This window comes from Anabaena catenula FACHB-362, from assembly GCF_014698735.1.
GTDB classification, from domain to species: domain Bacteria; phylum Cyanobacteriota; class Cyanobacteriia; order Cyanobacteriales; family Nostocaceae; genus Anabaena; species Anabaena variabilis_A.
On sequence record NZ_JACJTQ010000008.1, the window covers coordinates 1 to 57671 of the forward strand.

46 protein-coding genes and 3 tRNA genes (1 of these 49 running past the window's edge) are annotated in these 57671 nt (G+C 40.4%); 31 read left to right on the top strand and 18 right to left on the bottom strand.

Annotation, left to right across the window (positions count from 1 at the left end):
- Positions 1-388: 388 nt before the first annotated feature.
- Complete coding sequence (locus tag H6G68_RS07710; protein WP_190906105.1) at positions 389-1510, bottom strand: glutamate--cysteine ligase; 1122 nt, start codon at positions 1508-1510, stop codon at positions 389-391.
- Positions 1511-1617: 107 nt separating this feature from the next.
- Between H6G68_RS07710 and H6G68_RS07715 the strand changes: the two genes are divergently transcribed.
- From H6G68_RS07715 to H6G68_RS07745, 7 genes are all read left to right on the top strand, one after another.
- Positions 1618-2298, top strand: coding sequence for a Mo-dependent nitrogenase C-terminal domain-containing protein (locus H6G68_RS07715; RefSeq protein WP_190906106.1), 681 nt, complete (start codon positions 1618-1620; stop codon positions 2296-2298).
- Between the two features lie 40 nt (positions 2299-2338).
- Positions 2339-2713 carry a four helix bundle protein gene (locus H6G68_RS07720; RefSeq protein ID WP_190906107.1) on the top strand — a complete coding sequence of 125 codons (375 nt, stop codon included), beginning with the start codon at positions 2339-2341 and terminating at the stop codon, positions 2711-2713.
- Positions 2714-2741: 28 nt separating this feature from the next.
- Positions 2742-3770, top strand: a complete 1029-nt coding sequence (gene obgE, locus H6G68_RS07725) for a GTPase ObgE (RefSeq protein WP_190906108.1) — start codon at positions 2742-2744, stop codon at positions 3768-3770.
- Positions 3771-3878: 108 nt separating this feature from the next.
- Positions 3879-4313, top strand: a complete 435-nt coding sequence (locus H6G68_RS07730) for a HEPN domain-containing protein (protein WP_190906109.1) — start codon at positions 3879-3881, stop codon at positions 4311-4313.
- A 3-nt stretch (positions 4314-4316) separates the two neighbouring features.
- The gene (locus H6G68_RS07735) at positions 4317-5708 is read left to right on the top strand and encodes a tyrosine-protein kinase family protein (RefSeq protein WP_190906110.1); all 1392 of its coding nucleotides are present in this window, start codon (positions 4317-4319) and stop codon (positions 5706-5708) included.
- 2 nt (positions 5709-5710) lie between these two features.
- Complete coding sequence (locus H6G68_RS07740) at positions 5711-7216, top strand: hypothetical protein (RefSeq protein WP_190906111.1); 1506 nt, start codon at positions 5711-5713, stop codon at positions 7214-7216.
- Positions 7217-7367: 151 nt separating this feature from the next.
- A complete protein-coding gene (locus tag H6G68_RS07745) occupies positions 7368-7952 on the top strand; it encodes a Uma2 family endonuclease (protein ID WP_190906112.1) in 585 nt (194 codons plus the stop codon).
- Between the two features lie 139 nt (positions 7953-8091).
- Here the strand turns inward: H6G68_RS07745 and H6G68_RS07750 are convergent, their stop codons facing one another.
- Positions 8092-9222 (bottom strand): acyltransferase family protein, encoded by a 1131-nt coding sequence (locus H6G68_RS07750; RefSeq protein ID WP_190906113.1) that lies wholly within the window; start codon positions 9220-9222, stop codon positions 8092-8094.
- A 127-nt stretch (positions 9223-9349) separates the two neighbouring features.
- On the opposite strand from H6G68_RS07750, the gene H6G68_RS07755 reads away from it, so the two are divergent.
- Entirely contained in the window at positions 9350-9811 is a 462-nt protein-coding gene (locus H6G68_RS07755; protein ID WP_190906114.1) for a peroxiredoxin, read from the top strand.
- Between the two features lie 288 nt (positions 9812-10099).
- On the opposite strand, the gene hpf is transcribed toward H6G68_RS07755, so the two are convergent.
- Positions 10100-10738 (bottom strand): ribosome hibernation-promoting factor, HPF/YfiA family, encoded by a 639-nt coding sequence (hpf, locus tag H6G68_RS07760; protein WP_127055647.1) that lies wholly within the window; start codon positions 10736-10738, stop codon positions 10100-10102.
- 632 nt (positions 10739-11370) lie between these two features.
- Between hpf and lipB the strand changes: the two genes are divergently transcribed.
- From lipB to H6G68_RS07780, 4 genes are all read left to right on the top strand, one after another.
- The gene (lipB, locus tag H6G68_RS07765) at positions 11371-12063 is read left to right on the top strand and encodes a lipoyl(octanoyl) transferase LipB (protein ID WP_190906115.1); all 693 of its coding nucleotides are present in this window, start codon (positions 11371-11373) and stop codon (positions 12061-12063) included.
- Between the two features lie 144 nt (positions 12064-12207).
- Positions 12208-12408, top strand: a complete 201-nt coding sequence (locus H6G68_RS07770; RefSeq protein WP_127055645.1) for a hypothetical protein — start codon at positions 12208-12210, stop codon at positions 12406-12408.
- Positions 12409-12722: 314 nt separating this feature from the next.
- A complete protein-coding gene (locus H6G68_RS07775) occupies positions 12723-14219 on the top strand; it encodes an ABC transporter permease subunit (protein WP_190906116.1) in 1497 nt (498 codons plus the stop codon).
- Positions 14220-14295: 76 nt separating this feature from the next.
- A complete protein-coding gene (locus tag H6G68_RS07780) occupies positions 14296-15132 on the top strand; it encodes a peptidoglycan-binding protein (protein ID WP_190906117.1) in 837 nt (278 codons plus the stop codon).
- Positions 15133-16040: 908 nt separating this feature from the next.
- On the opposite strand, the gene H6G68_RS07785 is transcribed toward H6G68_RS07780, so the two are convergent.
- Positions 16041-16604, bottom strand: a complete 564-nt coding sequence (locus H6G68_RS07785; RefSeq protein WP_190906118.1) for a thermonuclease family protein — start codon at positions 16602-16604, stop codon at positions 16041-16043.
- 165 nt (positions 16605-16769) lie between these two features.
- Between H6G68_RS07785 and H6G68_RS07790 the strand changes: the two genes are divergently transcribed.
- The gene (locus H6G68_RS07790) at positions 16770-17009 is read left to right on the top strand and encodes a hypothetical protein (RefSeq protein ID WP_190906119.1); all 240 of its coding nucleotides are present in this window, start codon (positions 16770-16772) and stop codon (positions 17007-17009) included.
- An 8-nt stretch (positions 17010-17017) separates the two neighbouring features.
- Here H6G68_RS07790 and H6G68_RS07795 read toward each other — a convergent pair whose 3' ends face one another.
- On the bottom strand, positions 17018-17821 hold the full coding sequence (locus tag H6G68_RS07795) for a TrmH family RNA methyltransferase (protein ID WP_190906120.1): 804 nt from the start codon (positions 17819-17821) through the stop codon (positions 17018-17020).
- A gap of 60 nt (positions 17822-17881) precedes the next feature.
- Positions 17882-17963 (bottom strand) — tRNA-Leu (locus H6G68_RS07800).
- Positions 17964-18302: 339 nt separating this feature from the next.
- Between H6G68_RS07800 and murA the strand changes: the two genes are divergently transcribed.
- From murA to H6G68_RS07840, 8 genes are all read left to right on the top strand, one after another.
- Positions 18303-19685 carry a UDP-N-acetylglucosamine 1-carboxyvinyltransferase gene (gene murA, locus H6G68_RS07805; RefSeq protein ID WP_190906195.1) on the top strand — a complete coding sequence of 461 codons (1383 nt, stop codon included), beginning with the start codon at positions 18303-18305 and terminating at the stop codon, positions 19683-19685.
- Positions 19686-19910: 225 nt separating this feature from the next.
- The gene (locus H6G68_RS07810) at positions 19911-21020 is read left to right on the top strand and encodes an AAA family ATPase (RefSeq protein ID WP_190906121.1); all 1110 of its coding nucleotides are present in this window, start codon (positions 19911-19913) and stop codon (positions 21018-21020) included.
- Entirely contained in the window at positions 21017-21502 is a 486-nt protein-coding gene (locus H6G68_RS27110) for a hypothetical protein (RefSeq protein WP_190906122.1), read from the top strand. Before H6G68_RS07810 ends, H6G68_RS27110 begins: the two co-directional genes overlap by 4 nt.
- A gap of 108 nt (positions 21503-21610) precedes the next feature.
- Entirely contained in the window at positions 21611-22486 is an 876-nt protein-coding gene (locus H6G68_RS07820) for a M48 family metallopeptidase (RefSeq protein WP_190906123.1), read from the top strand.
- 61 nt (positions 22487-22547) lie between these two features.
- On the top strand, positions 22548-23660 hold the full coding sequence (locus tag H6G68_RS07825; RefSeq protein ID WP_190906124.1) for an alpha-hydroxy-acid oxidizing protein: 1113 nt from the start codon (positions 22548-22550) through the stop codon (positions 23658-23660).
- A 78-nt stretch (positions 23661-23738) separates the two neighbouring features.
- Positions 23739-23820, top strand: a tRNA-Leu gene (locus H6G68_RS07830).
- 243 nt (positions 23821-24063) lie between these two features.
- The gene (locus tag H6G68_RS07835) at positions 24064-26004 is read left to right on the top strand and encodes a GUN4 domain-containing protein (RefSeq protein ID WP_190906125.1); all 1941 of its coding nucleotides are present in this window, start codon (positions 24064-24066) and stop codon (positions 26002-26004) included.
- 884 nt (positions 26005-26888) lie between these two features.
- Positions 26889-26960, top strand: a tRNA-Gln gene (locus H6G68_RS07840).
- A gap of 77 nt (positions 26961-27037) precedes the next feature.
- Here H6G68_RS07840 and H6G68_RS07845 read toward each other — a convergent pair.
- Complete coding sequence (locus tag H6G68_RS07845) at positions 27038-27517, bottom strand: hypothetical protein (protein WP_127055636.1); 480 nt, start codon at positions 27515-27517, stop codon at positions 27038-27040.
- 169 nt (positions 27518-27686) lie between these two features.
- Between H6G68_RS07845 and H6G68_RS07850 the strand changes: the two genes are divergently transcribed.
- On the top strand, positions 27687-28967 hold the full coding sequence (locus H6G68_RS07850) for a hypothetical protein (RefSeq protein ID WP_190906126.1): 1281 nt from the start codon (positions 27687-27689) through the stop codon (positions 28965-28967).
- Positions 28968-29086: 119 nt separating this feature from the next.
- Here the strand turns inward: H6G68_RS07850 and H6G68_RS07855 are convergent, their stop codons facing one another.
- Positions 29087-30232, bottom strand: a complete 1146-nt coding sequence (locus H6G68_RS07855; protein WP_190906127.1) for a SpoIID/LytB domain-containing protein — start codon at positions 30230-30232, stop codon at positions 29087-29089.
- Positions 30233-30337: 105 nt separating this feature from the next.
- Positions 30338-32569, bottom strand: coding sequence for a GumC family protein (locus H6G68_RS07860; RefSeq protein WP_190906128.1), 2232 nt, complete (start codon positions 32567-32569; stop codon positions 30338-30340).
- Between the two features lie 683 nt (positions 32570-33252).
- Between H6G68_RS07860 and H6G68_RS07865 the strand changes: the two genes are divergently transcribed.
- Complete coding sequence (locus H6G68_RS07865; protein ID WP_127055632.1) at positions 33253-33480, top strand: photosystem II protein, Psb35-related; 228 nt, start codon at positions 33253-33255, stop codon at positions 33478-33480.
- Between the two features lie 173 nt (positions 33481-33653).
- Here the strand turns inward: H6G68_RS07865 and H6G68_RS07870 are convergent, their stop codons facing one another.
- Entirely contained in the window at positions 33654-35243 is a 1590-nt protein-coding gene (locus H6G68_RS07870) for a glycoside hydrolase family 57 protein (RefSeq protein ID WP_190906129.1), read from the bottom strand.
- Between the two features lie 624 nt (positions 35244-35867).
- Here H6G68_RS07870 and H6G68_RS07875 point away from each other — a divergent pair.
- The 4 genes from H6G68_RS07875 (at position 35868) to H6G68_RS07890 (ending at position 40905) form a co-directional block, all read left to right on the top strand.
- On the top strand, positions 35868-37232 hold the full coding sequence (locus H6G68_RS07875) for a sedoheptulose 7-phosphate cyclase (RefSeq protein WP_190906130.1): 1365 nt from the start codon (positions 35868-35870) through the stop codon (positions 37230-37232).
- 18 nt (positions 37233-37250) lie between these two features.
- A complete protein-coding gene (locus H6G68_RS07880) occupies positions 37251-38084 on the top strand; it encodes an O-methyltransferase (RefSeq protein ID WP_190906131.1) in 834 nt (277 codons plus the stop codon).
- A gap of 394 nt (positions 38085-38478) precedes the next feature.
- Positions 38479-39807: an ATP-grasp domain-containing protein gene (locus H6G68_RS07885; protein WP_190906132.1), complete on the top strand. Its 1329-nt coding sequence runs from the start codon at positions 38479-38481 to the stop codon at positions 39805-39807.
- Positions 39808-39867: 60 nt separating this feature from the next.
- Positions 39868-40905 (top strand): D-alanine--D-alanine ligase family protein, encoded by a 1038-nt coding sequence (locus H6G68_RS07890; RefSeq protein WP_190906133.1) that lies wholly within the window; start codon positions 39868-39870, stop codon positions 40903-40905.
- Between the two features lie 739 nt (positions 40906-41644).
- Here H6G68_RS07890 and rsgA read toward each other — a convergent pair.
- The 5 genes from rsgA to grpE form a co-directional block, all read right to left on the bottom strand.
- Positions 41645-42754 (bottom strand): small ribosomal subunit biogenesis GTPase RsgA, encoded by a 1110-nt coding sequence (rsgA, locus tag H6G68_RS07895; protein WP_190906134.1) that lies wholly within the window; start codon positions 42752-42754, stop codon positions 41645-41647.
- Positions 42751-43008: a sulfurtransferase TusA family protein gene (locus H6G68_RS07900; protein ID WP_127055628.1), complete on the bottom strand. Its 258-nt coding sequence runs from the start codon at positions 43006-43008 to the stop codon at positions 42751-42753. The genes rsgA and H6G68_RS07900 overlap by 4 nt, the downstream gene beginning before the upstream one ends.
- Complete coding sequence (gene dnaJ, locus H6G68_RS07905; protein WP_127055627.1) at positions 43005-44135, bottom strand: molecular chaperone DnaJ; 1131 nt, start codon at positions 44133-44135, stop codon at positions 43005-43007. Before dnaJ ends, H6G68_RS07900 begins: the two co-directional genes overlap by 4 nt.
- A 1083-nt stretch (positions 44136-45218) precedes the next feature.
- Positions 45219-47186 (bottom strand): molecular chaperone DnaK, encoded by a 1968-nt coding sequence (gene dnaK, locus H6G68_RS07910; protein ID WP_190906196.1) that lies wholly within the window; start codon positions 47184-47186, stop codon positions 45219-45221.
- 297 nt (positions 47187-47483) lie between these two features.
- The gene (grpE, locus tag H6G68_RS07915) at positions 47484-48230 is read right to left on the bottom strand and encodes a nucleotide exchange factor GrpE (protein WP_190906197.1); all 747 of its coding nucleotides are present in this window, start codon (positions 48228-48230) and stop codon (positions 47484-47486) included.
- A 1032-nt stretch (positions 48231-49262) separates the two neighbouring features.
- On the opposite strand from grpE, the gene H6G68_RS07920 reads away from it, so the two are divergent.
- The 4 genes from H6G68_RS07920 (at position 49263) to H6G68_RS07935 (ending at position 54665) form a co-directional block, all read left to right on the top strand.
- Positions 49263-51272, top strand: a complete 2010-nt coding sequence (locus tag H6G68_RS07920; RefSeq protein WP_190906135.1) for a GspE/PulE family protein — start codon at positions 49263-49265, stop codon at positions 51270-51272.
- Positions 51273-51421: 149 nt separating this feature from the next.
- Positions 51422-52546 (top strand): type IV pilus twitching motility protein PilT, encoded by a 1125-nt coding sequence (locus H6G68_RS07925; RefSeq protein WP_190906136.1) that lies wholly within the window; start codon positions 51422-51424, stop codon positions 52544-52546.
- A gap of 138 nt (positions 52547-52684) precedes the next feature.
- On the top strand, positions 52685-53908 hold the full coding sequence (locus H6G68_RS07930) for a type II secretion system F family protein (protein WP_190906137.1): 1224 nt from the start codon (positions 52685-52687) through the stop codon (positions 53906-53908).
- A 193-nt stretch (positions 53909-54101) separates the two neighbouring features.
- Positions 54102-54665 carry a hypothetical protein gene (locus tag H6G68_RS07935; RefSeq protein WP_190906138.1) on the top strand — a complete coding sequence of 188 codons (564 nt, stop codon included), beginning with the start codon at positions 54102-54104 and terminating at the stop codon, positions 54663-54665.
- Between the two features lie 179 nt (positions 54666-54844).
- Here H6G68_RS07935 and bioU read toward each other — a convergent pair whose 3' ends face one another.
- The 3 genes from bioU to H6G68_RS07945 all read right to left on the bottom strand — a co-directional run.
- Complete coding sequence (bioU, locus tag H6G68_RS07940; protein WP_190906139.1) at positions 54845-55840, bottom strand: (S)-8-amino-7-oxononanoate synthase BioU; 996 nt, start codon at positions 55838-55840, stop codon at positions 54845-54847.
- Between the two features lie 341 nt (positions 55841-56181).
- A complete protein-coding gene (locus H6G68_RS27580) occupies positions 56182-56304 on the bottom strand; it encodes a hypothetical protein (protein WP_277925426.1) in 123 nt (40 codons plus the stop codon).
- A gap of 184 nt (positions 56305-56488) precedes the next feature.
- Positions 56489-57671, bottom strand: partial view of a peptidylprolyl isomerase gene (locus H6G68_RS07945; protein WP_190906140.1) — the 3' portion only. Its footprint extends 1157 nt past the window's final position; only the last 1183 of its 2340 coding nucleotides appear in the window; the start codon falls outside the window, past its right edge — the gene reads right to left on this strand; its stop codon occupies positions 56489-56491.

The window sequence follows — 57671 nt, forward strand, 5'->3', positions numbered from 1 at the left end:
CCTCACAATATTCATCTATGACTCCCACTGTCGGGTGGGCATCTCGACGTAAATGTTTGAGGATTTGTAATTCTACATCCATTGCTCTACCTACCTTGTAGAGTTTTCTCTTCTAACCATTATATTCTTTATTCTCGGAAAGTGACAGAAGAGGGTTAAGCGAACATGATATTAGACATCTCCAGAAATGAAATATGCGTTTCCTAGAACTCTTGTAGAGACATTCCATGGAACGTCTCTACATTCTTTACCAGATGTCTATTGATAAAACTTAGATGTCAAAAGACTTTTCACACTGTCACCCCTCCGGGGTGATGCCTCCGGCACACCTTTGGTGAACGCCACTTGCTTTATGCCGGGGAACCCGTCCACCGCAGTGGCTCACCTGTCACCTGTCACCTGTCACCTGTCCCCTGCTATAAGTTTGCTTGAGTGTTTCTTCAATTGAACCTAAATTTTGGTAAATCTCAATTAGTTGATGAGATTTCGTTTTTCTCTGTGCCAAAATAACTTTTAGCGGTGTTAAAAGTTCAATATCTGGGTCATTTGTCAAAGCAACTTCCGCAGCTTGTAAAAGCTTGGTTGCATTGACAAAAATATCTTGATTGTCAAATCCTGATTTGGCTGAAATTTGGTGCAAAGCAGCATCAGGTGTAGTAGCTCGACCATGCAAAGTTTGGTCTAATATTAAACCTTTTAATAAAGCTAGTAAACCAGCATAAATAGAAAAATCATCACAACTATCGCAAGCTTTAAATTCTATGCGTCCTATCTCGGCGGGAATGCGGGCAACTTTGGTCAATGAAGGTATACTTTTAATCAGTTGTTTTTCTTTTTCTACAAAAACTAATGTTGCTGATCTTTTGCCAGTTCGGATAAATGTCCTAACTGATAAACCTTCCCACAAACCTCCATTATAAAAAGGTGAACTATAACTAAAAGGAACAATATAAGGACTGTAATAATTCAGCTTTTTGCCAATATCAATTACACCTTCAATTGGTAAATCTGCTACAGAAATATTTAAATCTGGTCCATAGGAAACCATATAAATATTAGCAGTTTGTTCATCAGGATAAGCTTGTAATTGCTTGATTTCAAAAGCATTTAATGGCGGTTCTGGCTCAAAAACGCAGGTATAAGGATTAAAACTGACTAAAATCGGTGTAAAACCAAAACTAGCGGCTACCTCACCCAGGAGATTAAAACTTTCTGTTAATTCATTAATTGCACTTTGAATATCAGAATGTATGGTTGTTCTAATTTCGATACCTTTGGCTGCACAATCAATTACCTCTTCTGAATCAGCAAATCTTTCAAATCCCTCAATATACCAACGCTTTTTTTTAATGCCAGCATCGCCTACTCGCAATTGTGGGTAATCATGAGGATAGGTAGGTAGCCTGTCCACAATTTGATGAAAATCAGCAAATTTTGTGCAGGAGAAATCAGCAAACTTTCCTTCATGGTTAAGGAAAGCAACTTCATGTTCAATACCAAAGTAAAACATATATAAATAGCAAAAATTCTCAATATTACTCTTCAGAAGAATTTTAACGCAAGATTTATAATTAGGGTAGTTTAGAAATAATTGAGAAAATTTTGAGGCGTGAGTTTATGATCAGTGCTGTTAAAACTCCATACAGCAGCGAACAAATTGCCGCTTGGTTACGTGGACTACTGACTATTGCTTGGTCAGATGGTAATTTTGATCCCCAAGAACAACAGTTAATTGCCAGCATCACTAAGGATGAATTAGTTCCTTCTATTAACTGGGATTCTTTAGAGATAATTACACCAGAAGAATTAGCTCTGATTTTAGGTAAAGGTACATCTGTAGCGGAAAATTTCTTGCGGACAGCGGTGATGGTAGCGATCGCAGATGGAACATATTCTCCCAGCGAAGAGGAACTTCTGCAACAATTTTGCCAAGCCTTGGAACTGCAAACAGAAGCCCTAGCAGCCCTGAGTCATACCCTAGAAGATACAGAACAAGCAGAAAGCCCCGGATCAACTGTTTCTGCACTCACAGCACCCCCACCAGACGCACTACGCCCCATGCGCGACTGGTTAGATGGGTTAGATATTCAAGATCCCAGAGTTGCTAGGTTTTTGTGTAAAATGATCCCCTCCCAATGTCCCTTTGAGCGAGATGTCACTCTCTTTGGACGGAAGATTGTTCACATCCCACCGATGTGTAAAATTAACCCATTGTATGAACAATTGGTAGGTTTACGCTTCCGCGCCCTGTCTTACCTTGCAGATGACTGTGGTGAGGATATTTCAGCTTATATTTAGTCATTAGTTATTAGTTATTAGTTATTAGTTGGGTGAGATAATGGGGAGTGGGAGGTTTCAGGAATTACGGGTATATCAGCTTTCAGAAAAATTAGCTGATGACATCTGGAAAATCGTTAGCAAATGGGAGTCATTACCGCAGGATACATTGGGTAAACAGATCATCCGTTCAGCAGATAGCATTGGTGCGAATATAGCAGAAGGTGTAGGAAGAGGAAGTTATCAAGACAATCGGCGATTCCTTAGAATAGCAAGAGGGTCATTATATGAGACTCAACACTGGCTCAGACGAGCATATAGACGTAATCTGTTAACTAATGAACAGACCAACACACTGAAAGTTACCATCAATGACTTAGCACCCCAATTAAACGCCTACCTAAAATCCATTGGTCAAGTTTCAGATAACCAATGACCAATGACTAATAACTAATAACTAAATTATGCAATTTATCGACCAATCAGTAATTGAAGTTGAAGCCGGTAACGGAGGCGATGGTATTGTCGCCTTCCGCAGGGAGAAATATGTCCCAGCAGGTGGTCCCTCTGGTGGGAATGGTGGAAAAGGCGGTTCAGTCATTTTCGTGGCTGATACCAACCTCCAAACCTTGTTAGATTTTCGCTACAAGCATTTGTTTAAAGCACAAAATGGGGAACGTGGCGGCCCCAATAATTGCACCGGTGCGGGTGGAAAGGATTTAATTATCGAAGTTCCCTGTGGTACTTCTGTTTATGATGCGGGAACAAGTGCTTTACTATGCGATTTAGTTGAACCCGGACAAGTTTTTCGAGTTGCTGAAGGTGGAAAAGGTGGGCTAGGAAATCAACATTTTTTGAGTAACCGCAACCGCGTCCCAGAATATGCACTTCCTGGGTTAGAAGGAGAAAAGAAGGTATTACGTTTAGAGTTGAAATTGTTAGCGGAAGTAGGAATTATCGGTTTACCAAATGCAGGTAAATCAACTTTAATTTCTTCTTTATCAGCCGCACGTCCGAAAATCGCTGATTATCCTTTTACTACCTTAATTCCAAATTTGGGTGTAGTTAGAAAACCCACTGGTGACGGTACAGTTTTCGCCGATATTCCTGGACTAATTGAAGGTGCTTCTCACGGCGCTGGTTTAGGTCATGATTTCTTACGTCACATTGAACGCACAAGGGTTTTGTTGCACTTAATTGATGCCACAAGTGAAGATGTCATAGCTGATTTTCATACTATTCAAGAAGAACTTAAAGCCTATGGCAGAGGTTTAGCTAAACGTCCGCAAATTTTAGCTTTGAATAAAATTGATGCTGTTGATAGGGAAACTGTTAATTTGGAGGCTTTAGCTACTCAATTAAATCATCTGGCTTTAGCCCCAGTTTTCATAATTTCGGCTGTGACTCGCACTGGTTTAGATCCGATGATGCAGGAAATTTGGCGGATTTTAGATGAAGTTAATGCGTTGGAAGCGGAGGAGGTTGCAGTTTAATTGATAGGTTGATTTTGTTGAGTAAAAGCTACACAAGTAAAGTCCGCGCAGGCGGACTCATGTTTAGCATTTTTGTAGTTTATTGAAAACAATAAGTAAGGAATAATTTTGTTAGAAGAGTCTTTTCCACAAGCAGCAGGAAGGCATTTACATGATGCAAAAATATTGTTGGATAAGGAACGATGGGATAATGCAGTATATCTTGCGGGTTATGTCGTGGAATGCTCATTTAAGGTATTAGTAAAGGTATACATTCCTCAAGATAAAACAGCAGTTAAAAACTATGGTCATGATTTAATACAACTTCAAGGTAAAGCAATGGATAGGCTACGCTTGATGTATCCGGTACTTGATATGCAACTTCCAGCTTCTCGCACAATGGGAACTGTGCTAGATCAAGATCATCCAGAGCGACGCTATGCTAAATCTGGACTTTGGAATCAAATTCAAGCAAAGGAAGCAGTTGAGCGAGCAGAACAAATTTATGTCGAGACTATACCTAAACTTATTCTAGATGGCATACTTACCAGTGAGGAACTTTAGAGGATGGCTATTAGTTTTGGTGAAACTTTTGCAAAGGTAGAAGAATGCTTTAAAGAAGCTGATATAGCATCAAACTTGACACCAAATCTGGAATCTGTAACCATCATTCGGGATGTTTATGGCAAAATTCGGCTTTACCTTGAACCAAAAGCAAATTTTCCCCCAAAACAAGCAGATATAGATAAGTTAGAGCAATATCTAAAGCAAAAACTTGGTTCTTACTATGGCGACGATATTTGGTTCCCACAAGGTGATAAAGATGGTTACAAAGCTTTAATTGCAGAAATTAAAAATAATTGGGTTAAAGCTGAGTGGAATGATACTACGATTTTTCCTAAATTGTATGTACTAGAGCGTCATATTGCTAAACATACATGGACTAACAAAAATTCAGGTAATCCACCTTGGAAAGTAGACCTTGTTGATCAGGGTCATAAACCAGCAATCATCACCTTTTTTTCATTTAAAGGTGGTGTGGGTAGAACTACAGCACTAGTTGCAACTGCACTCACTTTAGCTCGTAATGGACACCGAGTAGCTATAGTAGATTTGGATTTAGAAGCTCCTGGCTTATCTACGGTATTTTTTAAAGATGATTTAGGAGCTTCTGGTGTTATTGATTATTTATTAGAGAAAAGAATTCAAAATAGAAACTGGTCTTTAAGAAATGATATTTTACCAATCAATGACCCGTTGTTAATCGGAAATGCAGGACAACCACTTCGTTTATTTACTGCGGGAAATGTAGATGATAATTACCTAGAGAAATTAGCAAGGCTGGATTTTCAAAATCTAATTGATCATCAACTCTCTGAAACTTTTAAGGGAATGCTTAAAGAACTAGAAAGTGCTATTAAACCCCTAGACTTCATCCTATTAGACTCTAGAGCAGGATTTCATGATATTGGGGGATTAGCTCTCACTGATTTATCTCATGCCGCAGTTATATTTGGTAGACAATCTCGGCAAAGTTGGGCTGGACTAACTCACGTTATTCGCCGTTTATCTCGAATTAATCCCTCACCAGCACCAGAAGAAGAACCACAACTACCTGTGTTATTAGTTCACGCTATGGCTCCTCGCTTGAGCGACACAGGAAGATATAGAGAAAATGATGAATTTAAAGACAAAGCATACCAAACCTTTCTAGATGAATATTATGATGAAATAGCTCCGAATTCCAATGATAGTGATGCACCTTTCTATCCTATTGTAGTTCCTGTGCAGGATGAACTACAAGGAGATATTTCTTTATTTACTCGTGATGAAAGTGAAAGAGAAAGTAGACGATTAGAAGAATTAATAAATTTGATGACTAGCCAATATTATCCAGCAATAGCACAGAGAATTTGCCGTTTATTTGGTAAGGAATTTGACAAAAACAATCTGGAGTAAATATGAGTAATTTTAATAAACAAAAACTTCTAGAATTGATGAGTAGCATAGCCCCAGGCAGGGGAACAGCAGAACATGAAAGTAATGATGATACTATTTTTCTTAAAAACTTTCTACCAGTGCCTAACTATAGCAAAGCTCTAGAAAAAGATACACTTTTAATATTAGGAGGAAGAGGTGTAGGCAAAACAGAACTATTTCGCTTATTAGCCATTCCATCAGGACGACGTACACTGGTAGAAAACTTAAAAATAAGAGCTTTACCCGATTTAGAGCAAACAATATGGATTGCAGCTTTTGGTCGTACTCAACAACAGGAAAAAACATTTCCTGCACCGGAAACTGTAGAAGCGCAGATGCAAAATGCTAGTAATCTTGATTGGCGTGCATTTTGGATCGGTTTAATGTTAGGAATAATGCTGCGCCAAGATCAAGGAGTATTAACAAGTTCTTGGGGTGATGTAATACCTTTAGAAACTCGTCAATTATTAATAAATAATTTGCCTCTATTGTCAGCTTGGTTTCCTCTTGTACGCCAAGACATAGAAAAAATGAATTATGCTCTAGATTTGTTAGATGAAAAATTAATCGAAGCTGATGAATGGCTATTTGTTACCTATGATGAATTAGATAGATTAGTATCCTCATATAATGAACTAGCTTCTCCTATTCGTGAGCTTTTAGCTTTCTGGCTAGATAAGTGGCGGCGTTGGGAAAGAATTAGACCAAAGATTTTTTTACGTACCGACCTATTCCGAGAAGATTTTTTAAGTTTTCCTGATGCTTCAAAGCTAAAAGTATATCAGATTAATCTAGAATGGAAACCTTTGTGGTTATATCAACTGCTATTTAAACGTTTAGCAAACTCCGGTCAAGAAATGGCTGACTATTTGCGTATAGTGCCGAATTTACTTAAAGAGAGTAATACGGATTTACGAATAATTATATCTCCTGAAGAATCCCTTTTTCAATTAATGATTGAGAAAATAATTGGTAAATTTATGGGTGCTAATGCTAGAAAAGGCTATACGTATAGCTGGATTCCTAACCATCTTCAAGATACCGGAGGGAGAATTTCTCCCCGCTCGTTTCTAAAGCTGTTTTCATTAGCAGCAAAGCGGAGATTAGAAACATTTGGCGAACAAAACTTGGATGAAGATAAGCTAATAGAACCCTCTGATTTACAAGGAGCACTTGTCGATACTTCTCAAGATAGAATTAGTGAATTAGCGGAAGAATATCCTTGGTTAGAACCTCTGAAAGATAGCTTGAAGGATCTGAAAGTCCCTGTTGAAGAAGAAATATTTCTGGATAAATTAGAAACAACAACATGGATTCAACAACCAGGAAAACAGCCACCTACTTCAAAACCGGAGGAAGTTATGCGATATTTACTCCAACTGGGAATTATCGAAAGCCGTTCTGATAAGCGTGTTAATATGCCTGAAATTTATATGTATGGATTTGGTGTAAAACGCAGTGGTGGTGTAAAACGTCCAAAACCATAGATAGGTTTTATCACACTCAAACAAAATTTATGATAAAGATGAAAATTTTCTCGCAATCAATCTCTTGAATAATACTATATATTGAAACCGACGAAACCACAGCCACAAATTGGATAACTCAACAACTTGCAGCCTTGGGAGTTGAAATATCATGACTATTGCACAAGAAACACGCTACTATTCACCCGCAGAATATCTAGAATTTGAAGTAAATTCAGATATACGTCATGAATATATTGATGGATTAATTATACCCATGACAGGCGGAACACCAGATCACAACCAACTAGCACTTAATTTCAGCGGTACACTCAATTTTCTTCTCAAACGTCAACCTTATCGAGTCTTTGTTACAGATCAACGACTTTGGATTCCTAATAGAAAAATTCACACTTATCCTGATATTATGGTTGTCCAAACTCCCTTAGTTTTTGAAGAAGGAAGAAAAGACACTATTACTAACCCGGTAATGATTGCTGAGGTGTTATCAACATCAACCAAAAGTTATGATAAAGATGAAAAATTTGCTGCTTATCGAACTATTCCTAGCTTTCAAGAATATATTTTAATTGACCAATATACAATGCACGTTGAGCAATTCTACAAAGCTGATAATAACAAATGGATTTTTTCAGAATATTCAGATAGTCATGATTCTTTAAATTTAGCTTCTATTGCTTGTCAAATTTTGCTGGAAGATATCTATGATAAGGTGGATTTTGAGGTAAAAGAATGAAGCTAAAGCAAAGACACAGATGTTTTTATTAGACACAAGTATGCTTATGTTCAAACCCCTGTAGAGACGTTCCATGGAACGTCTCTACTTTTTACAAAATGTCTATTATTATCTTTGCATCTTCTACATAATGCAAAATTTACACTTTAATAAACCAGCGATTCCGATACATCAAAACTGCCACACCGTACCAAAATAACACGGTAATAACCCCAAATAAAAATGAGCCGTTGAAATTTCCCGCCCAAGAGGCAAAAATATTTTGGTAAATCCAATTGTAGATACTAACGGCGGTTTCACCTGTACCAAGTTGGGTTTTTGCTGTGATTTTGATTAACAAAACAGATGCAACAAAAAGAGCGATCGCATTTAATCCCATAATTTCAAAAGGTTTACTCCAGCGTTTTATTAACCTCACTTCGATCAATTCATAACAAGCGGCTAATAACATTAAGGCCCAACCAGCGGTAAATACAACATAGGAACTTGTCCACAATTTTTTATTAATGGGAAATGCTACATCCCAAATAATCGCAATTACTAAACAACACAAACCAAATAAAACTAAATCCATACTGGTTTGTGAATTAGCCTGTTTTTTATCTTTTATCCATTCCCCAGTAAAATAACCTGCTAAAACGCTAACTATCGCCGGAATAGTGCTGAAAAGTCCTTCAGGATCTCCCAAATAATTAAACCCGTCACCTTTATACAAATGTGCTTTGGGAATAATTAATCTGTCAATAAATGCGCCAAAATTACCTTCCCGCGTTAACACTCCTGCACCATAACCAGGAACTGGGATATACATCATTGTTAACCAATAACCAATGAGTAACACCCCTGCTAATATCCATTGACTTTTGCGAGGTAGTTTTAAAACTATCAAAGATGCGAAAAGGTAACTTAAGCTAATCCTTTGTAATACCCCCATTAAGCGAATGCTACTTAAGTCAAAAGTCCAAACACCTTTATTCCAAAAGCCGTTAAGTAGCAACCCTAAAATAAAGAGAATTACAGCACGGCGCAGGATGCGTAAGTAAACCGCTTTGGTAGGTTTATTATCTGTGGTGTACTTTGATAAAGAGAAAGTCATTGCTACACCGACAATGAACAAAAAGAAGGGAAACACTAAATCAGTTGGTGTACAACCGTTCCATTCAGCATGATCTAAAAGGGAATATTTATCGTCTGCGACTCCCACCATATTAACGAGAATCATACCCGCAATGGTGATACCGCGAAAAACATCAAGTGAAGTCAGGCGCATAGGCGGAATAGTTTTTTTGATAACTATCTACCCTACCCTGCCTGATGCACGTTATCAAGGAAAATCTATGGACTAGGTTACAAGGTAAAATTTTATTAAGTAATGTTTGAATTTTGAATTTTTTAATATGGCTATCAAAGTTGGAGATACAGCGCCTGATTTTAGTTTACCTGCCCAAAATGGTTCTCAAGTCAGCCTGAGAGATTTTCGTGGTAAACAGGCTGTTGTCCTTTATTTTTATCCTAAGGACGATACGCCAGGATGCACTATGGAATCTTGCGCTTTTCGAGATCAATATGAAGTTTTTAAAGCCGCTGGTGCTGAAGTTATCGGCGTAAGTGGTGATTCTCAAGAGTCTCACCAGCAATTTGCAGCCAAGCACAACTTACCTTTTACACTGTTAAGTGATAAAGGCGACCAAGTGCGGAAACAATATGGTGCAACTACTGCTTTTGGTTTTATCCCCGGCCGGGTGACTTATGTGATTGACCAAAGCGGCATTGTTCAATATGTGTTTGATTCCATGTTGAACTTTAAAGGTCACGTTGAGGAAACCTTGAAAACGTTGCAACAATTGGCTGCAAAGTAAGAGGATTTTTAACGCAGAGTGGCGCGGAGGTTAGCGCTGAGGTTCACAGAGGATATTCTCCGCGTTCCTTTGCGTTTTACTCAGCGTTTCTCTGCGTTTTAATTAGGCTTTAGACTTTTCTTATACGGCAACGTTGGCTGTTTTGAGGAAACCTTAAAAACATTGCAACAATTGGCTGCAAAGTAAGAGGATTTTTAACGCAGAGTGGCGCGGAGGTTAGCGCTGAGGTTCACAGAGTATATTCTCCGCGTTCCTTTGCGATTTACTCCGCGTTCCTCTGTGTTCTATTTAGGCTTTAGACTTTTCTGGTACGGCAACGTTGGCTGTTTTGCCGTTTTTACCGTTGGTGTGACCGTTACCATTGCGGGGTTGAATCACACCATAACCGCCGTGGTTACGTTCGTAAATGACGTTTATCTCTCCTGTTTCGGCATTGCGGAACATATAAAAGTCGTGTCCCACGAGTTGCAGTTGTTCTTGGGCTTCTGCAAGAGTCATGGGGGGCATAGAAAAATATTTGGTGCGGACGACTTCTCCTGGTAGTTCGGGGGTGCGATCGCCTATTAAATCTGCTGCTACTGGTTCTGGAACTACTACATCAGTAGTTGAGATGGGTTGGGTTTTGTGGTCTTGACGACGTTCTTTATATTTACGCAGTTGACGGGCTATTTTATCTGCCACCAAGTCAATACTGGCATATAAGTTTTCGCTGCTTTCCTCCGCCCGGATGACGCTCCCATTGGCATAAATAGTTACTTCTGCCGCTTGTTTGGTACTAATTCGGGGATTGCGAGCTACGCTCAAATGGACATCCACTTCATTGGTGATGTTCTGAAAGTGACTAACTGCTTTTTCAATCTTTTGATGTACATATTCCCGAATCGCATCGGTAATTTCAATATTTTTGCCGTGGATGACAAGCTTCATGTAAACTCTCCCGCTCAATATTTATTTGATGTGAATTGTTTTTTGTATGAACAGAAATTGCGGTAAGGTCTATTACTGCCGCCAAGACAAATCGTAAACTGCTGTTGATGTACTACTGTTGCATCGGTTCTCAGGTTGCTGCATCTTTAGTTATAACTACCTCTCGTCTTGATCTAATTTGTTAACCTCTGCGCTGAGTTCCAACTGGTTGCTAGACAATTGGATATTGCAAGAAAACCCCTAAATAAAGCAGTGTTACTTATACTGTACCTACTTTGTGAGTTAAAGCAACCTTTATAAAATCTAGGAGTAGTTGCTCTTGTTCTTATTTTGGCAGCTTGCTCACTGTTAATACAGAATACAAGCCTTTGTGGAAGTTTTATCCTGATAGATGTATACAACTTATTGAGATCCCATCAGCCAGTGCATTTGTTCCTATTGTCTTGGCGTGATGCTTATTGCAGAGAATTCCTCCCAACACCATTGAGGTTATATATTCAAATTAACACTTTGTGGGTTATATTGCTGATTCCGTTGACGTTCCTTTAAAATCCTTTGCATAGCTTGACATTTGTTGACTAAATTTCTGTGATTTTAAATGTATTTCGTCATTTACCCAATTGATTTTTGACATGATTCATAGTAATGCAATCAACAAACATCGGTGTTTTTTATATAACCTAGGATTAATGCCGTATTTAAAGTCTCTTCAATGGCAGCGATCGCTACTCACAGAACGCATCAACAACCCCAACCTAGAAGACGTACTCATTTTGCTGGAGCATCCACCTGTCTATACTTTGGGACAAGGAGCTAACCCGGAATTTCTCAAATTTGACCTTGACAAAAGCACGTATGATGTGCATCGAGTTGAACGGGGTGGCGAAGTCACTTACCATTGTCCTGGGCAACTCGTGGGGTATCCAATTTTAAATCTGCAACATTATCGTCAAGACTTGCATTGGTACTTGCGCCAACTTGAGGAAGTGTTAATTCGCGTTTTAGCTAATTATGAATTGCAGGGAGAACGCATTCCCGGTTTTACTGGTGTTTGGTTGGAAGGGCGCAAAGTCGCGGCCATAGGGATTAAAGTTAGCCGCTGGATTACTATGCACGGTTTTTCCTTAAATGTTTGTCCAGATATGACTGGCTTTGAAAGCATTGTCCCCTGCGGCATTGCCGATAAGTCTGTCGGCAGTTTAGCGGAATGGATTCCTGGTATCAAACCTCAAGAAGTGCGTTTTTGTGTAGCACGGTGCTTTGCTGAGGTGTTTGACGTTGAATTAGTCGATTCTCAGCCAGAAGGATTTGTGCTATCTCCGTAATTTCATGTACTGATAAATTGTTTTTTAAATTGTTTTTGAGGATGATGATCTGCGTCACTTATAAATTTCTGTTGTCACACTAGAATATGCTCATTTGACTGCAAATATGTTCACTTAGTGTAAAAATCAACAAAAATAGTGCTTGTGAATTACTCAGATAATCTACAGGTAAATTTTTCCTCATACACCTCCCTCAGAGAACGCGACTGGGAGGCTTTGATATTACTGTTTGATAGAGACGACAGCGATGAAATTGAAGCGGAAATCAAAAGTAAATTGGTGTGGTTAGTACCAGAACCATGTTGGGAAGATAATCCCTTCGAGTTCTTGCGCGAGTTTCTGTAATTAGTATTGAGTACTGAGTACTGAGTATTGAGTACCGAGTATTGAGTATTGAGTACCGAGTATTGAGTGCTGCCTAAGCAGCTTAATTAAAAATTAAAATATTTAACCCAAGTTGCTAGTTATCTAGTTGAGGCAGGGAAAAAGGTAATTGGTGATCAAATCCCAGACTTCATCCTTAAATCCTGGAAATCCTGATTCAGCGTCAAGAAGACGGATAAAAATACGCGGAGTTGGGGGGTCTTCAAAATATGAAAAGCTAACCAAAGCTGTATATAGTGTGTGGAAGGAACCGCAGAGGACGCAGAGAGGAAAAGGTGAAATTTACTTTTGGGGGTTGGTGGGGTTGGTGTTTGGTACTAGGGTTAAGCTGCTGCTTATTAGCTGGTTGTAGTGTGAATCCCAGTGGTGGAAAAACTCTGCGGGTAGCTACTGAACCGGCGTTTCCTCCTTTTGAGTTCCAGGGGAAAGGTGGAGAGTTAACAGGTTTTTCGATTGATTTGATGAGGGCGATTGCCACTGCTGCTAGTTTCCAAGTGGACTTTCAAAGTTTACCTTTTGATGGCATCATCCCGGCATTGCAAGCTAAAACCATAGATGCGGCAATTAGTTCAATTACCATAACCCAAGAACGGGCGAAGACTGTAGGTTTTTCCCGTCCTTATTTTAAAGCAGGATTAGCGATCGCAATTCGTACAGATAATCAAGATATCACTAGTTTTGAAAGTCTGCAAAATAAAAAAATCGCTGTTCAAATTGGCACAACTGGCGCAGAAAAGGCTAAAAGTGTAACTGGGGCGCAAGTTCGCAGTTTTGATTCTGCATATCTAGCACTGCAAGAATTACAAAATGGCAATGTGGATGCAGTTATTAACGATGCACCCGTCACTTTATACGCCGTCAATACAGGTAATCTGCAAGGAATCAAAGTCATACAGCAATTGCTGACAGAGGAATTTTACGGTATTGCAACTGCTAAAAGTTCGCCTTATTTGTCTTTGATAAATCAAGGTTTGACAAAAGTATTAGAAAACGGCAATTATCAACAAATTTACCAAAAATGGTTTAAATCCACTCCGCCACAATTACCAGCAGCATCACCATTTGCAAATCAAAATACAGCAAAATTAAATTCTTTTGTTGTATTTTTTCAGTCTTTACCCACTTTACTAAGTGGCGTATTGGTGACATTGCAATTAGCATTTTTATCAGTTTTGTTTGGTTTAATTATTGGTTCCATAATTGGTATTATTCGTCTTTATAAAATTGCACCTGTACGTTGGTTAGCGCGGGCTTATATAGACTTTTTCCGAGGCACACCCTTACTAGTGCAAATCTTTATGATTTACTTTGGTTTACCTGCAATTTCTCAAGAAATGGGTTTTACCCTTTCATTAAATCGCCTTGTAGCCGGAGTAATTGCTTTAAGTTTAAATAGCGCCGCTTACATTGCTGAAATTGTTCGTGCCGGCATTCAATCAATTGAAATAGGACAATCAGAAGCAGCCCAATCACTGGGTTTAAATCCTTTACAAACAATGCGCTATGTGATTTTTCCCCAAGCCTTCCGAAGGATGATTCCACCTTTGGGTAATGAATTTATCAGTTTATTAAAAGATACTAGTTTAGTTGCAGTAATCGGATTTGAGGAATTATTTAGAAAAGGACAATTAATTGTTTCCGAAAATTATCGTGCCTTTGAAGTTTACGCGGCTGTAGCTGTGATTTATTTATGTTTAACACTGGTTTCTTCTCAAGCCATTAGCCGGTTGGAGATATGGATGAATCCAATCAGTAAAGAAAATGTAAAATAATTATTATGTATTGTGTTCTAGATTGACATAAAAATGCTAACTTTAAAAAAAGTAGATTTTTCCAAAAAAACATACTATGCCAACAGTAAAACAAGTTATTGCCAATCGATCTAATGGTTCTTGTAGCACTGCTATAGTTGCAGGTCTGAGTATACAAATTATTGCTGAGATGAATCTTCTCATTCCTAACATTCTTGTGAATTTTGAAGATTTGAATGTCAGTGCTGCCAGCCCACCAGTTAATCTTTTTCTTCAACCCGCAGCGAAAGAAGCACTCCGACGTGCTATCAGAAAACGAGGAACAACACTTAATATCACTTCTGCTTATCGAACAGTTGCTCAACAGCACCTTCTGTATAGCTGGTTTAAACTGGGCGGTCAGTGCGCCCCACCACGTGCAGCCAAGCCTGGTCTTAGTAACCATGAAGATGGTTTAGCTTTGGATACTCCTGATTTTCAGGCTTGGATATCTGCTTTAGAAAATGAAGGTTGGGATTGGTTTGGTAATGCTGATTCAGTTCATTTCACCTATAGAGGCAGTGGTGTTAGGGATGATATTGGTGATATTGGGGTCAAGGCTTTTCAGCAACTTTGGAACAAGAACAATCCTAACGATCAAATTACAGTGGATGGTGGATTTGGACCCCAAACAGCAGCAAAACTGGATATGTCTCCAGCTGAAGGTTTTGCTATGGCTAGACTTCTGAAACTCACTACTCCTAATTTACAAGGTGAAGATGTTCGCAAAGTTCAGCAGGCATTAGTTAATGCTGGTTTTTTGAGCGCAAACCAAATTAATAGCAGCTATGATGACGATACCAAATCTGCTGTGGAGAAGTTTCAAGACCAAAAAGGCTTAAGTCAAGATGGTGTGGTTGGACCTCAAACCCGCAGATTATTAGGTATATCCTAACGGCAAAAGTTGACACCTGTGAGCAATGCTAAACCCCTACCCACGTCTAGGTTTCATGACCAAATGTATAAGTAGGGTTTGCTGATAGCGTAGCTTGGCGTAAGCCATAAAAGTTGTTGGTGAGGACAGGGAACAGTCTGAACCTCTCGCTAGTCATCACTTTTACCCACCAACCACCAAAAATCACCCCACACATCATGAATTAACATATTTGTCAATAGTACATTTATTCTGACCGTCAAATTACATGATTTCTTAGATAATTCTTGTCTAAATTTCTCTCTGAAATTGCTGCTAATTTGTGAAGTTTTTTATTATTTTTCAGTATTGATTTCTGAAACAACTATAAATAAAGGGTTTTGAAGATCATCTTGTCAGCCAGATTTAAAATTGACAATATAAACCTAATTATGAATTTCTCCATAAATATAGCAAATCGCCGAAAGTATTGCAAGAGCGTTGCTAAATAGAAATTATTCTCAATTAATTATTAAGGAAATCTAAACTTGAATTGTGATAAGTTATGAATATTAAAATTACTATTGTATTTTTATAAGTTTTAATTATTTTTTAAGCAATACCTAGGTAGTGATAATGGAAAAACTAACCTCAAAGCACACAAATAAAAGATGGCTTAAGAGAGATTTTTTGTAGATATTGTCTACAGCAGCGGTAAAGTATCCTGTAATTGATGAGATATGTAGGGGTTTAGCATGGTGCTTGACTCCTACTCAAGTTTAGGCTTTTTATGATTAATTTTCTGGCGTTGCTGAATTGAAGTATGAAACTGAAAAATCAACGATTTCAAACTCTTACTCTCTGTGACTCTGCGCCTCTGCGTGAAACAAAATCATACTCTTAATCAGCAACGCCAATTTTCTAGCCTATCTTTTACTCCTCTTAATGATTTACTTATTTGCTTTTCTATAATCCCAAGGATCAACAAATTTCCGATCGCTCCAAACCCCCATTTTTTGCTGTTGCGCTTGCGCTTCAGCTTGCTGCACGATATCTTTACTGGGACATTTGTTTAAATAAGGACGATATACCTTAGCTAATCCTTCCTGTAACAAAACTTGTTGCACAAACGTACCATCTTTTAAACGCACTTCTGCAACTTTTCTACCATAGCGATCGCTATCCGTTATACTCAACTTGACGCGATTGCCTGCCTGCTGCACAAGTTCCTCCACCCGTGTTTGTGCTTTGACACCCCAAGCAAATTGATTTACATCTTTAGTAAATTTACTGTTTTTTTCTTTCTTAGAATGAGGTATTTCTGGGGAATCAACACAAGCAAAGCGCACTGTGAACTTCTTTCCATCAGTGTCTTTCAACACCAAGGTATCACCGTCGCTCACCCTCTCAACAATATCACCAGTCGGGGGGAACAGCCGATCGCAACCCACGACGCTAAAACCGATGATAGCTGCACCCAACCAAATTAGAACTTGTTTAATCGATTGATTCATTTCAACAAATTTGGCAGTCAAGCCTGCTAATGTGTAAAATTGATACTAGACCAAATAGTGGTGAGCAGATAGCTATCAAAATAATTTTAGACTGCTCAAATTGACTGGATTAGCGACTGCAATCCGAAATTACTCAACTTCACCCTGATTCTCTTTCTTAAGATTATGAAACCTATTCACCAATATCAGCGCTATGACGCTGCTCAAGAGTTTCAGCAATCCCTGCTTCAGTTAGAAGACATCTTACAAGTCAATTCCACTATAAATCAAGTGAACAATAAATTGGATACTAGTAGCTCCATGAACGATAGCTTAAGCAACAAGACGGATGCTATTGATATATCAGCCTTAGAGGATGCAGTTGCTGACATTGAGCAATATTTAGCAAGAAAACAAAAAAATTAAGAACTGAATCAACTATAAATCTTTTGCCGCTTGGCTTCGTATAACATTAAAGCCGCTGCGATCGCTACATTCAAAGATTCTACTCCAGGACTCAGAGGAATTTTCACTTGTGTATTCGCCATTGCTGCTAAATCTGCTGATAACCCAGCCCCTTCATTTCCCAGTAGAATCAAACTAGGTTTACGCCAATCCACTTCCCAATAAGTTAAATTTGCACTTGGCATAGTAGCAACTACCTGCATTCCTGCTTGCTGGCTTTGAGCAACTGTCGTCCTTAAATCTTCACTCACCGCCATATTTAAGCGAAACCACTGCCCCGCAGACGCACGTAAAACCTTGGGATTATCTAAATCCACACTATCACTATTCAACCACAAACCCGATGCCCCAGCAGCCGCAGCGGTGCGAATCATAGTCCCTAAATTGCCTGGATCTTGCAGAGTTTCCACAGCTAGAACCAAACCAGTAAAAGGGACTTGGGTTGGCTGTTCACTCCGCTTTGCTATGGCAACTACACCATCTGGCTGTACCGTCGTTGCCATTGCCGCTAAAACGTCTTCACTGACAATTTCTGAGCGATGGCTTCGCCCGCCGGAGGCATCGCACCGACTACAAATATCATCCCACAATTGAGGATGTGCCATTTGCCATTTTTCTGTACAACAAACCGTATCTAAAGGGTAATTCACCGCACAAGCTTCTTCTAGCAAGTGCGTCCCTTCCAGTAAAAATAGCTGCTGCTTATGTCTCTCTTTGGTAGAGTGCAGCTTACGGATTTGCTTAACTAGGGAATTTTGTAAACTTGTCAGCACGATTTTAGATTTTGAGATTTGGGATTTTAGATTCATCTGCAATCCCAAACAATATTGATATGCGGAACCCGGGACTTGAACCCGGAAGCCTTGCGGCACTAGAACCTGAATCTAGCGCGTCTGCCAATTCCGCCAGTTCCGCTGGCATCGATATCTTATCGACAATTTCTTATTATTGCTTAATTCTGTAAGTTTGTCAACCAAGATTATTCTCATGAGTACTACCAAAGTTAAAAAACAAAACCAGCTTTTCACTGAGTAGTATTTTTGCATTTAATACTTAATTGATGTTAACATAGCCAATAAATTGTCAAACCGCAGAAAGCTTGCTACTAATTATTTACAGCCGTCAGAACATAGAAAGTGAAAATTTATCTTCACAAGTCATAACACCAAAATGTAGACAAACCAACTCTTTACTGTAGAATCAAAACCAACTTCAAACCTTTATTATTGCGTACTTTTTTTTGGAGGTAGGCTTATTAATTCTTCTAGCAGCTTACCAGATGCCAAGTCTTCACCTGAAGCAGACTCCTCAGTCTTGCAAATTTGGGGTGGGCATCCTTTGCAAGGTCATGTAAGAATTAGCGGGGCAAAAAATTCAGCACTGGTAATCATGGCTGGAGCTTTGCTTTGTTCAGGAGATTGTCGTATTCGCAATGTCCCGTTATTAGCGGACGTAGAGCGCATGGGGCAAGTTTTATCAGCTTTGGGATTGCGCTTAACCAGAGAAGACGACATTTTAGATGTCAATGCCAGTCAAATCAGCACGTCCAAAGCGCCTTATGAACTAGTTACTCAACTGCGAGCCAGCTTTTTTGCCATCGGACCCCTGTTAGCGCGACTGGGAGTAGCACAAATGCCTCTACCAGGGGGTTGTGCCATTGGTGCTAGACCAGTTGATTTGCACGTCAGAGGACTGCAAGCAATGGGAGCAGAAGTGCAAATTGAGCATGGTATTTGTAATGCCTATGTTCCTGGTAGCAATGGTAGATTGAAGGGAGCGAGAATCTACTTAGATACTCCCAGCGTGGGTGCAACTGAAACCCTGATGATGGCAGCTACCTTAGCTGATGGTGAAACTATCCTGGAAAATGCTGCCAGAGAACCAGAAGTAGCCGATTTGGCGAATTTCTGTAACTCAATGGGAGCGAAGATTCAAGGAGCAGGAACGAGTACAATTACCATCAACGGTGTTGAGAAATTACATTCTACCGACTACAGCATTATTCCTGATCGCATTGAGACAGGAACTTTTTTACTCGCTGGAGCCATCACTCGTTCAGAATTTACTCTTTCCCCAGTGGTTCCCGACCATTTAATTCCAGTGATTGCCAAGTTACAAAAAATTGGCGTACCCATCATTGAGGAAGGGTCAGACTGTTTACGCATTTTACCAGCAGAAAAGCTCAGAGCGACAGATATTGATACCTTACCCCATCCGGGTTTTCCCACAGATATGCAAGCGCCTTTTATGGCATTGCTGACTTTGGCTGAAGGTGACAGCATCATTAATGAATCTGTGTTTGAAAATCGTCTGCGTCATGCTTCCGAGTTAAATCGCTTGGGGGCAGATATTCGTGTTAAAGGTAATACTGCCTTTGTTCGTGGCGTGCCAATGTTGTCTGGCGCACCAGTAATAGGCACGGATTTACGAGCATCCGCAGCCTTAGTTATAGCTGGACTAGCAGCAGAAGGAAAAACCACAATTCAAGGATTAAAACACTTAGATCGTGGTTATGATCGCCTGGATATGAAATTGCAACAACTAGGAGCAAAGATTATCCGTGTGAATAATGAAGCATCAGCTGATGCAGAGTTACATACAAACAACAGCAATCCCCCGGCTTCAGTTTCTATCTAGAGTTAGGGGATTTTGTGTTTGGTGATTTAATGGCGGATTTTACTTGTTGATGAAATATCAAGTTGGTAACTTTCGTCATTAATTTATTTTTTTTACTTTTTTTATTTGCTAAAATGCTTCACTTTACCTAAATTACAACTTAAAAAGGTTAATTGATATAGTTATACAATGGGTGCATCCCATCAAAAAGTTCTTTTACTTCCCCGTATTGAAAATAGTTTTCTTATGCTCCAAAGACTATATGTACACAACTTCAGATGCCTAGAAAACTTTGAACTAACCATAAAGGGGATGCCATCTGCTCTCTTGATTGGAAAAAACGGTTCAGGTAAATCAACTATTGCTACTGCATTAGAGGTACTTCAATCTATTGGTAGAGGTATAAATAGAGTTGGGCAACTTGTTCATTCTAAAGATTTCACTCGTGGCAGGTCTGATGTTCCAATTCGATTTGAAATAGAAGTATTACTTAAAGATAAATTATATAAGTATGTCTTGGCTTTAGAGTTACCAGAAAAATTTAAAGAACTTCGAGTTTCTGAAGAACAACTGCTAGTTTGGGGAGAACCAATCTACTCTCGAAAAGAAGCTCAAGTCACTCTTTATACTAGCTTACAAAATCGTGAAGCTCAGTTTTTGGTAGATTGGCATCTTGTCGCCCTGCCAGTAATTCAGGAGCAATCTGAAACTGATCCACTTCGTATTTTCAAAACTTGGCTTGCTCGCATGATCATTTTAGCTCCGATTCCCAGCTTAATGACCGGAGACTCCAACGGTGAAACTTTAGAGCCAAAACGAGATGCTTCAAACTTTGGGGAGTGGTTTTCTGGGTTACTCGGTCGCTACCCTGCCGCATACTCACAGTTTGACAAATATCTCCGAGAAATTATGCCCGACATTACAGATGTTCAGAACGAACTTATCGGCAAAGATTTTAAAAGCATGATTGTTAGGTTTGAAGAAAATAACGCGAATCTGAGTGTTAATTTTCAAGACTTATCTGATGGTGAAAAATGCTTTTTTCTTTGCGCTGTTGTTTTAGCTGCTAATAAATTCTATGGACCACTTTTTTGCTTTTGGGATGAGCCTGACAACTATCTATCTATATCAGAAGTAGGGCATTTTATAACATCACTGCGACGCTCATTTAAGAATAATGGGCAAATTTTAGTAACTTCTCATAATTCTGAAGCAATCAGAAAATTCTCAAATGAAAACACTTTAGTTATTGATAGAAAAAGTCACTTAGAACCGACCTTAATTAGACTGCTTAGTGAGATACCTGTTACGGGCGATCTGATCAATGCCTTGATTGGTGGCGATATAGAATTATGAGCATCAATAAGTATGAGCAGCACATTTTTGTATTGCCAGAAGATGATGCTAATCGCCAGATTGCCAACGGATTTATTCAGGATTTAAACCTAAATCAACGTGCTATTCAAGTTCGACCAATTGCCAACGGCTGGAAAAAAGCTGTGGAGCAATTAACGAACGATTATGCCCCTGCAATGCGACATTTTCCCAAAAGAATGATTGTTTTACTTATTGATTTTGATGAGCGGGAAGATAGATTAAGTTATGTACAAAGTCACATTCCAGAGGATTTGAGAAATAGAGTATTCGTTCTTGGTGTACAATCTAATCCAGAGAGTCTTCAAAGAGATATCAAACAGAGTTTGGAGGCTATTGGCGAAGCTCTAGCTACAGATTGCTCTGAAAACAAGAATCAATTATGGGGACATCATCTTCTCATACACAATAAACCTGAGCTAGAACGGATGATTAAATTTGTTAAACCATTTCTGTTTAATTAGGCAGAAGTCAAGCAACAAGCACATCATCTCCAGGTACTAGCAATGCCCACCCTGCTGAAATCGCTATACTAGCTGTGGGAATTATATTTTTTATTGATTGCCATAATTATGTCTTTACTTCAAACCCCACTAATTGGTTTAAAAGCTGACTCATTCCGTCATCCTCTAGACTTGGAAGCAACCAACACTCTTAAGCAAATTCCGGGCTTAGATATGATGGTGCGGAATTTGTTGGGGCCAATGGCAGAGCAAGTCTTTTATGTAGAAAATATTGCATCAAGTATTTTGGTTGGTGAAAAACAACTGCCCGATTTACACAAGCTGTTGTTAGATGCTTGTAATATCTTAGATATCGAACCGCCCCAGTTGTATGTCCGTCAACATCCGGCTCCTAATGCTTACACATTTGCTATGCGGGGTAAGCAGCCGTTTGTAGTTCTGCACACTTCCTTAATTGATATTCTCACACCAGAGGAAATACAAGCTGTAATTGCCCATGAGTTGGGACATCTCAAATGTGATCACAGTGTTTATTTAACACCTGTAAATTTATTAGTCTTAGTAGCAGGAATTGTACCTAATGTTGGTGCTGTTGTAGCTCAAGCGTTACAGGCACAATTATTAGAATGGGTACGTTGTGCTGAGTTTACCTGCGATCGCGCCGCTTTGTTAGCTACCCAAAATCCCAAAGTTGTTATGTCAGTGTTAATGAAGTTAGCTGGCGGTTCTCCCACCTTAGCACCGAAGCTAAATCTCGATGCCTTTGTTGCCCAAGCTCGTGCTTATGATGACATTAGTAAAACCGAACTTGGTGAAATGGTCAAAGAAGCCCGCACCGCCCAATTAAGCCATCCAGTACCAGTATTGAGAGCTAGGGAAATTGACCGTTGGAGTAGTACTTTAGAGTACCAGAAGTTACTGCAAAATCACGGTTTTAAGGACAAGATTGAAACTGCACCGAAGGGCGGCTGGCGTAATTGGTAAAATTAGGTGACAGGTGACAGGTGACAGGTGACAGAAAAGAAAGCAGGAGGAGTGAGGTTAAGTGCAAGAGCTTGTATCACCTATAAACTTATTTGAATATGAACAGTTAGCAAAATCCCATCTTTCCCAGATGGCGTTTGATTATTACAGCAGTGGTGCATGGGATGAAATCACTTTAAAAGATAATCGCACTGCTTTTACACGAATCAAACTCCGTCCTAAAATGCTAGTTGATGTCAGTAAAATCAATCTAACAACTAAAGTTTTAGGTGAATCTTTGCAGCTACCTCTGCTCATTGCACCAATGGCTTTTCAATGTCTCGCTCATTCAGATGGGGAAATTGCGACAGCCTCAGCTGCGGTTTCAGCAGGTGTAGGTATGGTTTTAAGTACATTGTCTACTAAGAGTTTAGAAGAAGTTGCAACGGTTGACAATGGTTTGCAATGGTTCCAGCTTTACATCCACAAAGATCGTGGTTTAACTCGTGCTTTGGTAGAAAGAGCATATACAGCAGGTTACAAAGCACTGTGTCTAACTGTTGATGCTCCTGTGTTGGGAAAGCGAGAACGAGATCAACGCAATGAATTTACCTTACCTCCAGGTTTACATCCCGCTAATTTAACCAAAATATCAGGGTTAGATATTCCCCATGAACAAGGGGAATCTGGTTTATTGACCTATTTTGCTCAACAGATTAACCCCGCACTGACTTGGAAAGATTTAGAATGGCTGCAATCTCTTAGTCCCTTACCTTTAGTATTGAAAGGGATTTTACGGGGTGATGATGCTGTGCGTGCCGTAGAATATGGCGCTCAAGGGATTGTGGTTTCTAATCATGGTGGTAGACAATTAGATGGTGCGTTAGCGAAGCTTACCGAAGGTATCGCTTCCTTAGATGCTCTACCCGAAATCATAGCCGCAGTAGACAATAGAGCAGAAGTCCTGTTAGATGGTGGTATCCGTCGCGGTACAGACATCCTCAAAGCCTTAGCCCTAGGCGCAAAAGCCGTCCTCATCGGTCGTCCTGTATTGTGGGGTTTAGCGGTATCTGGACAAGAGGGCGTGTCTGATATTATCTCGCTTCTCAAAGATGAATTAACTACCGCAATGGCACTCAGCGGCTGTGCTAGTCTACAAGATATTGATTCAACTTTGGTAATCCGGAATTGGTAATTCTTGATTATTCCCAATTCTAAAAAATACCTGTTGCCAAAATCAAAAAATAGGCTATAATAGGAAAGTTACACCCAAGGGCGGGTGGCGGAATTGGTAGACGCACCGCACTCAAAATGCGGCACCGAAAGGTATAGGAGTTCGATTCTCCTCCTGCCCATTAAGACTTTCAACGACTAGCCTGGTTGTTTTGCCAAGCTTTATATGAAAGTTTACTCCATTGGTAGACAAGTAGGCGATTTTGGGGAAACCGACTGATAAGTTTTTCTTTTGTGACCACTTGGGATTTTACTTATAAATCAGCTTTCTTATCTCAGATTTAATCACATTTTGTAGGATTTGTTGTACGTTTTGGGCAATGATTTGTATAACAGTCCGTTTTGATTTTCTTATACAATTTGTCATGCGTCAATGTCTTAATCCTGACTGTCTTTTTCCTAACCCTGATAATTTTCAATATTGCCAGAAGTGCGGTAATAAGTTACTGTTGCGTGAAAGATATGTACCACAGTCAATTTTAGGTCAGGGTGGTTTTGGTCGCACATTTTTAGCTATTGATGAGGATAAACCATCAAAATCCTATTGTGTAATTAAACAATTTTTACCCCAGGCACAGGGAACAGATAGTATAGACAAGGCATCTCAGTTATTTGCACAGGAAGCACAACGTTTAGAGGAATTGGGTAAGCATCCCCAAATACCTGAATTAATGGCTTATTTCACATCCGATAATCGTCAATATTTAGTACAGGAATTTGTTCAAGGTGAAACTCTGCAAGCTGAGTTAGATCAAAATGGTATTTTCTCTGAACAGCAAATTGGAGAATTATTAATAGAACTTTTGCAGATATTAGAATTTGTTCATAGTAAACAGGTAATTCACCGGGATATTAAACCAGAAAATATTATTCGCAGTAGTGACAAAAAGTTATTTTTAGTAGATTTTGGGGCGGCGAAAATATTCAAACCACAGCAGCGCACAGCCACAGGGACAATAATTGGTTCTGCTGAATATTGCGCTCCTGAACAGTCTATGGGTAAACCATTATTTATTAGTGATTTATATAGTTTAGGGGTGACTTGTCTACATTTATTAACAGGAATTAGCCCCTTTGATTTATATAGTCCAATGGAAGGGGAATGGGTATGGAGAGATTATTTAAATGGGAATGTGGTAAGTAATGAATTAGGTAAAATTCTGGAAAAATTAGCAAATCCTATTGCTAAACATCGTTATCAATCTGTGAAAGAAGTGATTCAGGCGCTCAATTTTGTAAATCAACAAGATACTTCACAAATACCTATTAATCAAACACCTATTAATATTTTTTCTACATCTGTACCTAGTCGCTATCAAAAACTAGAACAATTATTATCCGCCGGTAAATGGAAAGAAGCAGATGAAGAAACCTTTAGAATAATCTTGTGTGTAGCACAACGAGAAAAAGATGGTTGGTTAGATATTCCCAGCATTGATAATTTTCCATGTGATGATCTTCGTATCATTGACCAATTGTGGATAAAGTCGAGTAATGGGTATTTTGGTTTTTCTGTACAGAAGAGGATTTATCAAAGTTTGGGGGGAAATAGAGAATATAATGAGACAATCTGGAAAGCCTTTGGAGATAGAGTAGGATGGAAAATAGGAGAAGATTGGTTATATTATCAACAGTTAACTTTTTCAAAGTCTGCGCCACAGGGACACTTACCCGCAATTTATCCAGAGAAGAAAAATGGTAAATATCGGGGTGATATACGGCGGGGATTTTCTTTTCTAATGTCCAGAATTAAACTTATTACAGAAGTTGATCATAGTAGTTATATTAATTCTGTACATAATCCTATCTTATCTCAAGTACCTATTAATATTTATTCTCCATCTGTACCTAGTTACTATCAAAAACTAGAACAATTATTATCCACCGGTAAATGGAAAGAAGCAGATGAGGAAACAGTACGGGTAATGTTAGCAGTAGCGAAGCGGGAAAAAGAAGGTTGGTTAGATGCTCTAAGTATTGACAATTTTCCCTGTGATGACCTCTGCACTATTGACAGATTATGGGTCAAATGCAGTAATGGGCGCTTTGGTTTTTCTGTACAGACGCGGATTTATCAAAGTTTAGGGGGAACGAGACAGTATAATTCTGAAATCTGGGAAGCCTTTGGGGATAGAGTAGGATGGAGAAAAAAGGGAAAATGGTTATCCTACAAAGATATTACTTTTGATATAAAAGCACCAGAAGCCCACCTCCCTTTGGGTGTTGTAGGGGAATGGAGTATTGGGAATGTGGGTGGTGGATGGGTGGCGCATCTCTTCTCTCGTGTCGAGACTTGTGGACTGTAAAATCTAAAGATGACAGAAAATTATTAAGTCAGAATCAGGATGTCCAGGATTAAAGGATGTACAGGATGTTACTGTTAACCTACTCAAAGATGACAGATATTTTTCTTAAAGTTCTTTCTTCGTGTCCTTTGCTTCTCCTGTCGGAGACGCTGCGCGAACGCAACGCTACCGCGAACGTGTCTTCGTGGTTCATTATTCTATAACTTGTGCATAAGACCGAAAAAGTCAGAATCAGGATAACCAGGATTAAAGGATGTACAGGATGTTATTGTTAACCTACTAAAAAATAACAGAAAATTCTCTCTGCGTCCTCTGCGTCTCTGCGGTTCGTTCTCAATCTCCTAGTCACAGATACACAACTGAAAAACAAACAAGACAGATGTTTTTCTCTGTGTCTGAAGTAGTATGCCTGACAGCACGCTCCGCGAAGGTTTATTTTGTCACCTGTGCGTAAGTTCAATATCAAAATAGCGATCGCCATTATCGTTCCAACTTCCTGTAAAAAGTGAAATTATTGTAGTATAATAAGACAAGTGCTGTTTATAGCATTTCATAGTCATTACTCACCGTCAAAAACACCATGCGCTTAAAAAGATGGGAATCCCCCCGAAAAGAAGGGAGAAACGATAAAGGCCGAGGCGGTTCTGCCAGAAAGCGACAACTGAAGAAACAAAGACAGATGCTGAGAAACAAACTCAAAGAAGCGCAAAAGCCAGAAAACAACAAAAACAATCAAAACAACAAGCGGGGGGAAGGTATTTTAACCTTCCCTCTTTTTTTGAGCCTTTCTTCGACAATAAAATAAGAATAAAAATTTTTTCTCAAAACTACTTGACAAAACCCCCAGGGTAACTGCTATATTATTTGAAGTTGACTTACTTCGTTGGGGCGTAGCCAAGTGGTAAGGCAGTGGGTTTTGGTCCCGCCATCCCTAGGTTCGAATCCTAGCGCCCCAGTATTAAGAAGGGCAGGTTTTAAAGCCTGTCCTTTTTTTTGTCAATTATCAAAATTAACAACCGAATTTGGTGGAGAGTCACTTTTCAGGTGATTTGAGAGCTTGATCCAAAACTTGTCTAGCCTGTTCTGCTTTAGTTCGTGCTTCTTGATAACGGATATTAGCTTGGGCGAAATTTTTGAGAACCTTAAAACCTTCCTTGAGACGGGTGATTTCCTCCTCAGTAACCACATTATCTGAGAATAAAACATCAACCGCTTTACGAATTTCCAAAGCTTCAGACCGTGATTCTTGCACCTTCAACTTCAGTGTAGCCAAATTGTTGAGAATCTGGACGGCTTGGGTAATGGCATCCTCACCGCTAGTATTATCAATAGTTGGTTCCTTAACTTCAATTAACTGTTGAGGTCCAAATCCTTCTTCTAGTTCTGTGGATAGCTGATCAGTATCCATCAGTTCCATCAACTGATCCATTGCTTTATCACGGGCTTTAGCTGAATCTTTGCCAGGAACAGAAAGAATAATTTCTGGGCTTTGAGCGAGAGTATACTGAACCATATTAGGCAAAATGTGCTGGTTTACTAAGCTAGGGAGAAACTAGACACAAGAATTGTCCAGCGCCATAATGACCATATCATTTGGTGATGAGTTTATGCTATGGGTCTAAACTAAAATCAAACTTTATACTAGATAAAGAGAAACTCAAATACAAGAGGAGAGGAGAGCAATGACTCCCAATCCCGCCATTATGCGATCTGTAGAACAATTGGGCTACCGCGTTACCGTTGGTGACGTAGCAACCCAAGCAGGTTTAAATTTAGCTGAAGCCAATCAAGGATTATTAGCCTTAGCATCCGATGCTGGGGGACATTTACAGGTAGCAGAATCCGGTGATATTGTTTATAAATTTCCCCAAAATTTTAGAACAATCTTGCGTAATAAATACTTGCAATTACGGTTGCAGGAATGGTGGAAAAAAGTTTGGGGAGTGCTGTTTTACTTAATTCGCATTTCCTTTGGAATTTTCTTAATTGCTTCTATAGCGCTGATTAGTGTCACCATCATCATTATCATTACTGCTGCTAACTCAGATCGGGATAACGACAATAGGAGCGGCAGTTCTCGTGGATTCAATTTCTTCTTTTTCCCAGATTTATTCTGGTATTTTAGTCCCGATTATAGGCAACAATCCCAAGACAGGCGACAACAAAGAGGGGAAGAGAGCGATCTCAATTTCTTTGAAGCTGTGTTTTCATTTTTGTTTGGTGATGGTAATCCTAACGCCAACTTAGAAGAACGGCGTTGGCAAGAAATTGCGACAGTGATTCGTAATAACAAAGGAGCAATAGTAGCAGAACAAATTGCCCCATATCTGGATGATTTGGGTGAAAAATATCAGCAAGAATATGAAGATTATATGTTGCCTGTACTGGTTAGATTTAATGGGCAACCCCAGGTAAGTGCTGATGGGCAAATTGTCTATTATTTCCCAGAGTTACAAGTAAGAGCCAGCAAAAAAAAGCGGCAGTCAATAGCTCCTTATTTAGAGGAATTTCCTTGGCGGTTTAGTGCGGCTAGTTCAGGAAAAATTATGTTGAGTGCTGGTTTAGGTGTACTCAATTTTGTGGCTGCTTTAATACTGGGAAGCTTATTGAAGGATGGCACAGTTGCCGCGCAAATAGGCGGACTAGTAAGCTTTGTACAAGGAATTTATTGGCTGTTGTTGGCTTATGGAGCAGGTTTTTTAGGTATACCCTTATTGCGTTATTTTTGGATTCAATGGCGCAATGGTAAAATTGCTGCTGGTAATAGGCAAAGGATAGAAAGAGCAAGATTGTTAGCAAATGCTGATTCGGCTTTACAGAAGAAAATTGCTTTTGCTAGTGAATTTGCTACAGAAAAAATCATTGGTAAAGAAGATTCTGTTTATTCCAGTGAGACAGACTTGCTAGAACAAGAATTTGAGCAAGTTAAAAAACAGAACCGATTAGATGAATCAAAGGATTAAGGTTGGGAGATGGGGTGACGCGGGGATGGGGAGATGGGGAGACGCGGAGATGGGGTGATGGGGTGATGGGGAGAATTAAGCTATTCCCTGCACCCTGCACCCTGCACCCTGCACCCTGCCTATTTAGCCTGAATTGGTGTTAGAGCTACACCTTGGTAATAATGTCCTAAAATTTGTAAATGGCTGGCTCCGCGTTGGGCTAAACTATACGCGCCCCACTGACTCATACCTAAACCATGTCCATAGCCTAGCCCTTGGAGGACAAAACTGCCATTTTCTCCTTTGCTAACGCTAAAACGGGTACTTTTTAGCCTGAGTGCGGTACGAACTTCTTCACCTTTAAGTACTTTAGTACCTTGATCACCGACGATTTTTAAGGTTTTCACGCTGCGGAAAGGAGAGAAAGATTCAGCAACCATATCTTTGATGTTGCCTATCCCGGAAATTCTGGCGCTAATTTCTCCAGGAGAGAAGGTTTTTACCCAATTGCATTCTTTGAAACCTTGATCAAAGTCTTGTACTGCACGCAGGTAAGGGAGGGTATTTCCCCAAACATCTTCTACATTTTCGGTGTGTCCACCAGAACAAGCATGGAAGACTGAGAGAATAATTCGGTTGTTATAGGTGAGGACTTTTCCTGCTGTGCCATCTACAGCACCATAAGTGTTACGGGATTCGCTGCTGACACCTTTGTAGATTTGCCAGCGATCGGGACTATCTCCTAAGTCATAAACGGGATTGTTACGCTGTTTTTCTCGTTCATAGAGGGCATAGGTACGGGCTGCGATCGCTTGGGCTTTGAGGGCTTCGGGAGGCCAACTAGAATTCATTTCTCCACCGATGACGCTGTAGAGATATTCTTCTAAATCGACCCAATTAACTGCGGTTAAGCCTTTTTCGGTAGGAATGACAAGAGTTCTACCTCGAAACCAGCGATCGCCAATATAAACAAATCCCTTAGCAGTTGGCTCAATCCAAAATAACCCAGATTGCCATTTATCCAAAGCCACTCCCCCAGGAACTGATTGAGCAGCATAAGCGCTCATTGCTGGCAACTGTCCAAGAGTGCGTCCTGCACTATCTTTAACTATTGCAGTTGTGGAAGCACCAACTTTGACTTGATTTACTCCCCTCTCAATTGCTACGCGCAGGATGACAGATGCTTGAGCAGGAGCAACCAAAACAAACCACAAGAGGATACCTATCCACCAATGTTGTCCTTGAATCCGGGAAAATAAAGTACCTAAATAAAGTTGGATTTTCATGCTGATTGTCTAATCACAAGCCTCTACAAGTTCAATAAGACAGTTCTCCCAGATAGGAGCTTGCCACCTCTACTTATTATGCATTTTGATTAGACTTGTGGGGTTTTAATCAGCAGATTTAATCGTGTCAGAACGTTTTGGAGATTTCCTGACTTTTGGCGAATTATTCACCTCATTAGCCACAATACCAATTAAATTCAACTGGCTCAAAATTTCGGTTGCTTGCATTAGTTCCTGTGGGGTTAACTGACCAATGCGCCCAACTATGACAATTCCATTACAAACAGAGGCGATAATTCTAGCATCAATGCTATCTAAAACAGAAGGAGCATCTATCAACACCAAGTCATAAATTTGCTCAAAGGACTCAATCAATTCTTTCATCCGTCCAGAACTAAGCAGATTTACCACATCTTCTGGTGTTGGACCAGCAGTTAAAATATCAATTGAGGGGTGAATAGGCTGGATATAATTATGAACTTGGGTTTTGATATCATCCACCAATAGCAGAGATAGCCCCCAATCATTGGAAATTTCCAAGATTTTATGTAAGCTGGGCGATCGCAAGTTAGCATCAATAACTAGTACCCGTTGATGCATATGTGCGGCACTAGCCCCAAGTCCCAAAGCTAAAGTTGTTTTCCCCTCTCCCGGTACGGCTGAAGTCAACATCAAGGACTTGAAAGGCAAGGGATTCTTGAATATTTGAATATTTTGATAAATCATATCCAGGGTTTCATGGCTGGATAATTTGTCGTTGTTTTCCACCGTTGGGGATGCTGAATTTTGCCGCCCACGTCTAATAATCCGCTGAAGTCTGTTTTTTAAACTTGGTTTTCCCAACTTGGACACAGAACCCAGTAATCGAAGGTTTGTTAGCTTCTGTAAATCCTGTGCCGAAAAAATTACCTTATTAAAAACTTCCCAAATCAAGGCTGCTGCCACACCTAAAATTGGACCAATTAGCACTCCTCCAATTATCAATAACCATTTACGATTACCGATATAAATCCCCAAGTCTGGCTCTTCCAATACTTGCCAGCCAAATCCTCCTTGAGCCATTTTCATTCCCAATGACTGTTGTACCTGAAGCAATTGATCAAGTGTTCGGCGTTGGAATGTTATATCTGCAAGCAATCGATTGTACTCTGCTATTATGCTGGGGTATGTACTTAGTTGCAAGCGAATGCGTTGTTCAGATTTAGCTAAATTATTTTCATTGTTAATTAGTCCAATGGCTGTTTTTTGTAACTGCTGTAACTCATTAACTAACTTTGGCTCAACTCCTAATAAGCTTTGTGTTACGGTGTTAGTATTGACAGATTGCTCTTTTATTTCTTCCTGTAATAAGGCAATTTGAATTTTGTGTTTTTGCTTGAGTTTTATTACCATTGGTGAATTATCAGTATAGCGCAGACGCTCCTGAGCCAAACTCAATTCTGTCTTTTTCACCTCATCTAATAAGGCTTGGTAGCGGCTAGAACGACTCAAACTAGCTGCCACTTGTGCATTCTGGCTAGAAGATGCTATTTTTTGATCTAGGCTATTGTACTGAGCTTGTAAAGCTTCAAATTCAGCGCGAGTAGTTTGTCGTTGTTTTTGAAGATCAGCAAGAGATTCTACCAGGATTTTATTTTGTACTAACGGGTCAACTAAATTATGTTTCTTGCGAAATAATTCTAATTTTTTCTCTGACGCTATTACGTCTTTTTGCAACTTGGGTAATCGATTGTTAACGAAAGCTAAAGCTTGATTTACACGCTGCTTCTTTTGGTCACTGTTGTAGTCTTGATAAACTTTCTGGAGAGCTTGCAATACTCTTTTTGTTTTTACTGGATCTGGGTCTTTGAAAGAGACTATAAATACTTGATTAACAACCTGATTAAATTCTGATAAACCCTCCACTGGGGTTACTTGCAAAGCTCCTTGATCGCCGGAATCATTTTTACCCTTCAGATTTTCTATAGTAATATTGGGATAATGAGATCGTAACAAATCTACAGCTTGTTGTACCAGCTTGGAACTCAGCATTAATTTCATCTGATGAGTATATTCTACAGATGAAAAATTAGGGTTAATTAACTCAGCTTTTGCATTTTCCTGCTTCTTGATTGATCCTGATCCTTCATCTAAATCAGAACTCACCATGATCTGCATAGAACTCTGGTACATCGGTTTAGTGATGACAGCTAGAAGAGAAGTAACTGAAATCACTGCACAGGAAACCCCTAAAATCAAAAAGCGTCGGTAAAACAGAATTGTAGAGATTTGTTTAATGTTAACCGACCTTGGCTTAGAGGTAGTAAGCTGTTGATGATTTAGACCAGTTGTAGCCACTATAAAAGCCCTCTACTATTGAAACAATATATCTATCTGGAAGATGGTTATGAGAAAAGAATTGGAGAGAATTTATACTCAAACTTATCTCAGAAAAAATTAATATCTATTCTTCCCATGATGATAGACCTACTTCACAGAACATTTTCTTGAATTTGTAGTGATTACATAATCTATTCATTCAGATATATGTCCAGTCAGCACTATGATAATAAATTTCCTCATAAGATTTTTAAATCTTTAATGAAGCCTGGACATGGAATCTATTAAGGTTGATATTATATTTTCCATAACTAGTGAAACTACTCAGGTTATTTTTGAAGTTATTTTTCAGTTATTGTGAAAAAATTTGCATCGATTTTGAAAAATGATGGCTACAGATGGAAAACTGCAAAGCTGATGTAAGTAAGTCTGTGAAAATCCAAAATATAAAATCCAAAATGGGATCTAAACCTTTGTGGTTGTCATGGGTTGGACAACAGACACCAGAAATTGTAGAGACGTGACACAAAATATTTATACAATTTTTGACGCGATTATATAAGTTCAAAGAAATAATTACGGTGTGGAATACCCCACCGATATCATCGGTTAGCACACCTTATGAACAGTTTGCAAATTTTGTTTACATTTGTTATATTTATTTACATAAGGAAACACAAGTTAAAACAAGAGGTTCCAAAATGACTATCTTAATTGCATTATTCGTTGTCGGTTGGGTAGCTGCTTCAGTTGTTGGTTCTTTGGCTTACTTCATGGGTGAACAAAGCAAGCCCATTCATGAACGTAACTGGCGTTCTGAGTCCTTTGAACAGTTGGCAAAATCTATTACTGGTATGGAAATAGACTATAGCAATCGCACTCCTGCTTATGTAATGGATGCTTACACAAGCCGTAACCTACCTCAATAGTAGTCAAAACAGTCTAAGAAAATGTCCATAAAAATAACCCCCAGCATCTCGACTGGGGGTTTTGCTGTTTTTAATCGAAAGAACAATGATGGTGCCAGATGGATTTGCAGAACTCAGACACAGAGAGGAATTTCCCATCCAAAATCTAAAATCCAAAATCCAAAATGGTATGACTACATCGGACGATAAGTGCGATAGTTAATATTGGGGAAAATATTATCCATTAACTCTACTTTTTCCAGCCAACCACTATCAACTTTACCGATTTTCACATCTTCATACAGTTTATTAAACCGCATTAAGTGCGATCGCGTTCTTCTCACCGCATAAGGAACCATTGTTCCCGTCCGCATAATAAACGCCCAGTCAGAAGATTGTGCTAATAATAACTCTCTCGCTGCTTGGTTTAAAGCTTTCCACTGCAACTCATCCTCTGGTTCCAGGGTTGATATTTCAATCATCCGTTCCGCAGCTTTGTGTAAATGCGGGTAAACCCACGCATTAGTTTCATTTAACCAATACTCGTGGAAACCCTTATAACCCCAACTCGACTGAGCCGGACGACAGACTTGTTGTGTTGGATTATCTCGTAAATAATCAGCTAAATGGGTCATTTCATAAGTACTTTGGTCATACCAAGACTTACGGAACAGGTAATCAATAAACCAAGGGCCTTCATACCACCAATGACCAAATAACTCTGCGTCATAAGGAGAAACAATAATTGGCGGGCGACCCATAATACCGTGTAAATGCTCAGATTGACGCTCACGGTTATACATAAAATTAGCAGCATGGTCTGCCGCCTTTTCCCTTGCCCAATAAGGATCATAGAGTGCTTTATCAGAAAGACCTAAGCCACGTCCAGTAATTTTATGATACTTAATGCCCGTATTTTTCCGCTGTCCATTGGGCATGATGTAGGGCTTAATATACTCATATTCCGCTTCCCAGCCCAAATCTTTGTAAAATTCCCGATATTCTGCTGCACCAGGATAGCCAACCTCAGAAGACCATACCTGTTGAGAAGATTCATGATCTCGACCAAAAGCTGCTACACCGGGTTCAGTGAAAATTGGCGCATAAGTACCGAAGCGGGGACGGGGACGAGCGTATAATATACCATGTCCATCGGTGAGGAAATAACGCAAACCCGCGTCCGCCAGCATTCGGTCTAAACCTTCATAGTAGGCGCATTCTGGCAACCAAATCCCTCTGGGCGCTTTACCAAAAGTTTCTTCGTAATGTTCACAAGCTACTTGAATTTGCGCCCACACAGCTTGGGGATACATTTTCATCAGCGGTAAATACCCGTGAGTAGCACCGCAAGTGATAATTTCTAAGTTATTAGTATCTTGGAACCCTTTAAAAGCCGTTACTAAATCACCGTTATAACGTTCCCATAACTCACGCGCTTCGTTGAACTCAGCAGCGTAATGTTCAGCTAAATAACGAAGATGACCATTTTGGACATTTCGCTCGGCTTCCAGTTCTATAAGTTCTTCTAGTTGTGCTAAGTGTGCGTCATAGCGTTCTTGTAGCAGAGGATCACGCAGCATAGACACGAGAGGAGGTGTCATACTCATCGTGATTTTAAAGTCGATGCCGTCTCGCTTTAAACCTTCAAATACTTTCAATAAAGGGATATATGTTTCGGTGATGGCTTCATATAGCCATTCCTCCTCCAGCACGTAGTCACTTTCTGGGTGACGAACGAAGGGTAAATGTGCGTGAAGTACAAGCGCGACGTAGCCTATAGCCATAATAATTGTGGGTTGGTACTAGTAAATTGAAGGTCGAGAGTTTGGCTGAAATTAACAATATTTTAAGATGATATCGGGATCGTGAAGGAAGTTTTATCAGTTAAGCCTCACAAGTGTTTTCAGAACGGAATATCTAACCCCAGATAGTTGTCATAACTACATATAAAGTAATTATACTGATTTTATTCTCTTTGCTATTGCAAATACCATAATATATTTGGTTTGGCAAGCATCTAGATCACTGAATCTAGTAGAATTTTTTGAGGTTACAAAATTTTCTATTAATTTAATAAATACATAAAGTTTATATAAACGATAAGCAACAACTAAGTGTTACTCTTTGTTAAGAATCTTAATTAAATTCCCAAAATTACTCATAAATTACCGGACAAGATTAGAGAACTTAATTTTTTGTTACTTTCTCGCTGACGGTAAGAGTAAATCTGCTATCCAGCTGACTGGTTGGCAAAGATGATCCTGTCAAGTCTCAAGTATCGGTTCATCTTGGTGATTTTGTTGCAGCTTTTGCAAAAAAAAGAACTGTTCAAATCCAGTTATTCCAGGAGCAGAACTTTTTTCTATTCCATTGTCACAAATACCAACAATCAGAATAAGGCATTTAAAATGAGTCCACAAAGCATATTACCAACCCCAGAAATATCAGATAAATTACTAGTAGATTCCGAAAATATTGCCAGTCAAACAGAAGCGAATACTATTAGACTCACTCATGGGGAAAAGTATCTAACATCCCAGTGGTACAGAGGTTCAGGGGAAATAGCACATAAAAAAGATGGTCGTTCTTTTGAGGTTTCTGCGACTTTTACACTTAAGGCAGAAGTGAAAGTGGTAGAAGGCGTTTTTCAGCCGGGAAATGAAACTTTAGCTAATATTTATAACAGTCGCAGTCGTTGTGTTGCAATTATCGACCAGACAGTTAATGAGTTGTATGGTGAGCAAATTCGTAAATATTTTGATGCTCATAAAATTCCTTTAGAAATGATGGCTTTTCGGGCTTGGGAAGCAGATAAAACCCCCGAAACAGTCCATCGCATTTTAGGGTTTTTAGGGAAAGATGGTTGTGATGTTTCTCGCAGTGAACCTGTACTAATTATTGGTGGTGGTGTCCTCAGCGATGTGGCTGGTTTAGCTTGTGCTTTACAACACCGACGGACTCCTTATATTATGGTGGGAACGACTGTAGTTGCAGCTATTGATGCAGGGCCTTCACCTCGTACCTGTACCAACGGTAAGCAGTTCAAGAATAGTATCGGTGCTTATCATCCTCCTGTACTCACTTTAGTTGATCGAAGTTTCTTCCGCACTTTGGCTACTGGTCATATCCGGAATGGGATAGCGGAAATTATTAAAATGGCCATTACTGATGATGCTGTTTTGTTTGAATTGTTGGAAAAATACGGATCTCGTTTAATTGAAACTCACTTTGCAACTTTGGGAGAAAATCAGGAGTTAGCAGAAATTGCGGACGATATTATTTATCGAGCATTATTCTCTTATATGAAGCATGAGGGAACGAATATGTTTGAGACTTATCAAGATCGTCCTCATGGTTATGGCCATACTTGGAGTCCCCGATTTGAACCTGCGGTGAAAATGATGCACGGCCACGCGGTGACGACTGGGATGGCTTTTGGTGCAACTTTAGCAGTGGAAATGAATTGGTTAAAACCAGAAGAACGCGATCGCATTATCGCATTATGTCAGTCTCTGGGTTTAACTGTTTATCATCCTATTCTCGAAGATATAGACCTGATGATTGAAGGTCAAAAAAATATGCGTCGCAAGCGTGGAGAAAGTGGACTGTGGGCCCCTGTTCCTAGAGGTGGTATCGGTGCTTGTGACTATATCCAAGAAGTTCCACCCGAATTACTCGAAGCTGCTGTAGCAGCACATAAAGCCGTATGTAGCACTTTACCTAATCACGGTGCAGGAATAGAAATGTATCTTAGTGATTTGGGTTTGGAATAGGAGTTGGAAATAATAAAAATGACTGAAACTTTAGTGAAATCAATTACTCCTAGACCGGTTACTCCCTTGGGTATTTTAGTTGCAGAACTAGAAACAACTTTGAAAATAGCCAAGCAGGAAAATGTCTCTCCTGAACTTGCAGCGTCTCTACAAAAAGTTTATGACTTAGCAGCTGGAATTGATCCTTATTTGGATGAACATACAACAAATGAATCTCCAGCTTTAGCAGCTTTAGCACAAAAAACTGCGGTAGAAGATTGGAGTCAGCGATTTTCTGATGGAGAAACAGTCCGTCAGTTAGAACAAGAAATGCTTTCTGGACACATTGAAGGACAAACTTTAAAAATGTTTGTGTCCATGACTAAAGCTAAACGCATTCTAGAAATAGGAATGTTTACAGGATATTCTGCCTTAGCAATGGCGGAAGCATTACCCGCAGATGGTGATATTATTGCCTGTGAAGTGGATGATTATGTTGCCGATTTTGCTCAAAAATGTTTTCAAACTTCTCCCCACGGCAGTAAAATCACAGTTAAAATTGCTCCTGCTTTGCAAACATTACAAGAATTAGCAGATGCAGGAGAAACTTTTGATTTCGTCTTCATTGACGCTGATAAAAAAGAGTATGTTGATTACTTCAACCTGCTTTTAGATACGGGACTTTTAGCTGAGAATGGGTTTATTTGTGTAGATAATACTCTCTTACAGGGACAACCTTATTTACACCCAGCAAAGAGAACAGCTAACGGAGAAGCCATAGCGCAATTTAATCAAATTGTTGCGGAAGATGCAAGAGTTGAACAAGTTATTTTACCTTTACGAGATGGCTTAACCATCATCAAACGTAAATAACACTGTAGGTTGGGTTAAGCGACAGCGCAACCCAACAAATTTTCTACAAATGTCATAAAATGTTGGGTTTCCTTCCGTCTTCCTATAAAATCATGAATTCGATTATTTTCCTAACAATTCAGCTAATAAAATTGTCGGTTGGGTTAAACGATATCGCAACCTAATAAAGTTTCGACAAACATTACACAATGTTGGGTTTCCTTCCGTCAACACAACCTATATAATTCTATTTCTCATAAAATCATGAATTCGATTATTTTCCTAACAATTCAGCTAATAAAATTGTCGGTTGGGTTAAACGATATCGCAACCTAATAAAGTTTCGACAAACATTACACAATGTTGGGTTTCCTTCCGTCAACCCAACCTACATAAGTCTATTTACCACAAAATCATGAATTTGATTATTTCTCTATTTCAAAATCTGGGAACACTGCTTTTACTTTCCCTGATTTTACCTATTAATTTGATTATCGTCATCACTTCTCTAATTTTAAACTTCCTCACCCTTCCCTTTCAGAAAAAGATTATTTGTGAAAATCCCAAAAACATCCTCTTAACTGGAGGAAAAATGACCAAATCTTTACAACTTGCGCGTTCTTTTCATCGTGCTGGACATAAAGTATTTATGGTAGAAACTCATAAATATTGGTTATCAGGACATCAATTTTCTAACGCAGTGACAAAATTCTTCACAGTACCTGCACCAGAAAAAGATGCAAATGGCTATTTTCAAGGATTGTTAGATATTGTTAAAGCAGAAAATATAGATGTATTTATTCCTGTTTCTAGTCCAGTAGCGAGTTATTACGACTCTTTATCAAAACCAATCTTATCTCCCCATTGTGAAGTATTTCACTTTGATGCAGAAATCACAAGAATATTAGATGATAAATTTAGTTTATGTGATCAAGCGCGGGCTTTAGGTTTAACAGCACCAAAAGCATTTTTGATTACTTCCCCAGCACAAATCCTCAACTTTGACTTTAGCAAAGATAATAGTCGCTACTTACTCAAAAGCATTAAATATGATTCTGTGACTCGATTAGATCTGACAAAATTACCATTTGAAGGAATGGAAAGTTATATAAAAAACTTACCAATTAGTGCAGAAAGACCTTGGGTAATGCAGGAATTTGTCACAGGACAAGAATATTGTACTCACAGCACCGTCAGAAATGGAGAAATTCGGTTACATTGCTGTTCCAAATCTTCTCCTTTTCAAATTAATTATGAACACATTGATAACCCGGAAATATTTCAATGGGTTAAACATTTCGTTAAAGCATTAAACTTAACTGGACAAATTTCTTTTGACTTTATCCAAACAACAGATGGTAAAGTTTACCCCATTGAGTGCAACCCCCGCACTCACACCGCAATTACTATGTTTTATAATCATCCAGGGTTAGCAGATGCTTATTTAAAAGATAGTGAAAATGAACTACACATAGAACCTTTACCAACAAGTAAACCAACTTATTGGTTATATCATGAACTGTGGAGATTGACAGGAATTCGTTCTTTAGGTCAATTCAAAGCATGGATAAATAAAATTACTGAAGGTACAGATGCTATTTTTCAAGGAGATGATCCTTTACCATTTTTAATGGTTCATCACTGGCAAATTACCTTATTATTATTACAAAATCTTTTAAAATTAAAAGGCTGGGTAAAAATAGATTTCAATATTGGTAAGTTAGTGGAAATTGGCGGAGATTAGTAATTTTAAGCAAAATTCAAGCCGAATATCGTAATTAAAAATTAGAGAGTCAAAGAAATCATGTCAAAACTTCGTATTCTTCATTTAGTTGGATCAGCACACAATGATTTTTACTGTAATTTATCACGTCTTTATGCACAAGATTCTCTGAGAGCAATAGCAGATCCATCACTCTATGATTTTCAGATTGCATACATTACACCTGATCTTCTGTGGAGATTTCCTCCTTCTCTGAGTTCAGAAGATATTGCTGTTACCAAACCCATACCACTATTTGAGGCCATAGAGTTTCTAACAATGCAAAACATTGACTTGGTATTACCACAAATGTTTTGTATTCCGGGAATGACTCATTATCGCGCTTTATTGGATTTGCTGAAGATTCCCTATATAGGCAATACTCCAGATATTATGGCTATAACAGCCCACAAAGCCAGAGCAAAAGCCATTGTCGCCGCAGCAGGGGTAAAAGTTCCTCTTGGAGAACTTCTGCGTCCTGGAGACGTTCCTACAATTAGATCTCCAGCAGTCGTTAAACCTGCAAGTTCCGACAACTCTCTAGGAGTATCTTTAGTTAAAGACGCTACTGAATATGAAACTGCTTTAAAAACAGCGTTTGAATATGCAGAGGAAGTGATTGTAGAAGAATATATTGAACTCGGTCGAGAAGTCAGATGTGGCATCATTGTTAAAGATGGGGAATTAGTGGGTTTACCCCTGGAAGAATATTTAGTAGAGCCCCATGAAAAACCCATCCGCAACTATGCTGATAAACTCCAACAAGGAGATGATGGCAACTTATATTTGACCGCTAAAGATAATATAAAAGCTTGGATTGTAAATACTCATGACCCTATGACCCAAAAGGTTCAGGAAGTGGCTAAAAAATGTCATCAAGCTTTAGGTTGTCGTCATTATAGTTTATTTGATTTTCGCATTGATCCAAACGGAGAACCTTGGTTTTTAGAAGCTGGTTTGTATTGTTCTTTTGCCCCTAAAAGTGTCATCTCTTCTATGGCCAAAGCCGCAGGAATTTCTCTCAATGAGTTATTAATAACTGCTATCAATGAAACTTTGGGCAATAAAAAAGCGCTGTAGAATTGATCGTGAATTTACAGCAGATTGTAGGTATAGCAGGAGTCAGGAGTCAGCACTTCTCTTCTCCTGTCGGAGACACTACGTGAACGAGACGCTTCGCGAACGACTACGCTCAGTGACCGGAGTCAGGAGTAAAACTCTCTCTCTTGTAGTGGGAGTTTGATTATCAATTAATGTCCTAACCACCCTGTCCACGGCTATAAATGAAGTAGAAAATTTAAATATAGCTGTAGCCAGGATAATTAGGACATTATTAATCCTTGAAACTTAGATATAATAAGGCTTTCCCTCCTGCCTCCTGCCCTCTGCCTCCTGCCTCCTGCTATAATTCGTAATTCGTAATTCGTAATTCGTAATAGTGCTTACAGTCCCACTAGGGATACGTAATTCGTAATTAAGTTTTGTGACGGGGATTTAGACCCACGGTACTCGGTTAAACCAAAAATCAGGTATCAAGGCAATACTTGTCGGTTAAGCTAAAAACATTAAATCAGGTAGGTTGGGTTGACGTTCTTGTTACCCAACATTTACGGACTTTTGTTGGGTTGCGCTGTCGCTTAACCCAACCTACAAAAACTCTTAACCGAACAGTATTGGGTATCAAGGGGGTTTTATATCATGTTCGCTTAATTACTTATTAAAAAAATCTCCGCGTCCCTATTTCCCCCTGTCACCGCGTCACCGTGTCCCTATTTCCCCGCGTCACCGTGTCCCTATTTCCCCGCGTCACCGCGTCCCCTTATCCTTCCTCACTTTCTTTATATAATTCCTGTAAATCCTGTAATTGAGTTTTGCGAGAAATACGACGATATTTTTTACTTTCTAGCTTCGGTTCATACTGACTCTGACCTTTACCTTTAGATTTTAATTTCAGACTAGATTCGGGGTCAGGTTGTTGGTTAAGATGAGTTTGATATGCGATCGCATCGCTCAAAAATTCTAAATAATGTTCATATCGTTCCCAGTCACCACTCACCACACAGTCTGGTTCATCTCGATGGGTACAATCACTAAATCGACAATTAGCAGTTTCTAACCTTTCTCTAGCTTCTGGAAAATAGTAGATTAATTCTTCGGGACTGCAATCCAAATCCGGCTGATTAAAGCCAGGAGTATCAGCTAACAACCCACCCTTAGGCATTTCAAATAATTCTACATGACGGGTAGTATGGCGACCACGAGCTAACTTACCGGAAACTTCCCCCACTCGCAGGTTAATATCGGGAATCAGTCCATTGATTAAGCTAGATTTGCCTACACCGGAAGGGCCAGCAATTACAGTAATTTTATCAGTCAAATATTCAGCTATATGGTCAATATTAATTTTGTTTTGAACACTGATAAATAGCGGTTGATAACCCCAAGCCTGTAAGCGATCGCTAATTTGCTGTTTTTCAAGAGGGGAAATCAAATCACATTTATTCAAACACAACAGCACATCAACCCCTGTAGACTCAGCCTTAATTAAAAATCTGCTCAATTGCACAGGTTCCAAAGGTGGATCAGCTACCGCAAATACTAGAAGAATTTGGTTAACATTAGCGATCGCCGGACGATTTAATTGACTATGACGTGGTAAAACCTCAGAAATTGCACCTTGTTGCCCATCCCAATCGGGTTCTTCCACAATTACGCGATCGCCCACCATCACCTGTTGGCCGATTTTTTTTAGCCGCGTTCGCCGCGTACAGAGGAGGATCGGAGGCGGTGCTGGTGGGGAGGTAGGGATGTGGGGATAATTTTCACAACTTCCCCCATCGCCGTCCATCTGTACTCGATAAAAATTCGCCTGTACAGCTAACACCGTACCCACCAACTGTGTTGTATTATCAACAGTTTCCCCTTTCATTTGGCAACTACAGGACGGCGGACCAACAGAGAAAAATAGCCAGAGCAATCCGTAATTGTTTCCACCTGATAACCTGCCATTGTCAGACTATCAGGAACCTGTTCAATTGGTTCTCCAGCATCTAACCAGACTTCTAATAACCCTCCCAAGGGCATTTGCTCCAAACGGAGTTTTGTCCGCACGAAATTAATCGGGCAAGGAGTACCGCGCAAGTCCAGTTGAGCATCAGGAGTTAACAAGGAAGATACACTCATGACTTAAACAGATTTTCAAAAAATCCCCCACCTTTTCCAGTTCTGTCCCCCTTAATTTTAGCCAGCTTCTCCAGCAATTCTCTCTCCTCTGGGGTGATCTTCGTGGGAATATCAATTAATACCGTCAGCATATGGTCGCCCCGACTCACGGGATTTCCCAAGCGAGGTACACCACGATTTTCTAGCTTCATCACCGTATTGGGCTGAGTTCCCGCTGGAATGATTAATTCCACAGGCCCATCTACCGTATTTACCTCCAAACGGCAGCCTAAAATCGCTTGCAGATAGCTAAGTTGGATTTCGGAAAGAACATTAATTCCTTCCCGCTGAAATTCTTCATCCTCATTCACGAACAAGTAGACGTACAAATCCCCAGGGGGACCACTCCGCTGACCGGCATCTCCTTCTTGGGAAATCCGCAAGCGTGTGCCATTATCTACCCCAGCCGGAATAGTAATTTTCAGTTTTTTCGTGACCTGATTTGCGCCCTTACCGTCACAAGCATCACACTTATCTTCAACTACAGATCCTGTGCCATTACAGGTGGGACAAGTAGAGACTTGGGTAAAGCTACCAAAAGGCGTTCTCGTCACACGTCGTACTTGACCGGAACCGCTACAAGTCGCACAAGTCCGGGGACGAGTTCCTGGTTTAGCACCAGAACCACTACATACTTCACAAGTTTCTAAATGAGAAATGCGAATTTCTTTTTCGCCACCAAATACTGCTTCCCGAAAATCTAACTTCAGGTCTAGCCGGAGGTCATCACCCCGCACAGGTCCACTGCGCCGTCTTTGTTGCTGGGTTGGTCCACCCATTCCACCAGCAAAGCCGCTGAAAATGCTTTCAAAAATATCGGCAAAACCGCCCATATCGCCCACATCTTGGAAGCCTGCACCAGCCCCACTAGAAACGCCAGCTTCACCAAAACGGTTATAACGCTCGCGGGTTTCTGGCTCTGAAAGCACTTCATAAGCACGGTTAATTTCTTTAAATCGTTCTTCCGCACCCGGTTCTTTGTTCACATCTGGGTGATACTTCCGGGCTAAACGGCGATAGGCTTGTTTAACTTCTTCTTTGTCGGCGTCACGAGAGACACCCAGAATTTCATAATAGTCGCGGGCCATAGAGCAAGGGTAAAAGTTAGAAGGAAGAAATCAGAAGTAGGGTTGGCAGAAGGTAAAGGACTAGAGACAACACTTAATTTTTGTTAATAATTGATTTTACCTTTTACCTTTGACAAAAATTACTAGAAAGTCTTGAGTAACAGGTGCTTTTTTCGATATCAACAAAACAAGTTAGATAAATTATCAACACATTCAGCTGAACTACCCTGACGGGCAACCACTAAGTAAGTGCCGCACCCTTTGTTTGAGCGCAGCTTTTGCACCAGCACTTGGCGTTTACACCATTTTCACTGTCTCAAGCTGTCTCTTTTACAATTGTGCTACTTAGATGAGTGAAACTACGCCTATCAACTAGAGGAACTAGCCGTACAAAATGGTACGGAAAACCACCATATACTTTTGAGAGCATATGTAATATTGAAGCATCTAGTCCACTCTAATTCGCTCCTACAATCTAGCAAACCTTGGGGATATAAAACCATGTTTATTATCAGCAGCTGCCTAACTTGAAGAAGACACTCTTACACAGAGACGCTCTTACACCCCATGTCTAAAGCCAGGGGATTCCAGCAAGGAATGTCTTTTTTCTTCTCCACGACTCAAGTCGGGGGCTTGAAACCATTTGCGTCGCCGCGTCTCCCACTCTGGAGCGTCCTCTTCAGTCAGGCTACGCCAACAGCCATCATCCGTTAGCCTACCTGGCTGGGAAATTAAAAATTAAGAATTAAAAAGTCACAAAAAGACGCAGGGATTCCCATCTGCTGGAGAAATCATATCAAGTCCGGCTAATTGCTGATCAAAAAAACTCTCCGCGCGGTTCCCCAATCATAAGTAAGTGTTCAGCCGGACATGATATCAGACCCTTGGACGCTCCGCGTCAGAAATCGGAGGTTGGGACACATTCCTCTTTTTTTTGTTGAAAATGATACTCCTTGTGATCCTACAAGTTGCTCTGAATCAAGGATTGCTTATGTCACTTTTGTGCCAAAAATAGACACAAATCTTTGTACAAAGTCCTGGTGATAGAACCAGCGGCACGAACCCGTTTTGTCATTTTTAATTTTTAATTCCGACAAAGCAGTGTTAGTCTATCGCCTCATAATCAGCCGCAGCAGTACTTTCATCATCAAAATCAAAATTGAATTGTGGTAGTGATGCTTCATTGGTGGAAGTTTCAGCGACTACTGTTGAAGAATTATCAGCAAGTTCTTCTTGTTCAATTGGGTTGTCTAATGGGGTACTGGCTCGTTTGTAAACATCTGCACCAATGCCAAACAGAGTTTGTTGGAAGTCCTCTAATATTGGCTTAAAGACTGCTAGAGAGATAGAGGGGTCATTCATTACCGCTTGGAGTTTGGCAAATTTCTCACTTGCCAACACTTTAATTTCTTCACCGATTAAGTCGCCATTATCTCGTAAAGTAGACGTGTAACTTAACAACAGGTTATCAGCTTGGTTTTTAAGTTCAATCAGTTCTTTACGTTTTCTGTCTTCTTCAGCATACAACTCAGCTTGTTGCCGCATCCGTTCGACCTCAGCTTGACTTAAACCACCTGTATTGGTAATCCGAATACTTTGCTCTCTGCCTGTACCCTTGTCTTGAGCAGAAACTTTGAGGATACCGTTGACATCGATGTCAAAAGCTACTTCAATTTGTGGCACGCCACGAGGAGCAGGGGGAATACCAGCTAGGAGAAACTTACCAAGAGTTTTATTATCTCGTGCCATAGCCCGTTCTCCTTGGAGAACATGAATTTCCACGGAAGATTGTCCATCAACTGCTGTAGAAAAGACTTGGGATTTGCTCGTGGGAATTGTGGTATTACGTTCAATGATTTTAGTAAAGACTTCTCCTAAAGTTTCCAGACCTAAAGATAAGGGAGTGACATCTAAGAGTAGCAGGGTATCAACTTCCCCACCCAACACACCAGCTTGCACGGCTGCTCCCAGTGCTACAGCTTCATCAGGGTTGATGGAACGATCTGGAGTTTTGCCATTGTAGAATTTGATTACAGCATTTAAGACCGCAGGAATGCGAGTAGAACCACCTACCAAAATAATCCGGTTGATGTCTTTGGGTTTGAGGTCTGCGTCTTTGAGCGCCTGAATCATTGGTTCGATGGTGGCTGCAATTAAATGCGCTGTGAGTTCTTCAAATTTAGAACGACTTAGTTCCATCTCCAGATGCTTGGGGCCTGTTTCATCGGCAGTGATAAAGGGCAAGTTAATTGAAGTATTTACCATGCTGGAAAGTTCAATTTTTGCCTTTTCTGCTGCTTCCCGCAGGCGTTGCAGAGCCATTTTATCTGGGGAAATATCTATGTTCTCTTGTCGCTGGAATTGCTCTAGCATCCAGAGGACAATGCAATTGTCAAAGTCGTCTCCACCCAGTTGATTGTTACCGCTAGTTGCTTTAACTTCAAAAACTCCATCTCCAAGTTGGAGAATGGAGACATCGAAAGTTCCACCTCCCAAGTCGAATACTAAAATCAACTGTTCTTGATCTTGCTTGTCTAAACCAAAGGCTAAAGCGGCCGCTGTGGGTTCGTTGATAATCCTGAGGACTTCTAAGCCAGCAATGGTTCCAGCATCTTTAGTTGCTTGTCGTTGGGCATCTGTGAAATATGCTGGTACGGTAATCACCGCTTGAGTTACAGTTTCACCCAAAAAGTTTTCCGCCTCCTGTTTGAGTTTTTGCAGGATCATTGCGGATATTTCTTGTGGTGTGTAGTTAGATCCGCGAATTGCTACATCAACAGTATCATCTCGACCTTTGACACAGTTATACGGGACACGATTACGTTCTAATTGCGTATCATCCCAACGGCGACCAATGAATCTTTTGATACTGTAGATTGTATTTTCAGCATTAGTGATGGATTGCCGCTTGGCTGACTGACCAACTAAGAGATCGCCACTCTTGCCAAATCCGACAATACTAGGAGTTGTGCGTCCCCCTTCGGAATTGGCAATCACTATCGGTTGCCCACCTTCCACAACAGCAACGCAACTGTTAGTAGTGCCTAAGTCGATCCCAATAACTTTTCCCATATTTACAGTATTTTTATTGAGTGCTTGTACCGTGATTTTTCGCAAACTATCGTTTTTTGCTCAGGGCTAGAAGCTGAAGGTAACATCTGTGTAAATCATATTGGTATACCGTGGAAATACAAAGAGTTATGCCGATGTCTGCTGCTGATTAGGAAGCCGAGTCTGGAGATGGAAACAATTATGGAGGGGCTGTTAAATTTCAGAAACCATTCAACAGCCCTATCCTTTTTGAGAAATGTGATTCTCGCCCTTGTCAGAATTTAGAACTTTTCAGTCAGTGCGGTGAGCGAAGAACACTTAACCGTTATCCTGATTCGATTCATCTTCTGGTTCGGAAGGTGTATCTTCTTTTGGGGCTGCCACTTTCACCATTGCATGACGCAGTATGCGTTCTCCCAAATAATACCCGCGTACTAACTCTTCTAAGATAGTACCTTCTGGATGTTCATCCGTAGGTTGCCGCATGACTGCTTCATGGAGGTTAGGATCAAATTCTTGACCTTCAGGTCGCATTGGTGACACACCTAAACGCTTAAGACAATCCACTAATTGTTTATAAACCCCTTGATAACTTTTGTGAATAGTCATCTCGCCATCGGTTTGCGGTTTGAGGTGCGCTCTGGCCCGCTCAAAATTATCGACTACAGGCAGTAATTCCATAATCGTATTGCGTTTCACCTGCATCTCTGTGTCTTCTTTTTCTTTGGAGATGCGTTTGCGATAATTCTCAAAATCTGCGGCAATCCGCATATATTGTGTACTACGCTCTTCAAATTGTGCTTTTAGAGACTCATTTTGTTGAGTCAATTCTGCTAAAGCTGCCGTATTTACTTCTGTTTGTTCTGCCGCAGCGACACCATTTTCCTCTGTGAGTGCAGGTTCTGCCGGTACATTAGTTTGGGCTGCCATTTGCTCAGTCACCTCGCTGCCAGATTCGTTAGAGTTAATTTCGGCTGGGGAGTCGCTTTTCATTGCTTGCTTTACCTCTATTGGTTCACCCAATTGCTGGCTTGTATTGTTTACTTGTTTATTTTCGTCCATAATTGTCTACTCATCCCAGATGCTTTTGACGGCAGTGCGTCAAGCAATTGTAGATTTTGGATTTTGGTGAGTCAGCGCGGTCTTGGGGAGCCACTGCGTTGGGCGGCTCTGCCGACTTGAAGCAAGTGGCGTGGTTTCCCCCATGTAGGCGCTTCGCCTTCCCGTAGGGTGCGACTGCGTATCCCTTACGGGAGCCGGAGGCATACCCGAAGGGCTTTTGGATTTAGCCCTTGTCTGAAGACAGGGACTTGGTTTCAGGATTTGGGATTTATTCCATGATTAAAACTGCGATCGCTGGGAGCATCTTTGAGATTTTAGTTTGAGCAGATAAAATTTAAAATCTCAAAGATAGTAGCCACATATTGCCACCTTTACTGTTTAAGGCTGGCAACCAAAGCTGATTTTATCGCCGACATTTTCTTGGGAGTGATGTCACCGTCCTCTTATTGTGACAAATAGTGAACGAATTAGCGTAGCCTTTCTGAAGGCGGTAGCCAGAACAGCAATGGTAGCACCAAGAGTAAATCTTGTGGAATTGTGGAATTGTGGAAATTGTTTGCCTTCGCCCCTGATCATAAGTCAGTAGTTCACCTAATTACTACTCATGGAAGAAAAGGTATTGATGGCAATACCCTTGGTGTTAAGGAAAATTATCTGTGTGGAAAACTCCAAAAAATAAATTATCCAATTTCACCGCATCAAAACGATTTTTCCTCCCTCTGCAAGATCAGCCCCCTGCTCCCCTGCCCTAAAAGCAATGGGATATTCTTTTATTTGGAAGTCTCTTGGGGAAGCAGAGGCAGCAGGGGCAGAGAACGAGGCTAATCTGAACTGTATTCGGATTGGTGGAAGAGACAGGGCGCTGAAAAAAGGGGGCAGAGGGGGAAAATTATTCTCCCTATCTCCCCAAAACAGTACTGAGAATCAAAATTTTTCAGCAGAAAAGTTTTAAACTGAAATTTAATACAGTCCCAATGCGAATTTTTGACTACAGTGTGGGAATACTTGAATAAGAGGTCTCCTACTCATTGACATATGACTTACTCCTCACCACAACGGCGTAGTACCGCTCTAACTACAAGAACAGAGTTTTCGCCCTTCGGCAACAAGCTGGTGCAATCTGGCTATGTCAATAATGAACAGATGCGGCAGGCGCTGATTGAAAGCCGCAAGTCTGGCAAAATGTTGACAGATGTACTGGAATCAATCACTGGGCAACAACTATCACCTGAGTTTCTCAGAGAATACAAGAAACAACATTTATTTGAACTAAAAATACTATACGGTGTTGAATCCCTCGATCCACAAGTCAATCAAATTGGCAACATAAACGTCAGCAAATTGATTGAAACCCTGATCCCAGTGGATATCTGTCGTCGTCACCGTTTAGTACCTTTATCTAAACATGAGGAGCAAAACCCGCCTTATTTATTAGTGGCGATGGTTGATCCGGATAATCTAGAGGCTTGTGATGATCTCAACCGCATCTTGCGCCTCCAAGGCTTATCCTTGCAGCGGCTGGTAATTACCCCGGAAGATTACCAGCAGATGATCAACCAATACTTAGATGAGTTCGCTGTTCGGGAAAAGCAACGGGAACAAGAAAAGTTTACAGATGTTGGTCAAGATTTAGTAGCTATCGACAACATAACTGATGAAGTAGCTGAGGATGGAGAGGTTGATATTGGGGCGGCGATGAAGGGGGCTGATGATGCACCCATTATCAACCTTGTCAACAGAGTCCTGTTCAAAGCTTTGCATGAAGGCGTTTCGGATATTCATATCGAACCACAAGAGGAAAACTTACGCATTCGCTTCCGTAAAGATGGGGTACTGCGTGAAGCCTTTCCCGCTATGCCAAAAAAGATCATCCCGGCAGTTACAGCCCGATTTAAAATCATTGCTAATTTAGATATCGCGGAAAGGCGTTTACCCCAAGATGGACGGATTCGCCGCTTGTTTGAAGGACGGAAAGTAGACTTCCGTGTCAATACCTTACCCAGTCGCTATGGGGAAAAGGTGGTGCTACGGATTCTGGATAACTCTTCTACCCAACTGGGGTTGGATAAGTTAATTACTGATCCAGAGACTTTGAAAATTGTCCAGGATATGGTCAGCAAGCCTTTTGGATTGATTTTGGTGACGGGTCCCACAGGTTCTGGTAAAACTACTTCGTTGTATTCGGCATTGGCAGAAAAAAACGATCCAGGGATTAACATCAGTACGGTAGAAGACCCGATTGAGTACAGTTTGCCAGGGATTACTCAGGTACAGGTAATTCGGGAAAAAGGACTGGATTTTTCGACGGCTCTGCGGGCTTTCTTGCGACAAGATCCCGATGTGTTGCTTGTGGGGGAAACACGAGATAAAGAAACCGCCAAAACAGCGATTGAAGCGGCGCTGACAGGTCACTTAGTATTAACTACCTTACACACAAATGATGCTCCTGGTGCGATCGCTCGTTTGGGAGAAATGGATATTGAGCCTTTCATGGTTTCCAGTTCCTTAATTGGCGTTCTCGCACAACGTCTGGTGCGTCGTGTATGTACAGAATGTCGGATTCCCTATACTCCCACTACTGATGAACTAGCTCGCTACGGTTTATCAGCTTCCAAAGATGTGGAAATAACTTTCTATAAAGCTAATACTCTCCCTTCAGAAGCCATAGTCGAAGCTAAAACCCACAATCAGCTTTGCCAAAAATGTAATGGTGTTGGCTATAAGGGACGTGTTGGTGTTTATGAAGTCATGCGGATCACCGAAAACCTCCAAACTCTCATCAACGAAGATGCACCCACGGAACGCATCAAAGAAGTAGCCGTAGAGGAGGGTATGAAAACCTTACTTGCTTACAGTCTGGATTTAGTCCGTCAAGGTGCCACCACTCTAGAAGAGGTGGAGCGTGTGACATTTACTGATACCGGTTTGGAAGCTGAGTTGAAAGCCAAACGCAAGAGTGGCCTGACCTGTAAAACTTGTGATGCCACATTACAACAAGAATGGCTAGATTGTCCCTACTGTATGACACCCCGTTTTCAAGATTAGTGACAGGGGGAGCAGGGGGAGCAGGGAGCAGGGGGAAAGATATAATTTCAAAACCTTTGATTTCTTGGCATTAATTTGGCATTAATTTAGTTCTTGGTCATTTGATTTTTGATTTTGAATTTTGAATTTTAAATTGGAGCGAAGCAACTATGGAAATGATGATTGAAGACTTGATGGAGCAGCTAATTGATATGGGTGGTTCGGATCTGCACTTATCAGCAGGTTTGCCACCCTATTTCCGCGTCAGTGGTCATCTGACTCCCATTGGTGATCATGTACTAAGCGCCGATGAGTGCCAAAGACTGATTTTCAGTATGCTCAACAACACCCAGCGGAAAACCTTGGAACAAACCTGGGAATTAGATTGTTCCTATGGTGTCAAAGGATTGGCTCGCTTCCGGGTGAATGTCTACAAAGAACGTGGAGCTTATGCTGCTTGTTTGCGGGCTTTAAGTTCTAAAATCCCTAACTTTGAAAAATTAGGTCTTCCAGATGTAGTCCGAGAAATGTCTGAAAAGCCCAGAGGATTAATTCTCGTCACAGGTCCCACCGGTTCCGGTAAGACCACTACCCTAGCGGCAATGATTGACTTAATTAACCGCACTAGAGCAGAACATATCTTAACCGTTGAAGATCCAGTTGAATTTGTCTACGAACCCATTAAAAGCCTGGTTCACCAACGGCAATTAGGTGAAGACACCAAAAGCTTTGCTAATGCCTTAAAAGCAGCCTTGCGGGAAGATCCTGATATTGTTCTGGTTGGGGAAATGCGGGATTTAGAAACAATTGCTTTGGCGATTTCAGCCGCGGAAACTGGACACTTGGTATTTGGTACGCTGCACACTAGTTCGGCTGCACAAACAGTTGACCGGATGATTGACGTTTTCCCTCATGAAAGACAAACTCAGGTGCGGGTGCAATTGTCCAACTCTTTAGTCGCAGTGTTTAGTCAAACCTTAGTACCCAAGAAAAATCCCAAACCAGGTGAATATGGTCGGGTAATGGCTCAAGAAATTATGATTATTACTCCGGCTATTTCCAACTTGATTCGTGAGGGGAAAACCGCCCAAATTTACTCAGCTATCCAAACAGGAGGTAAATTGGGAATGCAAACTCTAGAGAAAGTTTTAGCTGATTTGTACAAAGCTGGAACTATTTCTTTTGAAGCAGCAATGTCTAAAACTTCTAAACCTGATGAAGTTCAACGTCTCATCGGTGGAATACCACAACAGGGCGCAGGGGCAAAACCTGGTTCGGTTGCTAGAGCGCATTAAGTTTCTAATAGTGCCTACGGCAGGCTACCGCCAACGTAATTCGTAATTCGTAGTTATTATTCTAATTACAAATTATGAATTACCAATCACCAACCTCTAAACTTTTCAATTTTCAATTTTTAATTTTTAATTGATATTATGCCTACTTATCTTGCTCGTGTTCGTGACTCCCAAGGAAAATCCCGCACCGAGAAATTTGTTGCTGATTCTTTGTCAGATGCTCGGACTAATCTTAGAGATAAAGGTTTTGTTGTCCAAGATTTGAAAGAATCTCAAAGCTTGGCTTCAATCCTTGATTTCAAAAAATTCCAGAATTCTTTGGTGAAGGTTTCTGTTAAAGATAAAGCAGTTTTTTCTCGTCAATTTGCTGCATTGGTAAATGCAGGTGTGGCAATTGTCAGAGGATTGGGTGTACTTTCTGAACAGTGTAGCAATCCTAAACTCAAACAAGCTCTGATTGAAATTGGCAACGATGTGCAAACTGGAGTTAATCTTTCAGATGCCATGCGTAAACATCCTGACTGCTTTGATGGTTTGTATGTCAGTATGGTTCAAGCTGGAGAAGTTGGTGGTGTACTTGATGAAGTACTGAATCGCCTAGCTAAATTATTAGAAGATGTAGCCAGATTACAAAACCAAATTAAATCAGCATTGTCTTATCCAGTAGTGGTAGGTTTTTTAGCCACCGCGATCTTTGTGGGGATGACTGTTTTTCTGATTCCCATTTTTGCGAACATTTTTGCAGATATAGGAGTAGAATTACCTCCTTTAACACAATTTTTGATGACTTGTAGTTCAATATTACGAAGTTGGTGGTCTTTAGCAATTATTGGGGCTTTTATTGCGCTTTCCTTTGCCTATAAGCAGTATTACAAAACCCGTGTTGGTAAAGAAACTATTGACCGTCTTTCTTTGAAAGTTCCTTTGTTTGGTGACTTGATTCAAAAATCTTCAGTAGCTCGTTTTAGCCGGACTTTTGGATCTTTAACTCGTTCAGGTGTACCAATTCTAACTTGTTTGGAAATCGTGCGAGATACATCAGGAAACCAAGTGGTTGCTAATGCCATAGATGCAGCCCGTTTAGATGTTCAACAAGGAGGTATGATTAGTATTGCGTTGCAAAAAGATGCAGTTTTTCCGCCTATGGCAATTCAGATGATGAGTATCGGCGAAGAAACTGGGGAATTAGATGCTATGTTGATGAAAGTTGCCGATTTCTATGAAGATGAAGTAGAACAGGCAGTTAAAGCACTAACCAGTATTTTGGAACCTCTGATGATTGTGGTTCTTGGGGGGATGGTTGGTACAATTTTGTTAGCAATGTATCTGCCTATGTTCAAGGTATTTGAAACATTGGGCTAAAAAAATCAGTGAACAGTTATCAGTGAATAGTGAAGAGACTGATAACTGATAACTCATACAGCAGGTTGCGTAGTTAGGAGGTACAAAATCTAAATTGAAACCTATACACAAAGCCAGTTTTACTCCTGACTCCTGACTCCTGACTCCTGACTCCTGAATTCTGCTGTAACTGATAACTAATAACTGAAAAATTATGCCTGTACAAAAATCTGTTTATGAAGCGAGTTTAGCTGAGTATAGCAATCATTTAGCTGCGATCGCTCTCCTCAAACAACATCGTCCCTATTTGGAGATGATTCCCAGTCTCCGTCGTCCTTCTGAAAGTGTCATTACTATCCCTTTACCAATAGTCCGAATTCGGGATATTGAAACTAAGACTTCACAAACCACAAGTTTACCCTGTGATATCGCTATTATCATGTGTGACCCGGAATGGAAAATCAAAACTGGTGTAGAAATTTTGGTTTTCATTCATCGTCCCCATGAAGACTTTTCTGATTTATTAGGAAGATGGCGCAAAAGTCAAGTGTTATTAGATAAGGAATATGAATGGTTAATGCACCCCCGTCACAGTCATATTCTGAGTGAGGGCGCAAATACTATTTATCCTCTGTTTGTGGTGTTCAAAGAAACATCAGAACGCATCCAACGGGGTCTTGTGGGTGCTGAACTGCCTTTTATTATCCAAACACCCCCTTCTGTGGTTGAAGAAGAGGTGACAGCGTCTTTTTCTTCTTCCGAACTTCCTCCAACTTAGATGAGGTGACAGGGGAGATGGGGAGACGCGGAGACGGGGACGCGGAGAGTTTGTTTGATCAGCAATTAAGTAGTTTAAAACCCTCTTTCTCCCTACCCCCTGCCCCCTGCCTTCAATTATCCATTACCATATGCCTAACGGCAGGCTACCGCCAACACCCATCACCCATCACCTATCACCTATTTTACAAACTTAGGCATGATTTCCGCAGCGGTAAATAAGCCAGAAATACCCCGTTGATGTAATTCCTGACCGGCTTTGAGATAACCAAAGGCGGGACCACAGACATTAGCCGCCATGCTGGTTTCATCGCCTAATGTAAAGGTGTGGGTGGATATTTTCCCTTCAAAGGTGCGTCCGGTAATTTTCACATTCGTACTGAGGGGCTTTTTGGGGTTGCGGGTATCAACTACACCACCAACTGTGACTCTATCCCGTGAACAAATTCCGGCTATTTCTAACATCACATCATCGGCGTGTTCCATGTTTTCCAAAGTCAGCACGCCATTGGTTTTATCTAGTAATGCTTCCACCTCTGCGTCAGTCATCGCCCTAGCTGTTTCTACACTATAACCGGGCATATGTCCAATATCTTCCCGAACCGTGGCGCGGTAGGCTTCCCAGTTAGCAATTCCGACACCAAAGGTAATTACTACATTGTGAATTTCGGCGTAACTTTGGGCGGCTAATGCGGCGGCGGCGGTTAATAGTCCAGGGGTAGCACCACAGCCTGTCATGTAAGTAATTCCCGCAGCTTGCAGTTCGTCTTTCATGGACAGGAGTTGTTCAACTGCACTGGTGCGTTTGATAGCATCTACTAACACACCTTTCCAACCAGCTTTGATAAATTCTTTAGCGACGTTGGGGATAAAGTCGTTGGGGAGGTTGGGTAAAGCCAGGAAATAACCATCTACAGCGTCACCAGTGGCTTGAATAAGGTCTTGAATACTGTTATTAGTTAATGTCCCAACTGGTTCTAAATAACCGACTGTACCTTGATTTTGGTAGGTGGTAATACAAGCTTGGGTGTTTAAGCCTTCGGTGGAGTAAGCATAGCCTTTTTGGTCTGCGGCTGCAACTAAGATCATTTCCCGTTTGCTGGAAAGGAGTTTTGCGGCTGCTTGTCCGAGTCCACCAAAACCTAAGACTCCGACGCGGATAGGTTGGTTGTTCATAGTGATTTTTCTGTGTTGGATAATGGTTAATTATGCTTTATTTTTATCCAGGTTTCGCGCCAATGCACAAAGAAGCAAAGGCGCAAAGAAGTAGATTAATTTGGGGTATAGTTCAATACGGTTCAGTTAAGGCTATGCAGTGCTTGAAACAACAAACACAGGAGGATTGGTTATTGTTCCAGTGCCTCTGTGTTTAACTTTTTTAGAGCGAAATTTTGATACAGGCTTTTTCACAACCCTTGGGTTGTTTCTATGAACCCTTTCAGGGAAAACGGCATCTATGCTGTAATCAAGCGTAAATTGTCAAAATTTTCTCCTCAAATAGCCAACAAAAATAGTCGTTAAAGTAAATCTATCTTGGCTCGACCATACATCTGCCGCTTTAACATTGTCAGTCGATTAATATGTCCTTGTTCTACTAATTGTAGTGCCTGTTGTTGACGGCTGGGTCGTGGTACTCGCACAACTACAGTACCGTCGGTTTGGGTTACTGATGAAAGACTGTATGCTTCATCGACAGCTTTGAGAGCTTGATGATGTGTAGCGAATACTTGGGTTTTGTGTTTCAGCTAAGTTCTGCAATAATAGGTGTTTTACGAATTCGCCAGCAGTGTCTTCGCCATATCTAATATCTAACCCAATTTGGTATTACTCTTGAGGACTACCGCAAATTAACCGTCTTGGGAGTTCTTCTTCTAACCAAGTATTTAGCAATTCGTTTAAGAGTCTTTTTTGGGTAGCCGCATCAAATTGAGCAGGAATATGTCTTTCTAACCGGACGAGCGCTAAGTATTCCCCATTTTGAATAGGGTTTAGCATTTGTCCTACAGGAATGTTAATCAAGGACTGTGCCAAGAATGGAGGTAGTGAACCGAGTTCTACAGGGCCAATCAAACCACCAACTTCGGCTTCTGTCCCTTGAGCGTATTGTTTTGCTAACTCTGCAAAAGATTGTTCACCTTCAAGAATACGGAAATAAAGTTCCTGTACTAGACTGGGTTCCTTGTGATGGAGAATTGAGTAAACAACTTGGTCTAACTGACTCTGGCGTTTTATAAAGTAGGAATGTAATTGGTTACCCCACCTTGCTTGTTGATATTTTTCTAGTCTGAGAGGACGTGTAGCCCACTGCTTCAACTGTTCTTCAGTCAGATAACGTTGTCCCAACCAAGCTTGCTTTTGTTCTATTGTTTGGAAGGCGTGTGCTTGATGAAACTGGCTCAGACATTCTGCTTCTTCTTCAGGGGTACAAGAGATGGTAGCGATCGCTTGCTCAACCAAAACTTCACAGGCTAAATGTGGCAAGAACCCGTACCTAGCTAACAGAGGGATGATTTCTGAAGCAGAGAATGCTTGTTCGCCAATTTTCAGTACTGTGTTGCTTCTTAACAAAGTTTCCGATGACAATAGTTGATCTCGGTATTGACAAGCTGCGGTTAAACGTTGTTGAGTTGTTGTCCATTGTTCTGGAAAAGCTTGACGGGTATAGACTTTCAACGCCAATTGATAGTAAGCGATCGCCTGTTCTACATTTTCCTGCTTATTTCCCTGAATTCGTTGCTCATAGCTTTGAGCTAAATTAATCTGGGTTGTTGCCCAAGCTCTCGGTGCAAATTCATGAGTGTATACTTGCAAAGCCGATTGATGTGCGGCGATCGCCTGTTCTATATTTTCCGCTTGATTTCCGATTAATCGGTCTCGATAAACTAATGCCAGGTTATTCTGGGTCATTGCCCAATCTTCGGGGAACTGGTCACGGGTATAAACTTTTAAAGCAGATTCATAGCCAGCGATCGCTTTTTCAAGATTGTCTGATTTATCTCCTAGGATG

What these genes read in the sequence shown, in the direction of transcription:
- H6G68_RS07720 (WP_190906107.1), top strand. Translation starts at nt 2,339, where the DNA reads ATGGGGAGTGGGAGGTTTCAGGAATTACGGGTATATCAGCTTTCAGAA.
- H6G68_RS07925 (WP_190906136.1), top strand. Translation starts at nt 51,422, where the DNA reads ATGGAAATGATGATTGAAGACTTGATGGAGCAGCTAATTGATATGGGT.
- H6G68_RS07855 (WP_190906127.1), bottom strand. Translation starts at nt 30,232, where the DNA reads ATGAAAATCCAACTTTATTTAGGTACTTTATTTTCCCGGATTCAAGGA.
- hpf (WP_127055647.1), bottom strand. Translation starts at nt 10,738, where the DNA reads ATGAAGCTTGTCATCCACGGCAAAAATATTGAAATTACCGATGCGATT.
- H6G68_RS07890 (WP_190906133.1), top strand. Translation starts at nt 39,868, where the DNA reads ATGTCAAAACTTCGTATTCTTCATTTAGTTGGATCAGCACACAATGAT.
- lipB (WP_190906115.1), top strand. Translation starts at nt 11,371, where the DNA reads ATGATTCATAGTAATGCAATCAACAAACATCGGTGTTTTTTATATAAC.
- dnaJ (WP_127055627.1), bottom strand. Translation starts at nt 44,135, where the DNA reads ATGGCCCGCGACTATTATGAAATTCTGGGTGTCTCTCGTGACGCCGAC.
- H6G68_RS07790 (WP_190906119.1), top strand. Translation starts at nt 16,770, where the DNA reads ATGAAACCTATTCACCAATATCAGCGCTATGACGCTGCTCAAGAGTTT.
- H6G68_RS07930 (WP_190906137.1), top strand. Translation starts at nt 52,685, where the DNA reads ATGCCTACTTATCTTGCTCGTGTTCGTGACTCCCAAGGAAAATCCCGC.
- H6G68_RS07735 (WP_190906110.1), top strand. Translation starts at nt 4,317, where the DNA reads ATGGCTATTAGTTTTGGTGAAACTTTTGCAAAGGTAGAAGAATGCTTT.
- H6G68_RS07820 (WP_190906123.1), top strand. Translation starts at nt 21,611, where the DNA reads ATGTCTTTACTTCAAACCCCACTAATTGGTTTAAAAGCTGACTCATTC.
- H6G68_RS07870 (WP_190906129.1), bottom strand. Translation starts at nt 35,243, where the DNA reads ATGGCTATAGGCTACGTCGCGCTTGTACTTCACGCACATTTACCCTTC.
- H6G68_RS07710 (WP_190906105.1), bottom strand. Translation starts at nt 1,510, where the DNA reads ATGTTTTACTTTGGTATTGAACATGAAGTTGCTTTCCTTAACCATGAA.
- H6G68_RS07845 (WP_127055636.1), bottom strand. Translation starts at nt 27,517, where the DNA reads ATGGTTCAGTATACTCTCGCTCAAAGCCCAGAAATTATTCTTTCTGTT.
- H6G68_RS07850 (WP_190906126.1), top strand. Translation starts at nt 27,687, where the DNA reads ATGACTCCCAATCCCGCCATTATGCGATCTGTAGAACAATTGGGCTAC.
- rsgA (WP_190906134.1), bottom strand. Translation starts at nt 42,754, where the DNA reads ATGAAAGGGGAAACTGTTGATAATACAACACAGTTGGTGGGTACGGTG.
- H6G68_RS07935 (WP_190906138.1), top strand. Translation starts at nt 54,102, where the DNA reads ATGCCTGTACAAAAATCTGTTTATGAAGCGAGTTTAGCTGAGTATAGC.
- H6G68_RS07780 (WP_190906117.1), top strand. Translation starts at nt 14,296, where the DNA reads ATGCCAACAGTAAAACAAGTTATTGCCAATCGATCTAATGGTTCTTGT.
- bioU (WP_190906139.1), bottom strand. Translation starts at nt 55,840, where the DNA reads ATGAACAACCAACCTATCCGCGTCGGAGTCTTAGGTTTTGGTGGACTC.
- obgE (WP_190906108.1), top strand. Translation starts at nt 2,742, where the DNA reads ATGCAATTTATCGACCAATCAGTAATTGAAGTTGAAGCCGGTAACGGA.
- H6G68_RS07715 (WP_190906106.1), top strand. Translation starts at nt 1,618, where the DNA reads ATGATCAGTGCTGTTAAAACTCCATACAGCAGCGAACAAATTGCCGCT.
- H6G68_RS07810 (WP_190906121.1), top strand. Translation starts at nt 19,911, where the DNA reads ATGCTCCAAAGACTATATGTACACAACTTCAGATGCCTAGAAAACTTT.
- H6G68_RS27110 (WP_190906122.1), top strand. Translation starts at nt 21,017, where the DNA reads ATGAGCATCAATAAGTATGAGCAGCACATTTTTGTATTGCCAGAAGAT.
- H6G68_RS07835 (WP_190906125.1), top strand. Translation starts at nt 24,064, where the DNA reads ATGCGTCAATGTCTTAATCCTGACTGTCTTTTTCCTAACCCTGATAAT.
- H6G68_RS07880 (WP_190906131.1), top strand. Translation starts at nt 37,251, where the DNA reads ATGACTGAAACTTTAGTGAAATCAATTACTCCTAGACCGGTTACTCCC.
- H6G68_RS07755 (WP_190906114.1), top strand. Translation starts at nt 9,350, where the DNA reads ATGGCTATCAAAGTTGGAGATACAGCGCCTGATTTTAGTTTACCTGCC.
- dnaK (WP_190906196.1), bottom strand. Translation starts at nt 47,186, where the DNA reads ATGGGAAAAGTTATTGGGATCGACTTAGGCACTACTAACAGTTGCGTT.
- H6G68_RS07920 (WP_190906135.1), top strand. Translation starts at nt 49,263, where the DNA reads ATGACTTACTCCTCACCACAACGGCGTAGTACCGCTCTAACTACAAGA.
- H6G68_RS07900 (WP_127055628.1), bottom strand. Translation starts at nt 43,008, where the DNA reads ATGAGTGTATCTTCCTTGTTAACTCCTGATGCTCAACTGGACTTGCGC.
- H6G68_RS07745 (WP_190906112.1), top strand. Translation starts at nt 7,368, where the DNA reads ATGACTATTGCACAAGAAACACGCTACTATTCACCCGCAGAATATCTA.
- H6G68_RS07785 (WP_190906118.1), bottom strand. Translation starts at nt 16,604, where the DNA reads ATGAATCAATCGATTAAACAAGTTCTAATTTGGTTGGGTGCAGCTATC.
- H6G68_RS07885 (WP_190906132.1), top strand. Translation starts at nt 38,479, where the DNA reads ATGAATTTGATTATTTCTCTATTTCAAAATCTGGGAACACTGCTTTTA.
- H6G68_RS07750 (WP_190906113.1), bottom strand. Translation starts at nt 9,222, where the DNA reads ATGCGCCTGACTTCACTTGATGTTTTTCGCGGTATCACCATTGCGGGT.
- H6G68_RS07875 (WP_190906130.1), top strand. Translation starts at nt 35,868, where the DNA reads ATGAGTCCACAAAGCATATTACCAACCCCAGAAATATCAGATAAATTA.
- H6G68_RS07740 (WP_190906111.1), top strand. Translation starts at nt 5,711, where the DNA reads ATGAGTAATTTTAATAAACAAAAACTTCTAGAATTGATGAGTAGCATA.
- H6G68_RS07865 (WP_127055632.1), top strand. Translation starts at nt 33,253, where the DNA reads ATGACTATCTTAATTGCATTATTCGTTGTCGGTTGGGTAGCTGCTTCA.